The sequence below is a fragment of the Bacteroides sp. CAG:189 genome, from assembly GCF_000432295.1.
Taxonomy (GTDB): Bacteria; Bacteroidota; Bacteroidia; order Bacteroidales; family Bacteroidaceae; genus Bacteroides; species Bacteroides salyersiae.
The window spans coordinates 1-45627 of sequence record NZ_HF991066.1; the positions used below are offsets into that span (position 1 = coordinate 1).

Genomic DNA, 45627 nt, shown 5'->3' on the forward strand with positions numbered 1-45627 from the left:
AACCTTGCCAAGGTTAGGGTCGCGAGTTCGAGTCTCGTTTTCCGCTCAAAAGCAAGCGAGGACATTTCGGTTTAATCGAAGTGTCCTCGCTTTTTTGTTCACCCGGACATGGGGGGGAATATCGGATCAACGTAATAACGAGTCATAAATTAGAGTGCTAATTTGTTATTGTTTTGTATAAGTTGTATTTATAGTGTCTTTTCTGAGATTTTGCTGATAGAAATATAGATAATATTGATAATTGATTTTGTTACCTTTCCTTACATTTGTCTTTATGAAAAAAGAGGTGATAGAAAAGTTATGATTAAGTGGTGGGTAGCTATGATAGAAATGCCAATCTTTAATAAACCCTAAAAACTAACCTTTAGTTTTAACTTTATAATGACTCTTTACTCTAATCTTTAAATAGCGCAAATCATCTGATAAAAATATCTAATACGAATTCATTGAATATAAATAGGTATATAGGTTGCTTTCAGGCTCTTTTAATTTATTGCATATTGCAAATGGCATATGCGACGATGGAGGTTAAGGCACAGTCCGGTAAGTTGGTATTTGCCGGACGTGTTCTTGACGAAGAAACTCAGGAACCGATACCTTATGCCGCTGTTCAGATCTATGCAATGCCCGATAGTACGTTTATCACCGGAGAAGACGGGTGTTTTTCTCTTACTGCTTCTGTTCGTAGGTCGGGAAAGATATCCGTTCATGTGTCCTATATCGGTTATGCAGCCGTTAATCGTGTATTTGATAATAAGGATTGGAAATTGGGTGATATTTGTCTGGCTCCCGATGGTTTCATGTTAGAGGAAACTGTTGTAACGGGCAAAGCGCCAATGGCAGTTACCGAGAATGATACTACTGTGTATAACTCTTCCGCATTTCGTACTCCTGAAGGTTCCATGCTCGAAGAACTTGTGAAGCAACTGCCGGGTGGAGAGATCACTTCGGATGGAAAATTAATGATTCAGGGTAAAGAGGTGAAAAAGATATTGGTAGATGGTAAAGAGTTCTTTTCAGATGATCCGCAGGCTGCTTTGAAGAATCTCCCTGTGGAGATGGTGGAGAAATTGAAAGCCTATGAGCGTAAGTCCGATCTGGCACGCCTTACGGGGATTGATGACGGCGAAGAGGAGATGATTCTTGATCTCTCTGTAAAAAAGGATATGAAGAAGGGTTGGATGAACAATTTTCTTGGCGGCATGGGAAGCAAGAGTCGCTATGAAATAGCTAATACCATGAATCGTATCCGGGAAACTTCACAACTCACCGTCATAGCAAATTGGAATAATACTAACAATCAAGGCTTTTCGGAATTACAACAGGAATCCTCCAATGCCACGGGCAATACACGCAGCAGGGCCGGCTTGACGACTTCTCGTTCGTTGGGAGTTAACTTTAGTAAAGATTTTGGGAGTGTGAAGTTTCGTTCGAATGTGCAATATGCCGGTACGGACCGAAAGGAAGAAAGTAGTACGATGACCGATAATTTTATGAAAAAGGAAAAGTCGATCACGAATAGTACGAATAGTACGCGAAATAAAAACGACGGAATTACGGGGAATGCATATTTGGAATGGAAAATAGATACAGTGACTAATCTGATCTTTCGTCCAACTTTCCGTTATTCTGCGGCGGAGCGTCAGGGGGCCGGTTATCAAAAGAGTTGGGCGGATGAGGAGGAACTGAATGAAAAAGAATCCTCCAACTGGTCGGAAAGTTCACAATACAATCTGGCATTGATGTTGCAAATAAGCCGTAAATTAAACCGTAGAGGACGTAATGTCGCCTTGAAACTTGATTACGGGGTCAATGCTTCCTCATCTGACCGGCTTAACTATGCCACTACACGTTATTTTAAAAACGGGACGGAAAAGGTGCTGAACCAGAAGATAGAAAATCAAACAGACGGTGATAACTATCGTATTCAGCTTGTATACGTGGAGCCGTTGCCATGGGCACATTTTCTTCAATTTCGTTACAGTTATCAACATCGGACGTCCAATTCCGATCGTAAAGCTTACAATTGGAATAAAGAATTAGAAGATTTTACAGAAGACCCTGATACACTTAACAGTAACTGTTTTGAAAACCAATATTCCAATCATCTGGTGAATCTGTCTGTACGTACTTCACAGAAAAAATATAATTATAATGTCGGAGTCGATCTCGAACCACAAAAATCGGTCAGTGACAATTTTCTGTTGGATGAACTTAAGTATAGCCTTCCCCGGAGTGTTCTCAATTTTTCACCGACAGTGAGTTTCCGATATAAGTTTTCCAAACGTACCCGTTTGCAGATTACTTATCGCGGTAAGAGTCGTCAACCTTCCGTTCGTGATCTCCAACCTGTTGCCGATCAGACTAATCCGTTGAATATCCGTATGGGTAATCCGTCGTTGAAACCATCGTATACCAACACTTTTAATCTCAATTATAACACTTACAATGTAAAACACCAACGAAACATGGTGTTGCAACTGACTGCCGAGAATACATTAAACAGTGTGACCAATCAGGTGACTTATGACAGTGAGACCGGAGGACGGACGACTCTACCCGTCAACATGAATGGTAACTGGCAAACACAGGGCTCTTTTTCACTAAGTACCCCGTTTAAGAATAAACACTGGCTGATACGTACGTATTCGATGCTCCGCTATGGTAATAAGAATGGTTATACTACGCTTAATAAAGAAGAACCTCAGAAAAGCTCTGTCCGTCATTTAATAGCTCGTGAAAGACTTACTCTGACCTATCGTACGGAACAGTTCGAGGTGGGGGTGCGAGGTTCCGTGCTTTATAATAACTCTTATAATAATGTAAGAAGTATCCGTACAAAGACATTTGATTATCAGACCGGAATGAATGTTCAGTGGTATTTTCCTCTCGGTTTTGAGTTGTATAGCGATGCGGTTTGGAATTTGCGTGCCGGATATGGCACAGATGAGGGGAATGATTATCTGATGTGGAATATGCAAATTTCCAAGTCTTTCTTTAAGCGAAAACAGTTGCTGCTGAGATTTAAAATCTATGATATTTTGCAGCAGGAGAATGCATTGATGCGTACCATTACAGCAACTGCTATACGGGATACGGAATCGAATGTATTGGGAAGCTATTTCATGTTTCATGCTATTGTCAGAATAAATAAGATGGGAGGGAAGGCGAAACGCCGATAAGTCAGTTCCTTCTTTTTCCGTTTCAGTCTCCGATTTTCCACTTCAGTATTTTTTTTCCTTCTATTTTGAAAATGACCTTGTATGTTTGCCGTAAAAATATGTAGGTAATGAATATGGAGGTAAAGAAATTTGTTTGTCTTTTTCTTGTTGCCACTTTGGGTATTTCATGCAGTATGGGTGAAAAAGACAAGAAGGAAGAAAGGATGTCGGTCAGGGTTTTCTGTGCCGAGAAAGCTGTCAGCGAAGGAGAAAGGGAATTCACTTTCTTGTCGCAACCTTTTAAGTCTACGGAGTTGTCTTTTCGGGTAGGCGGCCCGATATTGGATTTTGATGTCCGATCGGGGCAGTTTTTTCGTAAAGGTGAGTTGATTGCAGCGATTGACGATCGCGATTTCAAAGTTCGTAAGGAGAAAGCGGAAGCTGTATACCATCAGGCAGAGACTGAGTTTAAGCGTGTTGCAACATTATATGCAAAAGAGAATATTTCTGCCAGCACATATGAGAAAGCAAAGGCGGATTGTGCTATTGCCCGGGCTGCTTATGAGACGGCTGCCAATGAGTTGGCAGACACCCGCTTATTGGCACCTTTTGACGGATATGTGCAAGAGGTGAATATAGAGCGTTATCAAGATGTACGTGCATCCCAATCTGTTGTCAGTTTTATTGACCTATCGCGTTTGAAGATAGAAACGTATATTCCCGAAAATATGGCTGTGGCATTGCAACGGCAACCGGACGGCCTTTTCGGATATAAACTGAAATTTCGTTTTGATGCTTTGGGAGATAAAGTGTATGCTACCGATGATGTACAGGTGTCCAAGACTACTACTACGAATAATCTATCCTTTATTCTGACTGCCATTCTTGACAATCGGGACGATAAGCTACCGGGAGGTATGAGTGGCACGATGTCAATCACTTTTCCGGAAGATTCGATACAGGAAGAAAGTCCGGTTTTTATCCCTCAACTGGCTGTGTGTCATCGTCCTGCGACGGGCACCTTTGTATGGAGATTGACAGAAAGCAATCGTGTAGAGGCTATCCCTGTGACGATTGGCAATCTGAAGAGAGACAATAAAATAGAAATCCTGTCAGGGCTTACTACGGGAGATAAAGTTGTGCTGAGCGGACATAGTTTTCTTTCCGAAGGACAGGAAGTAAATATTATCAAATAGGCAGGCAATATGAAGAAGATGGTAGCATTCTTTTTAAAGAACCGGGCTTTTGCTATGTTGATTTTATTTTTGGTGTTGGCGGGCGGTCTTTATTCGTACTTTAAAATGGGAAAACTCGAAGACGCTCCTTTTACTATCAAGCAGGCACTCGTAACTACTGCATATCCCGGTGCGTCACCGCACGAAGTGCAGACCCAAGTGACCGATGTATTGGAGGAAGCGATTCAATCAATCGGTGAGGTGTATTATTTGAAGACGGACAATCGGGCAGGACTTTCAAAAATTACAGTCTATGTGAAAAAGGAGATTCGTGCAGACGAGATGCAGCAGTTATGGGATAAACTACGGCGTAAAGTAGGTGATGTACAGTCTAAATTGCCTGCAGGGGCAGCCACTTCGGTGGTAAATGATGATTTTGGCGATGTACTTGGCGTGTTCTATGGTTTGTGTAGTGATAAACATTCGTATCGCGAACTGGAAGATCAAGCTAAAAATATAAAGAACGAATTGCTTAAAATCAAGGATGTGGCCAAAGTAGAGATATTCGGTATCCAGAATCCGGTGATCGAAGTGTTGTTGCAGCCCTCGCTTATGGTTCAAACCGGAATTACCACAGCCGATATAGCCCGTGCATTCGAGAAACAGAATAAAGTAGTGGATGCCGGTGCTGTTGAGAATGGAGATAACCGTCTTCGTATCGAAGCACGTGGTAGTTTTACCAATCTGGAAGAAATCGAAAATCTGACTATTGTTTCAAAAACCGGTGAGTATTTCCGGCTCAAAGAGATAGCGATGATAAGCGAGAGTTATGCACGTCCTGCCCGTAATCTGATGAAGGTCAACAATACCCCGGCTTTAGGTATTGCCATTTCTACCGTTTCAGACGGTAATGTGGTGAATATGGCTGCTCTTGTGAAAGAGACAGTGGAGCGTACGAACGTGGAGATGCCCGATGGCTTCGAATTGCTGACAATCTATGATCAAGGTTATGAATCGGCTGTCGCCAATGACGGATTTATACTTAATCTGATCATTTCCGTTCTCACTGTCGTGGCGGTATTGCTCTTCTTTATAGGATTTAAAAACGGTATTCTGATAGGGAGCGGACTGGTATTTTCTATTTTTGCCACTCTCATCTATATGCATGCCAACGGAATTGCCTTACAACGCATGTCCCTGGCGGCAATCATTATTGCTATGGGAATGCTTGTAGATAATGCCATAGTGATATTCGACTCGGCTCTGATGAATATGGAGCGTGGAATGCGTAAACGCAACGCCATTATGAAAGCGGTATCCGGTACGGCAATACCTCTGCTTGCTGCTACAGTCATTGCTATCCTTACATTTATGCCGGTTTATCTTTCTCCCGATATCACAGGCGAACTGCTTTCGTCTCTTTTTATTGTGATAGCCGTTTCTTTGTTGTTCAGTTGGATATTTGCCATTACACAGAATGCATTGTTCATTGAATTGTTTGTAAGGCGTCCACGTCCGGAAGAATTAAAAAGTGAACTCTATCAAGGGAAGATGTACAACTGGTTTCGAAAAATGTTGGAACATGCCATCCGTCGGAAATATATTTTACTGGGGGTAATGGTTGGTTTGTTGCTTCTTTCGGGGTGGGGATTCCGTTTTATCCCGAAACGTTTTACGCCGCAACTCAATAAGCAATATTTTACCATTGACATGTGGATGCCCGAAGGTACAAAGATAGAGCGTATGGAAGCGGCTACGAAAGAGGTGTCCGATTTTCTGGAAAGTTTTGAGAACACCCGCCAGGTATCTACTTTTATCGGACAGACACCGCCGCGTTTTTATCTGGCCAATGCTGCTTTCGGCCCTCAGCCTAACTATGCACAATGCCTCGTAGAAGCCTATTCACCCGAAAAAGCCCGTGAATTACAGGCTATACTTCGTGATACGGTAGGGAAGCAGTTTCCGGATATCTTTATGCGGGTAAACCGTTTTGAATTGAACACCGTACCACAGGCTTTGATAGAAGCCCGTTTCTGTGGACCAGATGAGGCGGTATTGGACTCCTTGACGGAATTGGCACTTAGCGTGATGCGTCGTAATCCGAAAGTTGCTAATGCCCGTAATGAATGGGGGAACATGGCGATGATGGTGCAGGCAGACTACGAACCGGTGAAGGCCGGGCGGTTGAGCATCGGTAAAGATGATATGATAGAGGCAACCAAAGCGGTTGGTGATGGTATTTCGGTAGGTATTTACCGTGACAATGAGAAGAAGGTACCGGTACTTTTGAAATCGGATGTATCCGGCGAGATGAATCTCGATCGTTTGGGCGATCTTGCCGTGTGGAACGGAGCACATTCGGCACCATTGGCACAGGTGACAAAGGATATATGTATCGGGTGGGAATTTCCATTGGTTCGTACCTATAACCGGCAATTGTCTATGGCTGCCATGTGTGATGTAAAACCAGGGCATACAATGGCGGAAGTACATTCCGAAATAAAAGAAGAAGTAGAGGCTATACAGCTTCCCGAAGGATATACTTTTTTCTGGGATGCACAGTATAAGACGCAGAAGGAAGGAATGGCGGCATTGACAAAATACTTTCCGTTGGCGCTATTGCTATTGGTACTTATTCTTGTAGCTCTGTTCCGTAATTATCGCCAACCGTTGATAACGTTTCTTGTATTACCTCTGTCGGTGACCGGGGTTGTGTTCGGTCAGTTGGTTACAGGTACTGAGTTCGGGTTCTTCAGTATTGCCGGTTGGCTGGGGTTGTTGGGGATGATTATAAAAAATGTTATTGTGTTGCTGGATGAAGTAAACGTACAACTTCGCGCAGGAATAAAACCTTATACGGCTATTATTGAATCTACCGTTTCACGTGTACGTCCGGTGCTGATGGCTGCGGTAACTACCATATTAGGTATGGTTCCTCTTTTGTTCGATGTTGTATTTGCCGGGATGGCTGCGGCAATCGTGTTTGGTTTGACGTTTGCCACGCTGCTTACTTTGTTTGTAACCCCGGCACTATATGCTGTGTTTTATAAAATAAAGAAAGAGTCATGAGAAGAGAGAATAATAGGGTATTTTTGTTAGCCATGTGGATGATGTTTTTCGCTGTTTCTGCCTTCGGGCAGGATAGCGGCTTGCTGAATCGTTACCGTAGCCGTGCATTGGAGTATAACCAAGATGTGAAGGCTGCCGAAAAAAATATTGCATTGAGTAAAGAATACGAAAAATCAGCCAAAGCAGATTATAAACCGAAACTTTCTGCCGGTGCCAATTTTGATTATACAGGCAATCCCATAGAGTTGTCTTTGGATTTACCTTCATCGGATAATCCGGTACGGTTTGAGGGTAGGCATTTGAAGTATGGAGCTTCGGTTTCACTGACCCAGCCCTTGTATACGGGTGGACGTATTCGTGAAGGAGTGAAAAAGGCACAGGCGGAAGGTCGTTTTGCCCTTAACCAAGCCGAAATGATAAAGGCGGATATCAGTTATGAAGCCGATCTGCGTTATTGGAATACAGTAGCGCGCGGAGAGATAGTAGATATTGCCTGTCGGTTTGCCCGGTCGGTAGAAAAATTGGTTAAAGTGGTGCGCGAGCGGGTAGAGGTGCAGTTGGTAGATCGCAATGATTTGTTGATGGCAGAGGTAAAATTGAACGATGCCCGTTATCAATTGATGCAGGCGGAGAATGGTTACGAGGTGGCTCGTATGTCGCTCAATTCTTTTGTCGGTGAGGATTTCGAATCGGTGCTTCCGGTCGATACGCTGGTGGTTCCTATCTATTCGGTAGGTACTTTGCCGGGCTATATGGAACAGGTAACGGGCAATCGTCCGGAATTGCGTATGGCACAGGATAAAATCTCAATACAGGAGTCGGTACGCAAGCTGAATCAGGCACAATTTCTGCCACAGTTTTATGTCGGGTTGGATGGCAGTTATAGTTCTCCGGGGTATAATTTCAAGGCGGATCTCGATCCGAATTATGCTGTGTATGCAAAGGTCAGTATCCCATTGTTCGAATGGGGAAAACGCCGTAATGAAAAACGGGCGGGAGATTACAAAGTAGCTATTGCGAGAGATAATTATAATAAAGTGAAAGATGCCGTGAGTCTTGAGGTGCAATCAGCCTATTATAACTATGTGCAAGCCGTAGAACGTGTCACTCTCACCGAAAACTCTCTGGCAAAGGCATGTGAAAATGAGGAAATGGCATTGGAACGCTATCGCGAAGGTAAAATTTTAATTGATGGGGTATTGGATGCACAGATGTTTCATCAAACGGCGCAGATGAACTTTGTACAATCACGTTTGACAGCTCAGATAAGCTATTCGAATTTTGTCCGGGTGTTAGGGGTGGACTCTGTTAAGGAATAAAATATGATACTGATAAAAGCTTGGATAATCTGTTGAATGGGATCTCCCGGTTTGTAACAAAGGCCGGGAGAATGCCGTTTTATCAAGTTGCGGCGGATAATCTTTTGTAGGTACTGGCTTTTATTGGATAGATTAATTATCTTTGTTGATGAAAAACGTGCGACAGGTAAAAATGGTCAAAACTTCTTACTCTCGATACATCCGATTGCTGAATGTCCTCCTCTTTTCCGGATTGGGATGTTTTTCATATTTGTTGTTGGCACTTTATTCCGATCTGCCTAAACGCGATGATTTGGATTTCTCTTCATTGAGCTTTATGATCGGAGTAATGTTGGTTTTCAATGCGATGGGGTTTTGTCTTATTCTGATAGACTCTTGGTTGAAACGTGGTTTTCTTTTCTTTGTGGAGAGACGCAGGAGGGTGTTCTTGTATTATGCCGGTTTGGGGATATCGCTGTTGCTGATGAATTATCTGTTATTTGTAGGATTGAAGTGGATGGCGGATGTAGATCGGTTGTTTTATATTCGCTGGTCGGGAATACGGCTTCTTTTACTCGTTTGGTTGGTGGAGATGGTGATTGTAGGATTGACGGCTGCGAATAATTTCTATCGGCATACTATCGTGCTTTACAAGCGGAATATATATCTGAAAGAGAGTTCTGTCGAAGCGCAATATCAGGCTTTGCAAAGCCAGTTGAATCCGCATTTTCTGTTTAATAGTCTTAATACGCTGATATCGGAGATAGGGTACAATCCGGAGAATGCCATCTTGTTTACACAAAATCTATCGGATGTATACCGATATATTCTTCAATGCCAGCAACAGCGTTTGGTTACGCTGGGCAGTGAACTGGAGTTTCTCGATTCGTATGTATTTCTGCACCGCGTCCGGTTAGGTGATTGCATTACGGTAGATTGCCGGTTGGATGAGTCGTTGTTGGAATATAGACTTCCTCCGTTAACGCTTCAATTGCTTGCAGAGAATGTGATAAAACACAATATCATATCCCTAAGGCAACCCATGGTTCTGTCCCTTTCTTCGGAGGATGAAAATTGGTTGGTAGTGAGTAATAGTGTTCGTCCGAAGAAGTCGGTACAACCTTCGGGGATGGGATTGAAGAATCTTGCTTCCCGTTATCGTTTGGTGTGCGGGCAAGAAATTATTATAGAAAAGACTACTGAATTATTTACCGTTAAAATCCCTCTGCTGTATGAATAATAATCCTGTTGTCATCCGCGCAGCTATCATTGAAGATGAGATACCTGCCGCTCGTCTGCTCAATCATATGTTGGCAGAACTTCGTCCGGAATGGGAGATACTTTTGTTACCCGGAAATATAGAAGAAGCTGCGGAGTGGTTTAGTGAAAATACGCATCCTGACCTTCTCTTTCTGGATATCCAATTGACGGATGGCAATTCGTTTCTTTTGATAGAGAAGGCTTGTCCGAAAAGCATGATTGTGTTTACAACGGCTTTTGATACTTATGCTGTTCGTGCTTTTACAGTCAACAGCATCGATTATTTATTGAAACCGATTCATCGGGAACGGTTGGCGGAAACATTGGATAAATTTGATCGACTGCATACCCGATATTCCGTGGATGGATTACCTCATCAGGAGGAAATGCTGGAGGTGTTGCGTTCGCTTTCCAATCCGATAAAACGTTATCGTACTCGTTTTCTGGTTTCCGTAGGGGAACGATTGGTAACATTGCCGGTAGGAGATGTGGCCTATTTTTATTCGGAGAACCGGGTAACATTTGCCGTAACCAAACAGGGAAGAGAACATATTGTTGATTTTTCTTTGGATAAATTGAGCGAGCAGCTAAATCCGGATTACTTCTTTCGTACCAACCGGCAGACACTGGTCGGGATAGATGCCATCCGAAAAATCGAACCATATTTTCAGAATAAAGTAGTAGTGGATGTAATACCACCATTCAAAGATAAAATATTGGTTAGTAAGGAGAAAATAGCTTCATTTAAAGTATGGCTTAACTATTGATGCTTGTTTTGCCATTTCTGATATAATATTTAAAGCCTTTGCGACAACACTGCAAAGGCTCTTTTATTTTTTCGGTTAGCTTTGCTGCTGTGACAACATCAATGAAAAATAAACCGTTTAGACAATTTGAATGATGAAATCTATTACACGAAAAACACCTATATTTTGGTTCGTTTTATGTTGTTTGGGGATAAATGTGCAGGCTACTTCTGGCCTGCTTCCCTGGGTACAGAAACCAGACTCTTTATTGTTGCCTTCCGGAACGATGTACCGCTATACTATGGATACTCCCGAAGGAGAAGGATTGGTTCCCACTCTGTTTTCCGTTAATGAGCTATTGGAACGTTTTGCAGAGACAAACGGAGTTCCTTGTCGTTTGGTGGATTCCCGTGGGATGCAAAAGTATGGCGGGTTACCACAAGACGGTGATCGTATGGAATTGCTTTCTCCGGAAGGGAAGAGCATTCGCCGATGGGCGATAGGGGTGAAGCGTGCGGCTTTACCGGCACGATTACATTTAGACCGGACACGAGCGACAGTGAATGTATTGGGAATACTGACGCTTGATTTATCATAGGCGATACCAATTGTAATCTGTTCCAGATAGGATCGGAAACTGCTGATGATATTCAGGATTTATATATAGATAACATCTATGTACTCGGAACATTGGAATAAATAGAATAATTTACATTATATTTGGATATTCAAATAGGATAACTACAGTAGGCCTAACAAACAGAAATGTAAACCTATTCAGTTATTGAAAATTGTTGAGTGAACTAATACAGTAATAACAACCGAAGCTGCCAACTAAATCCAGTACACATCACTCTTTTATTAGATAAATATATTATTACTGCAAAATCTTATTCTGTAATTGAAAACATCCGGATGTTTTAACTGATAACATCCGGATGTTTTGCATAACAACACCCGGATGTTTTGTATCTAAGAAATTAATCTTTAATAGTGTACACTACACTCTATGATGTGTAGATGTATAATGATAGCAGAATGTAAACTTACAGATATTACTTTTTATCTTTTATTGATAAGTTACTGCATACGGTCACTTTATAGCTTTATGATTAATTTACCAATAGGATGAGGTTATTGGAGGCAATCCCATTTTGTAAAAAGGCAAAAGATGGTTATTACAAAAATGATAATGTGGTAATATATGTAATATTAATAAAAATAACATAGATGATTATGGTTATGGTGCCTTATAAAGAGAAGGATACAAATGCTGTTTCAATATGGAAAGATCCCGGAATATTTTCAAAATAGGGTATATGTGACATCTGATTTTGAAAAAGTCGGGTTGTTTTGAACAGATGTTTCTCTGTTAATGTCATTAAATTGATTAATATGTATCTGTATAATATCATTTGCAGACTATTTTCAGAAGGTTATACATCTGATATTATATATAAAATTCTTTATCCTAACTTATTCTCTAATAAGAACATCTTTTGAATGATGGATTTTATTTTTTCAACTAATATGTTAAATAACAAGAAATATTCATTTAAGTATGTAGAATATCTTTTTTTAAAAAGAATGAGATTTTATTATAATAAACTGATTCTTATTATATTAATAATATAACAAATTTTATATTAAGGATTTATTTTTATGATACAAAAGCATATACTTTCTTTTTCCTTTTTTTTATTGTAGTTTTTAACTACTTTTGCCTGTCTTGATTAATTTTAGTAACATTCTAAACTATTATTTGTATAAACCATGAAAAAGAATTTACGTCTTTGCTTTTCTCTTTTATCGTTTTTATTGATGGGAGGAGGTATGCATGCTCAAAATGCGCATAAACCTTTTGATGTTGATTTATGGCAAGGAGGAATGCCTAATACTAACGGTAGGGACAGTGCGCCTTTTGACGAATCGAAAGGCAATTTTAAACCGTCGATTCGTGTATTTCTTCCTGCTCCGGAATTATCTACCGGTCGTGTGATTGTAGTTTGTCCGGGTGGGGGATACAGTGGTCTTGCATATCATCATGAAGGTTACGATTGGGCACCTTATTTTAATAAGCAAGGTATCGCTTTAGTAGTTTTGAAATACCGTATGCCGAAAGGCGGATATAAAGAAGTACCTTTTTCTGATGCTGAGGAAGCTTTAAGGGTAGTAAGGGATAGTGCTGACATCTGGAATATAAATCCGAATGATGTTGGTATAATGGGATTTTCTGCCGGTGGACATCTTGCTTCCACTATAGCAACGCATTCTGCGTTTGACGTACGTCCTAATTTCCAGATTTTATTTTATCCGGTTATTACGATGGATAAAAAGTATACCCATATGGGCTCGCATAATAACCTTTTAGGAAGCGATGCTTCTGCTGAGCTGGAAGAACGATATTCTAATGAAAAACAGGTAACAAAGGATACGCCACGTGCATTTATTGTATATAGTGATGATGATAAGTCAGTGCCTCCGGCAAACGGAGTGAATTATTATTTGGCTTTGAATGCGAACGGTGTGCCAACTACATTGCATGTATATCCTTCCGGTGGTCATGGATGGGGAATACGAGAGAGTTTTCTATACAAAAATTTAATGTTGGATGAGCTTTCTGCTTGGTTGAATACTTTCAAGTCTGAGTATAAGACTGTAAAATAATTAAATAAATGCACAATTATGATACAAATAATGAAGTTGAACGGAACGGATAAGCAATTGTATAAGCTTGTAGCCCCGTTGGTTATGGATCCGGAAGTACTGAAAATGAATAATAATTATCCTTTTAAAACAACGGATAAGTTTGTCTGGTTTGTTGCTGTAAGCGGGAAAAAAGTGGTTGGTTTTATTCCGATAGAACAAAGAGGAAATGTTGCTATAATCAATAATTATTATATAGATAAAGACCAGGAAGAGGCTTTTTCTTTTTTACTTATCGATGTGGTTTCTGCTTTTGCCGGTGAAAAGTCCCTTGCAGCTGTTGTTCAGACCGAGCACCAAGAGACGTTTGAGAAACAGGGATTCACTGTTGAGAAAGTTTGGAAACGCTATGTAAAGATGTGGAGGGATGAATGAAAAAGGAAATTGTTACTAAAAATGTGTATGACTTGGCGCAAGAGCGTTTGCGTATGATTTTTAATGAATTCGATAATGTGTATATTTCTTTTTCGGGAGGAAAGGATAGCGGTGTACTTTTGAATTTATGTATTGACTATATAAGGCGTAATAATTTGAATATACGCTTAGGTGTGTTTCATATGGATTATGAGATACAGTATAAGATGACTATCGACTATGTAGACCGCATGCTTGAAGCCAATAAGGATATTCTTGATGTGTATCGTGTGTGCGTTCCTTTCCGTGTGGCAACTTGTACCTCCATGTACCAATCTTTTTGGCGTCCATGGGAGAAGGGAAAGAAAAATCTTTGGGTACGTCCTATGCCCAAAGATGCTATGACTGAAGAACATTTTCCTTTTTATAATGCTCAAATGTGGGATTATGAATTTCAGATGCGTTTTGCCAAATGGATACACGATAAGAAAGACGCAGTACGTACTTGTTGTCTTATCGGCATACGAACTCAGGAAAGTTTTAACCGTTGGAGGTGTATTTATCTGAATCGTAAATATCAGATGTACCATACCTATCGATGGACTTCAAAGGTGGCAAACGATGTTTATAATGCTTATCCCATTTTTGATTGGAAAACAACGGATGTATGGACAGCTAATGGCAAATTCCGTTGGGATTACAATATATTGTATGATCTGTATTACAGGGCGGGCGTAAATTTGGAACGTCAGCGTGTAGCGAGCCCTTTTATTGGGGAGGCCATCGAAAGTTTATCTCTTTACCGGGCTATCGATCCTAATACTTGGGGGAAGATGGTAGGACGTGTAAATGGAGTTAACTTTACAGGTATGTATGGTGGAACGCATGCTATGGGCTGGCAATCTATTAAATTGCCTGAAGGATACACTTGGAGAGAGTTCATGTATTTCCTGTTATCTACATTACCGGAACGTGCGCGGAAAGGATATCTTAGAAAATTGTCTGTCAGTGTTAACTTCTGGCGGACGAAAGGCGGTTGTTTAAATGATAATACAATACAGAAACTGATTGCTGCAAAGGTACCTATAATTGTGATGGATAATAGCAATTATAAAACATCGAAGAAGCCTGTGCGTATGGAGTATCAGGATGATATCAATATTGCTGAATTTAAAGAAATACCGACTTATAAGCGTATGTGCATTTGTATTCTTAAAAATGATCATGCGTGCAAGTATATGGGATTTTCGCCGACGAAGGAAGAGATAAGTAAGAGGAGTCAAATAATGGAACAATATAAAAATATTCTGCAATGAGTAATAAAAAGAGTCCGGTGTACGATGTGAAGGCTGTACCTGTAGAGAAGGTGGTGGCCAATGATTATAATCCAAATATAGTTGCTCCTCCTGAAATGAAATTGTTGGAGTTGTCAATTTGGGAAGATGGATTTACGATGCCTTGCGTGTGCTATTATGATAAGGAGAAAGATTTGTATATCTTGGTGGACGGTTTTCACCGGTATTCGGTATTGAAAACTTCCAAGCGTATTTATCAGCGTGAAAATGGCTTATTGCCAATTGTAGTTATTGATAAAGATTTGTCCAACCGAATGAGCTCCACTATCCGTCACAACCGTGCGCGTGGAACCCACAACATTGAATTGATGTGCCATATTGTTGCTGAATTAGATAAGGCCGGTATGTCCGATCAATGGATAATGAAGAATATAGGGATGGATAGGGATGAATTGTTGCGTCTGAAACAGATTTCGGGATTAGCGGATTTATTTGCGAATCGCGAATTTAGTATTCCGGAAAAGGAATCGCCAGTTGATGCCAAGGCAACTACGGTTGTGTAGGATTTCGTATAAATAATAGTTTGAGCGGAGCCCTGTATTGTCAAAAATGCGGGGCTTTGTTTTGAATAATGAAATTTGATATTGTTTTTTTTATCTGTGTGCTGCTTTTTATCATTGAATTCTGTTTTTTGTTCGTAATTAGCGCATCACTTTCTCGTTTTTCCTCGATGAAAGAACAAGAACAGGTTTTAAAGTTCAACGGAATATTCGATATTTGTAATACATAAATATTAGTAACATAAAGAAACACGAATGTTCTAAACAAGTGTGCTGTTTTGAGTGTTATGGGCATATTGATTATAGACAACCAGTTAATAGTTATATAGAGGCCCGACAGAGGTTTTGTATTCTGATCGGCAAAGGTATGAGACAGTCGTTTGATGCTGTTTTGTTTTAGATGCAGATTCCGCAGGCTATATGGATTTTGATAGAAAAATTAATATAGTCTGTGGATTTTGTTGTTTATACCACACATATGTAATATAATAATATCGGATAAAATTTACACACGAATTGGAGAGGGTATGAAAAAAAAGAGGAAGAGAGTTGCATCACTGCACCTCTCTTCCTACATCACTGAATAGAGAATTACGGAGAATTATAATTGTTCAATAATATTTTTTTGTTCTTCCATGAACGTGATACGCTGTACTTCTCCGCTTTCGGAGATAAGGGTTGAATGTCGTTTTAGCGATTGTATCCAGTTTTTTTGCAAAGTACATATTTGTGAATTTTGCGAGTCCATTGAGTTGATTGAATATACTCTAAATAGACTGATTTGGAAATCTCCTTTTTCAATGTAAGTATATGTTGCTTCAAAATTGATATTCGACAGATAGATGGCTACCTTATTGCCGTTGCTAAACTCACCTTTTACCGACATTTGCTCAAATTCGTGAAGCAGTGAGAGAAGCTCGTTCTTTAATTCTTTTACATCGTCTGCAGAAATCAAATTTAGCCCGGCAAAGTATCTTATTTCTTTTATAAAAGAAGAAAATATGTTGCTATCCCATATGAAACAAGTCTTTTTACACTGTTTTACTGTTTCATTCAACTTCTTGTGTACGGTTACCACTTTTTCCGGAACTTGCATTTCGGCCAAGGAATGGGGCGTTTTTATTTTCCCGTTTTGATATACCCATCGGCATAAGCGGAACTTGGACAGATGTTCATATGAAGAATAAAGAGTGAAAGGAATAACATTAGCGGCCGTATATATGTTGGTACTGTCATCGTTTTTTACATAATTGAAAATTCTCAGATAGCGTTCCAGTATTTCGTAATAACTATCTATCGGATCCGGTGAATTCTGTAGATTCAAATCGAATGTTGCCCGGTTGGATAAATGGTTACCTACTATCTGGTCAATGGATATGCCTAATTTATGAGAAATCAATGCTACTTCGTCAAAAGTGAAGGCGACTTCTCCGCGAAGCCTGCGATATACGGCTTCTTTTCCCATACATAGTGTGTTGGTCAAGAAATTGGCAAGTGTTTCTTTGGGAGCGATACGCTCTCTCATTTCATTGATGAGTTCCGTTACTATACTGTTCTTCATGTGTTCCTTTCTTATTCGTTATATTACGTTTGTAGTATAAAATATAGAGTGATCTATTATTTTATGCAAATATAAAGCTTCCTATCAAGAATTTAGTACGGTATGCAATGTAATGGAGTAGTGATTTATTTCTGATTCAGTGGTTTATGGAAATGTTATTTGTTGAAAATGAAATAAATCCGATAGGTATATTTGAAGTTTTCGTTTTCTGCAAATACACATACCGGACCTTTTAAAAATCATTGATTTACTGTATATTATAATGTGTCGATAATCTCTCTTTGTTCTTTGAAAAATTGTATGCGTTGCATTTCTCCACTTTCAGAAATCAGGGTAGAGAACTTTTTCAACGACTGAATCCATTCTTTCAGACTTTTGTGCATTTCCACATCTTGGGATGTGATGGAATTGATAGCATAAATTCTGATCATGCTCAATTGGAGATTACTGCTTTCAATATAGCTGTATGTTGTCTCAAAATTAATATTAGAGATGTATATATTGACTTTATTTCCACTATCGAATTTACCTTTTCTGGCCAATGATTCCAATTCGTTCAGTAGGAGTAGCAGATCTCCTTTGATTTTTTGTTTGTCTTCATCGGTTAAGAGATGGATACTTGAGAAATATTCCACATCGTTCACCATATGTGCAAAAATACGGTTATCCCATATATAGCTTGTGGTATGGATGTGCTCTGCGGCATTCACGAATTCTTTTTGAATATCTTGAAGTTTGGCAGGAATTTCCAGTTCATCAAAATGTTTGCATTTAATGTTCTCGTTCTGATACATCCATTTGAATAAACGGAATTTTGATAATATGTCATGTTTCAGATATAATGTTTGAGGAAGCATATTAGAAGATGTAGCCAGTTCGGATGTCACGTCGTCTCCCATGTTTTTCAATAAACCGATGTATTTGTTGATAATCTCGTAATATGTTTCGAATGGATCGTCATGGTGTACTACATTCATGTCGAATACTGCATTGTCTTTGAAACTGATACCTACTATCTTATCGAGTGATACTCCCAATTTTCTGGAGATAATTGCGGCTTCTGTCAATGTGAATGGTACTTCTCCGCGCAATCGCCGGTATACTGCTTCTCTTCCGATGAACAAAATATCTATTAGCACGTTTGCTAAATTGCTGTTTGCCGGTATTTTCTCTTTAATGGCTTCTATGAGACCTGTATTTAATTCGTTTGTTATCATAATCATGTCCTTTTTCTTATATAAACAAATAAAAGAGGGGGGATGTTTCTGAAATCGCAACTATTTTCATTTTCAAGATTGCTTAAAGGTGGATATTTACTTGTTTAGGGAGGTGATTTTCATTTAGTGTGCCAAGTGAAAGTAAGGAATAAATTTGGAGCCATAATCTTATCTGCAATAGTTTTGATTACGTGTGAAATGCTACCGGATTATTCATTAAAAATAATATGTATATATATTTGCATAATTTAGGTAAATCGCATACTTTTGTCAGAATATAAAGCGGAACTTAATAATATATGAAAAGAATATTGGTTAGTGGAGGTGCCGGGTTCATCGGATCACATCTTTGTACTCGGTTAATTAATGAAGGGCACGACGTTATTTGCCTGGACAATCTTTTTACCGGATCTAAGAATAATATCCTGCATCTGATGAATAATCATCATTTTGAATTTGTTCGTCACGACATAACCCTTCCTTATTATGCGGAGGTTGATGAGATTTATAATTTGGCTTGTCCTGCGTCTCCCATACACTATCAGCACGATGCCATTCAGACGATGAAAACATCTGTGATGGGGGCTATGAATATGCTGGGATTGGCAATGAGGGTGAATGCCAAGATTATGCAAGCCTCTACCAGTGAGGTGTACGGTGATCCGATAGTACATCCGCAGCCGGAAACTTATTGGGGAAATGTGAATCCTATCGGATTCCGTTCTTGCTATGATGAAGGAAAACGATGTGCAGAAACTCTCTTCATGGACTATCACCGCCAGAATAATGTTCGCATAAAGATCATCCGTATCTTCAATACATACGGGCCGCATATGCTTCCTAATGACGGACGTGTTGTTTCCAATTTCGTTGTGCAGGCTTTACAAAACAATGATCTTACTATTTATGGTTCGGGTGAACAGTCACGAAGTTTTCAATATGTAGACGATTTGATTGAAGGGATGATCCGGATGATGGATACGGATGATGACTTTACCGGACCGATAAATCTTGGAAACCCTAATGAATTTTCTATCCTTGAACTGGCGGAGAAGGTAATCGCAATGTCCGGTTCGAAATCTAAGATTGTATTTAAGCCTTTGCCGCACGATGATCCCAAACAACGTCAGCCGGATATAACTTTGGCTAAAGAGAAACTCGGTTGGGCTCCTACGATAGAACTTGATGAGGGGCTTAGGCATATGATCGAGTATTTTAAAGATTATAAAATATAAAACCAGATAAAGCATATAAAGATGAACATGGAAATAAACCCTTCAGAATATAAAATTCTCATTGTGGATGATGTAATGTCGAATGTATTGTTGCTGAAGGTGCTTCTTACCAATGAGAAGTTTCAGATTGCCACAGCCAGTAATGGCCGCCAGGCGATAGATCAGGTAGAAAAGGAAAAACCCGACCTTGTTTTATTGGATGTGATGATGCCTGATATGAGCGGGTTTGAGGTTTCTCAGCAACTGAAAGCCAATCCGGAAACTTCGGAGATTCCTATCATCTTTCTGACTGCCTTGAACAGTACAGCCGATATTGTGAAAGGCTTTCAAGTAGGAGGCAATGATTTTATCTCGAAGCCTTTTAACAAGGAAGAGCTTATCATTCGTGTTACTCACCAGATTTCGCTGATTGCTGCCAAACGAATTATTGTGGCACAAACCGAAGAGTTGCGGAAAACAATCACTGGGCGTGACAAGCTTTATTCGGTGATAGCTCATGATCTCCGCTCGCCGATGGGATCTATTAAGATGGTATTGAATATGCTTATACTCAATCTGCCGAGCGAAAGCATCGGAGAAGAGATGTATGAGTTGCTCACAATGGCCAATCAGACAACAGAAGATGTGTTTTCTTTGCTCGACAATTTGCTGAAATGGACTAAGAGTCAGATCGGTAAGTTGAAGGTGGTTTATCAGGATGTAGATATGGTGGAGGTTACGGAAGGGGTAATCGAAATTTTCTCTATGGTAGCAGGACTGAAGAAAATAGGAATTCGTCTGGAAGCTCCCGAACGTTTGGGAGTGTATGCCGATATTGATATGATTAAAACCGTCATCCGTAATTTGATCAGTAATGCCATTAAGTTCAGTAACGAAGGGACGGAGATATTGGTGATTGTCCAGGAACAAGATGATATGGCTGTGGTTAGTGTGAAGGATAGCGGTTGTGGTATCGACGAAGAGAACCAGAAGAAATTATTGCATACAGATACTCATTTCAGTACATTCGGAACCAATAATGAAGAGGGGTCCGGACTGGGGTTGCTTCTTTGCCAGGATTTCGTGATAAAGAATGGAGGTAAGTTGTGGTTTACGTCTGTAAAAGGCGAGGGGTCTACATTCAGTTTTTCTATTCCGTTGAAGAAGTAATAAAAGGATTTACACCTTATTAATATATGGATAAATACCCCGAAGTGTGCATTAAGTGCGCTTCGGGATTATTTTTATATAATGCATTTGTATGAAACGCAGGCTTTGTTATCTGATATTGTGGATATTTATGGTGGCTTTGGGGTTGGGCTCACGTTCGTTTGGTAGCCATTTGCCCACTTTTGTGGCGGAGTATGCAGGAGATACCCTTTGGGCTGCGATGGTTTATTTGGGCATTGGCTTTCTGTTTCCTTTCGTCCGTTTATTACGGAAAGCATTGGCTGCTTTGCTGTTTTCTTATTGTATTGAGATAAGCCAGCTCTATCAGGCCGGTTGGATAAATGCCATCAGAGGGACTACTTTGGGAGCATTGGTTCTGGGGCATGGTTTCCTTTGGTCGGATATGGTCTGCTATACGGTGGGTGTCGGTTTGGCTGTGTTGATAGATTTTTATACTTTTGCGCCCGGTTTTAACGCACGGAGAAAATAAGAAATTATGGATATCTTTTGGAGTACGATTGCAGGGTATAATTCTTCTACCTGGTTCTTGCAGTTAATTATTGTCATTGCCGGTGTTTTCCTGACAGGATTACTGTTGAAGAAACCGACGCCCCGGGTGAAACTTGCAATGAAACTTTATCTTCTGTTTCTATATCTGTGGATTGCAGTAGTATATTATTATATTTATTGTGCAGAGCGTAGTTATAACGGTACAATGGCTCTTTTTTGGGGAACGATGGCTGTTATATGGATATGGGATACGGTAACAGGCTATACCACGTTGGAGCGTAGTCGGAAGTATGATGTTTTAGCTTATATCCTGTTGGCCATGCCTTTCGTTTATCCGTTGCTTTCGTTGGCGCGCGGACTGACTTTTCCGGGTATTACCTCTCCTGTGATGCCTTGTTCGGTGGTAGTATTTACTATCGGACTTCTGTTGCTGTTTGCCCGTAAAGTGAATATGTTTCTGGTGCTGTTTCTCTGTCATTGGTCACTTATCGGATTGTCTAAAACGTATTTTTTTCATATCCCGGAAGATTTTCTGTTGGCCAGCGCTTCCGTGCCTGCATTATATCTATTCTTCAAGGAATACTTTCTCAATAATCTGCACAAGGATACCGAACCTAAGGCAAAATTGATCAACCTGTTGCTTGTCTCTGTCTGCATTGCGCTGGGAGTGTTGTTGACTGTGACCATGTTTTTGGAACTGACTCCACTGGAGAAATAAACCTTTTTTGTCAAGAGCAGATTTACGTATTCTTAACTGAAAAGGAAACTTTTCTTACTGAATGTTCTGTTACATCTCCACATGCCGGTATTTGCACTGCAACAAATAATGAAATGCATCGCAACATTACTTGGTATTCATCGTGACATGCCGTGTTATTTTCCATAAGTACCGTTCTGAAGTGTCGTAAGCATGCTGTTGAGAGACTTTATGAACCGGGAGAATATAAAAAAAGGAGAAAACTTCTGCTTTCTCCTACTTGTGTAGTCTGCCTGAAACTACTTTATGATTACAGCTACAAATATAGCCTTTTCCCCGGTCGAAGCCAAGCAAAAGATCATTTCTTTTTGAAGAATCGTGTTGTTTCGGTGCAGTCTCTTTATTTTATCTCGTAAAAAGAGCGTAATGCATATCGAATGACTTTGCCCGGTATCCATCCTTTGAATCGTGCAAATGCTACTTGCGTCCACGGCCCGGTCAATGTACGAAAAGGCGGGTTCTTTTTTTCTATTAATTTGCAGATAGCTGCTGCCAGTTTCGATGGCGGACATCCGTTTGTTTCGGCTTCTTCTATGATTTTTAAAGTCCGCTTGAAGCGTTTTCCATAATCAGGGCATGCCAATGTAGCAGGAGAGATGTTCCGGCTGGCTGTAAATCCGGTATTGAAATCTCCGGGTTCCACTACGCATACTTTGATGCCGAATGGATATACCTCCATAGACAATGCTTCACTATATCCTTCTATGGCGAATTTTGATGCCGAATAGAAACCCTGATAGGGTACGGCTATCCTTCCGGCAATAGAACTGATATTGATAATTTTCCCCTGCCGTTGTTTTCGCATAATGGGTAGCACTGCTCTACACATGCGTACCATACCCATGAAGTTTGTATCCATCTGCGAAGAGATCTCTTCATCGGTAGCCATTTCCAGTGCACCGCCAATTCCCATACCGGCATTATTTATCAATACGTCGATATGTCCCTGTTCATCCATGATACGGTTCACTGCACTGCGAACAGAATTTTCATCGGTAACATCTGCTATAAGCATTCTTATCTGTCCGATATTTCCGTTGGCTATTCTCCGGCTTGTACCATAAACTACGTACCCTTTTCCGGCAAGTGTTTGTGCCGTTACCTTTCCGAAGCCCGAAGAAGCGCCGGTGATGAGTATTACTTGTGTTCTCTCCATGAATTAATCTGATTTTCCAGAGAGCAAAGATAAGGATATTCTACACAAGTGGGCGGATATATTTAAGCTTTTAGAGGTATACTTCGTAAGAGTTTCTTTCGGTATACCCATACTGCAAGTGCGAAGTAGACAGCTGTCTGTATCCATAATGTGATGTATTCCGGTCGGATATCCGCCATGTCGCCTCCCATTGAGTTCAGTTTCACAAAAGCGAGTGTGCCCGGAGCGGCCGGTAAGATGTAATGTGCTGCCCGCCAATACCAGGGCATCAGTTCCATCGGATAGGATACACCGGAGAGGAAAATTAAGCCTACCGAAAAGAAGGCGATCATTAACAAGGGAGCTTCCGAATCGGTGAAATACCATGAAGCGGCCAGCCCGAAAAAACTGGTTGCTAACAGATAGGGGATAAGCATGATAAGGATATCCCTGCCGCTGCCGATATTCGGGATGCTGAAAAAATGTGGTAACAAGCCTAATAGAAAAAAGGCAAAGACGGCATACAGGCTGCAATAAACAAACGTTTTTCCGGCAACGATGCGTGTTGCCGTTCCCCAACTGTGACCGAAAGGAAGATAGGCACGGACACCTTTGTTCTGGTATTCGTCTCCCGTCACCATGCCGATAACCATTAGCAGCGTTTGGAAGATGATGACCATCATTACTGCCGGAATAAGGTAAGAGCCATATCCTTCGGTGTAGTTGTATAGTGCCGTACCGGATACATTGACAGGCTTTGCCAGAGCTACCGCTATCAATCCTTGCGGAGGAAGGAATACGGCACCGTCCGGACGATAGGCATCGTTTATGGCAAGCATGACTCTTGATGACGCTTCCTGCAAAGCTTCGAAATAGAGAAAAGCGTCTGTTGTGGCGTATAAGGAGAATACAGCTTCCTCTCCTTGAAAAACGCGGTCTTCAAAGTTATGTGGGAGGTAGAGTATTCCTTGTACTTTTCCTTGTTTCATCCATTCTTGCGCTTCGTGATAATCCATGGCTTGGGCATAGATTTCTACTTGTGGAGTGGCACTCAGCCAACGGATATATTGCCGGCTGAGACTGCTGTGAGAGTTATCTACTACGGCGACAGGGGCTTTGGTTACGATGTTGGGCGCATACATATAGTTGTAAAGCAGTCCGTACACGAAAATACCCCCCATCAACACCAGCAATACGGCATAGCTGGTGCTGATAGCGCGGAATTCGCGTGTAATAATGAATGCTATTTGTGAGAGTTTATTGGATGTTTTCATATTTGTGACTGATTATAGCTCGTTTCAAATGGGGAATCATTGCCAATGCCAACAGGGGGAAGACGCAGAGGATCACTGCCGAAGGCCATAGATAGACAAAACCGCCTCCGGAATAGAGCATGGTTTGTGTGATCTCTGTGAAGTGTCGTACCGGAAAGAGATATGACGCGTCGCGTACCAACGGATACATATTGGGCACAGGGAAAGTGACACCGGACAGGGTTGCCCCTAATGAACCTACCATAGACACAATGCTGATAATGAGTGCTACGGCCGGGAAAAGGGAAAAGATGAAAAGTGCCAATGCCTGTGTGGCGATGACAAAGAGGACGGTCATTGCATTCATCAACAGCCAACTGCCATGAAAAGGAATATGCAGCATGCCGAACATGACGTAATTGCCGAGCAGGGCAATAAGGCTGAAAATAACAGTATAAGGCAGGAGCTTGCCTGCTATGGCGGTAACCATATTCCCGCCGGCAGTTTCCAGCCAGTTGTCTCCTGTGCGGAATTTAATTTCGCTACCTACGGAATAGACTGTAACGAGTAGTATCAGTACCTGAAACAGCACAAAAAAGAAAGGCTGGCTCAGGTAAACCGAGTAGTCCAGCGAGGGATTGTAAATCGGATGATCACTGGCCTGTACAGGCAAAAGGAATGTCTCTATTTGCTGTTCGCTTACTCCTAATGCCACTGCCTGCATGGCTATGGGCGATAAAGCGACCGGTGCCAGTGAAGTTTCGAAAGCTGCCATCAGTTCGCCGCCTACCGAGAGTAGTGCATAGTGATAATAATAGGAGAGGGTGGCATCTTTACCTGTTATGGCATCCTGTTCAAAGCGGGGAGGGATGGAGAGGTATCCGTATATCTCTTTACGTTGTACAGCTTCCCGGGCGGCAGCTTCGTTGACAAAATGACGGGTTACTTTAAAAGTAGGAACAGCAGACAGATTTCTCACTATGGTTCGTGAAGTCGCCGTATTATCTTGGTCTACAATGCCGATGGGGATATTCTCCATTTGCCCGTTTCCGAAGATGGTGGCCATGAAGAAGAGGGTGAACAACGGAAGTACGATGCAAGTACCGAAGTAAAGGCGTCGTGAAGTCATCCGCGTCCACTCACGAAGCAGAACGGCAGTTAGCCGGGAGTGGGAAGCAGGAAGTCGGAAGTCGTTTGCCATACCGGTCCTCCTTATTCCAATGTTAATAATACCGACATTCCCGGGCGCAATCCGTCTATTGTCTGGGTAGGGCGGGCGTGTATTTCGAAAGTTTGCAGGTCATAGCTGCCTGTCTGCTTAGTCGATTTCCAGGTGGCGAAGTTGCCCAACGGGCTGATGTAATATACCTCAAACTCTACATTTTTCCGGGCGATTGCCGGAACATCGGCTACGAACTTTCCATCGATACGGAAGTTCGGCATCAAATCCTCGCGGACGTTCAATACGGCATGTACGTCGCTCATCACTACCAGATTCATGATCGGCGTTCCCGGAGCTACCAGTTCGCCACGTTTGGGAAAGATGGTAGCTATCTGCCCGTCTTCCGGTGCTGTGAGCCGTGCGTCCATTAATAGGGAGGTAACTTCGTCTACTGTGCTTCGTGCCGCATTTACCAAGCTTCGTGCCGATGCTTTATCTTCGCTCTGTGCACCATCTACGGCCATCTGATACTGTTCGTAGGCAGCGCGCTCGGCGGCAACGGCGGCTTTGTACATTGCTTCTACTTCATCTTTTCGTTGTGAAGTAACCACACTGTCTTTATATAGGGTAAGTATCCGGTCGTAGGTCGTTTTGGCCAGCGTCAGGTCACTCTTTGTTTTATTCCAGAGTTGCTGTGCCGTGGCAATGATCTGTCGGCGGGTTCCTGCGTCTATCTTTTTGTTTTGTTGCACTGCTACCTGCTCCAAAGCGTCTACTTGGCGGTATTTGGCTTCTATCGTAGGGCTGTTTATTACCACAAGAGTATCGCCCTGTTTCACCCAGTCGCCTTCGCGCACCAGGAATGTGTCGATACGTCCCGGTAACTTTCCACTGATACGTATTTCTGTTGTTTCCACTTGACCTTGCAGTACAAGCGGTTGTTTACGCATCAGTATCATGCCAATGGCCGTGAACAGCAGGACAGCTACGAGAACAATAATAAAAGCGATGCTCAGGCTTTTTCTGTTTGAGTGTTCTCCGTTTTCTTTAGGGGGGAAAGCAGAAGGAGTCATCTCCTTTTTAGTATCTTCTGTATTCATATTTTCAGGATGGGTTATATTGTTTTTATTCATACGGATTATTTTTATTTCATATCTTCCGGAAGCGGAAGGGAAGTTGGAACAGTAGAGGCATAGCGGCTGAATTGTTCCGGCGTTCCGCACAGCGCCAACAGGTTCATTAGTGCTACATCATATTCGTAATAGGCGGCAAGTCTTGCCACTTTCACTTTAGATAACATTGTTTCTGCATCGATCACTTCGGTAGAAGTAGCCATTCCTTCCGTAAATGCTTTTTTACGCATCCGTACCAGTTCCTCACTCAGTTCGATGGTAGTATTCAAGGCCCGTACATTATCTTGGGCCTGTTGCATCTGGCTGTATAGTTTGTCTACTCCTATGGCAAGGTCGTCTTTGGCCTTTGCCTGTCCCAATGCCAATGTCTGGCTTGTCAGTTTCGACTGCCGGATTCGTTTTTCACGTTCCAGTCCGTCGAAGAGATTCCATGTGAAACCGACTCCTACCATCGTACGGGGCAGGAGATTACTCTGAATCCCGTGCGAGTATAATGTCTGTTTGCCGAAAAGGGCGATATTGGGCATATATCCGCTTCGGTCGATCTTCACTTGTTGTTTCGCTATATGCTCCTGAAGATTTAGCTGGTTGACGAGATAGTTACTGGTGTTTACTGCAAGTATGAATTCCATTTTGGGTGGAAGTGAGTCGTTGATGAACAGGGGAGAAGAAGGTGCGATGTTACCGTTTTCTCCTTCCATGTTGAGCAGTGTTTTCAAAGTGTTCTGCACTACGGTTTCTTCTTTTCGTGCGGCTTCCAGTTCCCGCTTTGCTTCATCCATATTGACTTGTGCGAAGAGTCGTGCCGCCTTGTCGATCATTCCGGTGGCTTCTAATTTTAGGGCATTCTCATAATGTTTAGTTAACCCGTTGTACGTTTCTTCGCGTACGGCAACGACTTGTTGCGCCAATCTTAGTCCATAATAACTTTCGGCGAGCAGTGTACGTTGGGCGGCATCCACCTGTCCGCGAGTTTCGCGTGCCAAGTCTACCATTGTATTACCGATCTTGCTGGCATGAAACCGTTTTCCACCGGCAAAGAAAACCCATTCGGCAGTAACATCGACCGTTGTCAGGTTACGCGGAGCCAAAGGGAAGATTAGCGTATTGGCTCCTATCTGATCGAGAATGCCACTGATGATCTGATCATCAGGAATGATGCTGTGCACAAAATCTTTTGCCGGATCTGTAAATTGTGATAGCGGTTGTTTGACCTCTATCTTTTCCGACATATGTACAAATGCCCCGGTAGATTGTACACTCGGATACCAGAAAGCATTCAGCTTTCCTTTCTCGCTTTTAGCTATTTCCACTCCTTTATCTGCAATCTTTAAGCTTTGGTTGCCGGTATGTAACAACTCCAGTGCTTCTTCAAAACTAAGAGATTGCTTTCTATCCGGGATGGCCTTTTGGGTAGTGTTGTAAGCACCCTGCGCCATCATTACCGGCATAGACAAACTAACTGATAATAAAATAAAGAGGATTCGTTGGTTTAGGTTCATATCATTATTCGTTTATTCCATTTGATTATTTCGTGAAGATTCTAACAGATGAGGAAGAGGATTGTTCGCAAAAAAAGAAGACTTCATCTATCGGTCTCATAGAAAGTAATTTAATCCACGGTCTTATATGTAGAGATTTATTTCCGACTTTTTTCTTTTATTTTTTTTCCGTATATGTATTGCTTTTTACAAAACAATGTTTACCTTTGTCACCGTTTTAAGAATGATAATTAAAACATATTGCGGCAGTAGCTCAGTTGGTAGAGCATCAGCTTCCCAAGCTGAGGGTCACGAGTTCGAGTCTCGCTTGCCGCTCCAAAAAGCAATAAGCCATAGATCGTATCTGATTTATGGCTTTTATTATATCTACAACAATCATGAATACAGAGTTGAAAGAACGGCTTATGCTATTGGCGGAACGTTATGAAACGCCTGCTTTTATCGTAGAAGACCCTATCCGGATACCCCATCGTTATCACTCTCAGACAGACGTTGAGATTTCAGCACTTGTCACCTCCTGGATAGCTACCGGAAACCGGAAAGCGATTATTAGAAGTGCCGACCGGATAGATTGTGCAATCTTCAAGAATGCTCCTTATCAATATATAATGAGTAAAGAATGGAGAATGTATGCCGGACAGAAAAGAAGTTTCTATCGTTACTATTCTTTCGATGACTTTTATCTGTTGTGCGATACACTGTATACTGTTTACTCACGAAAGCTGACATTGGAAGACTACCTTTATGAATCGTTTGATACACTTTCTCCTTTACAGAGATTACAGTCTGTTTTCGGACATATCAATGGTATGCCCGAGATGTCCAGTACTTCCGAAGCTAAAAAGATGTGCATGTTCCTGCGGTGGATGATCCGTCGGGATTCTTGTGTCGACTTTGGTCTTTGGCAAAGGTTTCATCCCCGTGAACTGATTGTTCCGCTCGATACACATGTTCACCGTATAGCGATGGATTTAGGATTGACTCAGAAACGCAAATGTATCCGGACAGCTTGTGATATTACTGATATTTTGGCACAAATCTGGCCCGATGATCCCGTAAAAGGAGATTTTGCTTTGTTCGGTTTCGGTATAAACGAATCTGTAAAGTGATAGAAGTACGGTTATATAATAGTTTTTCACTGACAAAAATAATGCAGAACAATAGGTAGAGTTCTGTCTATTTCGTATTTTTGCACCCTGTTTTAACGAATCAAGAAAACTTTAAATAAAAATATAATGGCAAAAGAACTGAAAGACCTTACCAAACGCAGCGAGAATTATTCGCAGTGGTACAATGATTTGGTGGTAAAAGCGGATTTGGCAGAGCAGTCTGCTGTGCGCGGATGTATGGTGATTAAGCCTTACGGATACGCTATTTGGGAAAAAATGCAACGTCAGCTGGATGATATGTTTAAAGAGACCGGTCATGTGAATGCTTATTTCCCGTTATTGATCCCGAAATCTTTCCTTAGCCGCGAAGCTGAACATGTGGAAGGCTTTGCCAAAGAGTGTGCGGTGGTTACTCACTATCGTCTGAAAAATGCGGAGGATGGATCGGGCGTTGTGGTTGATCCGGCTGCTAAGCTTGAAGAAGAGCTGATTATCCGTCCTACTTCGGAAACAATCATCTGGAATACTTATAAGAACTGGATACAGTCTTATCGCGACCTGCCTATCTTGTGCAACCAGTGGGCAAACGTATTCCGTTGGGAAATGCGTACGCGTCTTTTCCTTCGCACGGCTGAATTCTTATGGCAGGAGGGGCATACGGCACATGCCACTCGTGAAGAAGCCGAAGAGGAAGCAGTAAGAATGTTGAATGTATATGCCGACTTCGCCGAGAAGTACATGGCGGTTCCTGTTGTGAAAGGTGTGAAATCGGCTAACGAGCGTTTTGCCGGTGCACTCGATACATATACCATCGAAGCGATGATGCAGGATGGAAAAGCTTTGCAGAGCGGTACCTCTCACTTCTTGGGACAAAACTTTGCCAAAGCATTCGATGTTCAGTTTGTTAATAAAGAGAATAAATTGGAATATGTTTGGGCTACTTCATGGGGTGTTTCCACTCGATTGATGGGTGCGCTTATCATGACTCATTCTGACGACAACGGATTAGTGTTACCTCCACATTTGGCACCTATACAGGTAGTTATTGTTCCTATCTATAAGAATGAAGAACAACTGAAACAGATTGATGCTAAGGTGGCAGGTATTGTTGCTGCATTGAAATCATTGGGCATTTCGGTGAAATATGACAATGCCGACAATAAGCGTCCGGGCTTCAAGTTTGCCGATTATGAACTGAAAGGTGTGCCGGTACGTCTTGTGATGGGTGGCCGTGACTTGGAAAACAACACGATGGAGGTAATGCGCCGCGATACTCTTGAGAAAGAAACCATCTCTTGTGAAGGTATCGAAACTTATGTAAAGAACCTTCTTGAAGAGATTCAGGCAAACGTTTATCAGAAAGCTTTAAAACATCGTGAGGCGATGACGAGAACTGTAGAGACTTATGATGAATTCAAGACCGAAATAGAAAAAGGCGGCTTTATCTTGGCTCATTGGGACGGTACTACTGAAACAGAAGAAAAGATCAAGGAAGATACGAAAGCAACTATCCGTTGTATTCCGTTTGACGGTGATAAGACTCCGGGTAAATGTATGGTTACCGGTAAGCCTTCGGCATGCCGCGTGATCTTTGCACGTTCTTATTAAAAGATATTTTATTTCAATTGAGTGCCGGTCGCAGACGAATGGATGCGACCGGCATTTTCTATTTGTATATGTTTTGATTTCGTTTTATGTTTTTGCTTGAAGCAATACTTGAACTTTAAGAATAAAAATTCTGTAATTTCAGCTTTATTTCAGAAACTTCCTTTTTCTTTGTACATAGATCTATAAATATGAAGTAGCCTTATGAAGATATTAATAGTTGAAGACGAGCCTGCATTGCGTGAACTCATTCAACGTTCGTTGGAGAAAGAGCGTTATGTGGTGGAAGTCGCTGCCGATTTTAATTCTGCTTTACGCAAGATAGAAGATTATGACTATGATTGTGTTTTACTCGACATTATGCTTCCGGATGGTAGCGGACTCGACCTGCTTGAAAAGCTGAAAGCTATGCATAAGCGCGAGAATGTGATCATCATCTCAGCGAAAGATTCTTTGGAAGATAAAGTGTTGGGACTGGAATTGGGGGCGGACGATTATCTGCCTAAACCTTTCCATCTGGCAGAATTGAATGCACGTATTAAAAGTGTTATCCGCCGCCAGCATCACGATGGAGAGATTGATATCTGTTTAGGAAATATCCGTATTCTTCCGGATAAGTATCAGGTACTTATCAATGACAGGGAGGTGGAACTGAATAGGAAAGAGTATGATATCCTGCTGTATTTTATCAATCGTCCCGGCAGATTGGTCAATAAGAATACGCTTGCCGAATCTGTTTGGGGAGATCATATCGATCAGGTGGACAATTTCGATTTTATCTATGCGCAAATAAAAAATCTTCGCAAGAAACTGAAAGACGCCGGGGCTACTGCCGAAATAAAAGCGGTTTACGGATTCGGCTATAAAATGATTGTAGAATAATTATGAAACTGATTTATCGCATCGTAATTCGTATCTCTTTGCTCTTGATACTTGTATTAGGTGTTTGGGCTGTGTTTTTTTATATGGCTATGATGGACGAGGTGAACGATGAAGTGGATGATTCGCTGGAAGATTATTCGGAAGTTATCATTATCCGTACGCTTGCCGGAGAGGAATTGCCTTCGCAAAATACCGGCTCAAATAACCAATATTACCTCAGAGAAGTTACTGAGGAATATGCAGATAGTCGTGAAGATATTACCTATAAGGATTCTATGGTTTATATTGTAGAAAAGGGTGAAACCGAACCGGCGCGTATTCTTACTACCATCTTTAAAGATGATGAAAACCGGTTTTATGAATTGACGGTATCTACTCCAAGCATTGAAAAAGAGGATTTGACTGCTGCGATACGTAATTGGATGACTTTTCTTTATGTAGCCTTGCTGCTTGTCATAATCGTAGTGAATGTCTGGGTGTTCCAGCAAAGTATGCGACCTTTATACGTCTTGTTGCATTGGCTGGACGGCTACCGGATAGGAAGTAAGAATAAACCTCTGGAGAATGACACACAAATCACTGAATTTCGTAAACTTAACGAAGCGGCTATCCGGAATGCAGAACGTAGCGAGCAGTTGTTCGAACAGCAGAAGCAATTCATAGGCAATGCTTCTCATGAGATACAGACTCCGCTTGCCATCTGCCGGAATCGTTTGGAGATGATGATGGAAGACGAATCGCTTTCCGAATCTCAGTTGGAAGAACTAATGAAGACTCACCAGACTTTGGAACATATCACAAAGTTGAACAAATCACTGTTATTGCTTTCGAAAATAGACAACGGACAGTTTACGGAAACCGTAGAACTGGAACTGAACGAGCTTTTAAAGCAATATTTGGATGATTATAAAGAGGTATACGCCTATCGGGAGATTCAGACGGAGGTAGTGGAAAAGGGTGTTTTCCGTGTACAAATGAACGAATCCCTTGCTACTATTCTTATAACGAACCTTTTGAAGAATGCTTTTGTACACAATGTAGATGGCGGTCATATCCGGATAGAAATTACATCGCATCGTTTTACATTCTGCAATAGTGGGGTAGAGCATTCTTTGGATAGTACGCATATTTTTGAACGTTTTTATCAAGGTACCAAGAAAGAGGGTTCCACAGGGCTCGGGCTGGCTATCGTCGATTCTATTTGCCGACTGCAGAACATAGGATTGAAGTATTATTTTCAGAACGGTGAACACTGCTTTGAGATTTCGGAAGAACAGATTTAAATATATGAAGTAGATTATGATAATGTCGACAAGCTGGAATCCGTGGCATGGTTGCTTTCTGTTTTCACCAAACCGGTGCCAAGTTACTGAAAGATGGAAAACTATATCGTATAAAACGATATTATCAGATATCGCAGGCATGGAAAGCGGGCATAAACTACAGGATAGGAAGAGATGGTAAGCCGGAAGGGGGTATAAAATAAACTGATAGAAAATTCTAAGAAGAAAATTTTAAAAAAGCCCTTGGATTTCAAAATCTTTTCAGTTTCTCATCTCATCTTTGTATCATAATTAAATATTTAAAGAAAAACAATATTAAAAAAGACGATTATGAAAAAGTTACTTCTTTTATTAGTGTGCCTGTTCACCTTTCAGGCTGTTGTGAAGGCAAATGATGATAAACCGATTAAGGTAGCACAGTTGCCACAATCGGCTCAACAGTTTATTAAATCGCATTTTGGTAATAGTAAGGTTGCCATTGCTAAGATGGAAACGGATTGGCTTGACAAGAGTTATGATGTTATTTTTACGGATGGCAATAAGCTGGAGTTCGATAAACAGGGGAACTGGAAAGAGATTAACTGTAAATACAGTGCTGTCCCGGCAGGTGTAATTCCGGCTCAAATTCTTAAATATGTGTCTGAGAACTATCCGGATGCCAAAGTATTGAAGATAGAACGGGACAAAAAAGATTATGAGGTGAAACTGTCCAATAGATGGGAATTGAAATTTGACCTGCAATTTAACCTGATCGATATTGACGATTGAATTCCGGAAACGATGAAGATGAAAGTGATATTCGATTCGACAGGAAACATTGTTTGACCTCTGTAATTAAAGAATATAAAGAAAGGGGATGTGTCTATCAGGCATATCTCCTTTCTTGTAATAAAAACTGCGACAATAATCTGCTTTCATTAACAGAAAACAGGTAGTTATCAGATTTATTTTTTTACTTTTGTAGAAACTACATTGTTCGTTGCATTTCCTGGAATTTCAAGAACAGGATTATGTTATTACGAACACAAAAAATAATTTTATGGAACAAAAAACAAACACTCTATCTGTGCCGTACAGCTATGCCCGTTGTTATAACGAGCAATGTCGGCAAGCCGAAAACTGCTTGCGGCGTATGGCAGCTTTGTATGATACGGCCGATTATCCGTTTATCACCATTCTCAATCCGGTTCGCTTTCCGAAAGCGGATGGGAATTGTTCTTATTTTCAAAAAGCGGAGAAGGTGCGTATGGCATGGGGAGTCAAAGGATTACTTGATAAGATCCCCTATGAAGATGCAGTCAGTATTAAACAACAATTGATCGGACATTTCGGCAAAACCAAATATTATCGTTTTTATCGGGAGGAACGGTATCTCACTCCTAAAGAACAGGCTTATATCCGGCAGGTGTTTTGTAATAAAGGGATTACCGAAGAACCGCCTTTTACCCGTTACACGGATGAATATATGTGGTAGATAATGCTCATGACATTCCGGATAAGTAAGAAAAAGTAGTAGATACGATCACTTGATTGGTTTCAACGTGTTGAAACCGTTCGTTCCATATGGATGAAACTAATTGTTCCATCTATATGGAACCAAGCGTTTCATTATTATGAAACAAGTCGTTTCAACGTATTGAAACCGACCTTTTCAGTAGACCGAAACGATCGTTGCTTTATTTGAAACGAAAACTCATGTATATGCAGAAAGAAATGTACGTAGTACAAGTCCCGTGAGTATGGCAATTGTAAAACTGGCCAATGTTCCTATTAAAACATATTCTGTTGTTTTTATTTCCTGTCCTTTACTTAATTCCCCAAAACGGAAGATCGATTTTGCAGCCAATAGAAAACCGATCGCTTCGTTAAATCCTACTAAAATAAAGGTTAAGATAAGGCAGCGTTCCAGATATCCAATCCACTGTCCGGCATTCTGAAGACTGGTAGAGTTCATACCGGGTTCTCTCCATTGCCGGGTGAAAAGGGCCAATAACAAGGAAGTGGGTTTTAATATAAGGAGATAAACTGTCAGTATCGCCCACCATTTGGGAGAAGCGAATAGAATATCTGACACCTCTGCCATTTCGCTCCATATGCTATAAACACCCATCCACAAAATACAGATAACGAGCAGATGGAGTATTTGGTCGATAATAAATGCGTGAAGATGGTCATTGAAATAGCGGATTTTAATATAGTCTATGATGAGATGGGTGACAAAGATTACTAAAGGGATCATCCAGTTACTCCACATCCCTGCGAATAGATACGCCGTTATGGCTTGCACTAAGCTGTGAGAGAGATGATATGTCCACTTGTGAACAGTACTAAGCCGTCTTTTCTTTATTATTTGGAAACCTCGTTTGCCATTTGCCATTCCTTTGCTTTGCAGTATAAAATCTGCTAAGAAATGTGCAAAAATCAGGCGAAACAAAAGACCGAAACTACTTAATTCCATCTGTTTGAATTTTGGCTGTTATTATTTGTTTGCACCTGTCCAGATAAGGCCTGATAAGATATTCTTTACCGGCAATGATACGTTTGCTGATATTTTGTGGAGAGGTATTCAGGTCGGCAGCTATCTCTTTTTGCGTTTTTGAATGAATTAACGAAGCATAGATTGCCTGTGCCTGTGCCACACTCCATTCAGAAACAATATCATCGGCAAATGCCGTACTTACTTTTAATTCGTCATTCATGTTTTGCCAAGGAGTACGTATGGCAAGTTTTCGTTTCCCTAATTCGTCAAATTCCCATCCCGAATTGCGGAAAGCTTCACCATCGGATTCGGTGACGCTCTCTTCTTGTGAGAAGTTCACACTTCCTAATCCTAAGGCCAGGCGTGCATCCCATTTTGTTTCACTGCCTTCCGGAGTACTTTTTTGTAGTCCGGCGCGGATAAGTATAGCTATTCTTACTGCTTCATAGGGATTGTCAATAACAATCTGGAAACTGTCCCCACGGAAAATCTCCAGTTTCATTTTACTCCATTTCTCCATTTCGTATACTGTGTTACGAATGGTATCTAAAACCAGTTGTTTGTTTTCCGGCTTTATTCGGGTGGACTGGATAATGTCTCCGGTAATGACTCCTTTTATTTTCATAGGTTTATGATTTTATTCTTCCGGAGCAAAGATAAGACTATTTCTGAGAAAACAACCAAAAACGGTTGATTTTATAAAAACAACCAAAAACGGTTGATTCTTAAAAAACAACCGGAGATGATTGATTCTTTAGTGCATCTGTATGTGGATAAAAATTTTTAAAAGGAAAATTTAAAGAGGCTCTTAATATTACTGCACTCAATTAGGAATTTTTGTTATCCATAAAATCAGCATGTTAAATATACCGGAATTCATTCATTATATTTTATCTTTGTGCCCTTAGAAAATTAAAATATTGAAAGTATGAATTTGTTTATGAATCTCTTGTGGCTCCTGCTTGGAGGCATATTTACGGCTGTTGAGTATTTGATATCCAGTCTTTTGATGATGATAACGATTATCGATATCCCTTTTGGTCTGCAAACCCTCAAAATGTCTTTGCTGGCATTGTGTCCATTTGGAAAAGAGGTTAGGAGTTGTCCCGATTCGGGAGGTTGCCTTAGTATATTGATGAATATTCTTTGGATATTTTTGGGAGGTATATGGATAAGCCTTTCGCATCTTGCCTTTGGCATCTTGCTGAGTATTACGATTATAGGATTGCCTTTTGGCATACAGCATTTCAAACTGGCCGGATTGGCACTGACCCCATTTGGAAAAGAGATCGTGGATAAATATAAATAATCATGGATGAATGTGGCAGCTAATGGCACTTACATTCATCCATGATTTATTGAATAGACAGAATAACGTAACTTTTGATATTCTGCCATCATTTTGAACCAATATCCTTTTTCTTACTTAAGGGCTTCGATTACTTTAGGCATCATTGTCCAGATGGTGTTTTCATCTTGTGCCGTGAAGAAATTACCGTCAATTTCTGATTTCTCATCTGTTGCTTTACCGTTTTGGATGGCCGGCTTTGCCAGTGGGTGTACAGATAGTTTTTTACCATTGGTAATTCCTGTGAAATCAAACATCATTGCTGCCGCACAATGTCCTATCATTAGTTTTCCTTTATCTCCGAATGCTTTGATAACTTCCATCAGATCGATATTGTATGGTTTGTTTGCATTTTCCTGAAATACGGGAACAGCGTCACCACAAGAAAACACGAGTGCATCATATTCGTCTTCATGGCCTTTTAGATTGGCTATAACATCGTCTGCCCACAAACTGATACCGGAGTTACTCTTTATCTCTTTGGTTTCTGCTACTGCATACACTCTGTACGGAATTTCATTCTCAAAAAATGCTTCCAGATACTGAAACAAACCGAATCCGTTTACCGGATTTACTGCTAATACTGCAACTTTCTTTGCCATAACGTAAAATATTAAGTGAAACAATAGTTATTTTTAGTAAGTTTATTACTTTTGTGTTGCAAATATAGCTTTACTTGTTTATGTAAACAAGAACGTATCTCAGAATAAGGAACTTACATGGAAGTAACCATTGCTGAGCATCAGAAGAATAGAAAAGATTAAAAAAATGAAAAATTTTCATCCTACGGGAAATTGTCCGGTGCGTGACGTACTGAGCAGGCTGGGCGATAAATGGTCGATACTTGTTCTTGTTACTTTGAATGCAAATGGGACAATGCGGTTTAGTGATATTCATAAGACAATTGAAGACATTTCACAACGCATGCTTACCGTTACTCTCAGAACATTGGAAAGCGATGGACTGGTGGAAAGGAGGATTTATGCGGAAGTACCGCCACGTGTAGAATACAACCTTACGGATACCGGACGTAGCTTGATTCCACATGTAGAGGCTTTGGTGGACTGGGCATTGGAACATATGGCTGTTATATTACAAAATAGGGAGAGCAAAGAACCTTTTCGTGTTGTGGAACGATAATAGTCCAATCATCCGGCACAAATATATGGCTTATAAATGCACCGGATGCCGGGTTATTTACAATTACTCTATTGTTACGCGCTGAAACTGGTCTTCAATATAGATTGTAGCTTGGTTGCTTCGGAATTTTAACAGAATATATTCCGGATCTTTCACTCCTTGCGGGAAAAATTTGATAAACCAGTTTTGCCAGTACTTTTCTTTTGATTCCGCATCGTCAATGACTTCCACTTCTCCGGTCAAGACAACACTGTCACCGTCGGAATAATAACATAGTCCTGCTTTCGCGTTTGCACGGAATTCCGTTGTTTTCAGTGATGAAGCACCGGTAGACATCCAGATAGTGGATAATCCTTCTGATGCTATCCGGGCAATGGGGACAGGGCGTGGATAACCTTCTGCATTTATTGACGACAAAACTACAACCTCACACTTTTGCAATAAAGAAGCTGCTTTCTCTTTGATCTTTTCCATTTCTTTTAAGTATTTGTTGATTCGAATACCCAATAGGATTCTATATAAGGTCATAGGACAGTACTGGGAAGGTATTCTTTATACATGCATTTACATATTGGTTATTGTTCTTCGCGTAATCTCTTTATTTTGGATAGTGCATCGTTATCTGTGCCGATGGAATCGCTTTTTTGAACTTCTTCTTGTTTCCTTTCCATTCTTTTTTTCCGGTTACGGAGTTTCCATTTATTCCAGAAGAATAGCTCATTCCATTTATTGAAATCTTTCTTATACATTACTCCGACACCTTGTGTCGTCAAGTTTGTTTTGGTGTAGTAGTGGTCGTTGGTTTCATTGTATGCTTTCAGACGTACATCTCCCGAACGTGTCAACAACCATTCTGCTTCGAAGTCACCTACAAAGTTTGTATTTGCCATTGGGTTATCTCGATATCCGAAATTTCCATTGATAATCAATCGGTTGTTAAGCAACTGTCCGGAAAGAATTCCTTCCACTTCCATATCCGTCCAGCCTTTTTCTCCGGTACTGAGATTGGTTCCGATATTCCAGTTGTTGTTATCGATAATTTGCGATAGCATATTGTTCAACTGTCCCGACAGGGTAGAGGACAGTACGGATGACATCATATCGGAACTTTGCCGTTCGCCGGTATTGTTTTCCATATAGAATTTGCCAATACCCAATAGGTAAAGTATTTGCATGTTCATTTGCTCGTCTGTACTGAGGTAGTTACGCACCAATGCCTGTACTTCATCACGTTCGTTTGGTAACTCGATTCCTAATTTTATGGTAGGGCGTAGAAGAATGCCATTCAGATTCATCATGCAATTTACGCGGACATTGGGCTGTTGGATGATGGTAGAGGCATCCGGTATTAAGTCGTTCAGCGAAGCCGATGGCACAGTGTATGAAGCCTGTATATCTAATGTTGCATCGAGTGGGGGGCCATTGAAAGTGATTGTGCTTCCTTCTTTGATAATGAAGTCTTTGCGTATCACTTCTTGAAGACTGAACTTATAGATACCCTGTTGGATATGATAATTACCGAACATTTTCATGTCTCCTTTATTATAAAACTCCATACGGATGTTACCTGAGCCGCGCCCGCTGATATAATCTCCTGCTACAGGATCCATAATAATTTTCATAGTTGCGTCCGGAGTTGCGTCGACCAAAATGTTGAGACGTATATCGGTTTGTGACTCCTTTTTCTCTATTTTCTGTTGTACCTGCTCATAGAAAGAGACAAGCTGAACAGAATCTTGTATACTGCGTCGTGGTGTTTTATCTACAAATTTAATAAACTGGTTGTTTGTAGCCGAAGCAACGGTTCCTGTACTATATGTAAAGTTTGTATTCCGATTGGTAGTCATGGCTATATTGGCATCCAATCCGTCTTGTGCATTGCCTGTGAGAAGCGCGTTACCGGTTGCGTATACCGTTCCGTAAAAAGGAAAATCGGGTGACTCTTGCGTATTCATCACCAGCATGTTATTGACTTGGATATCGAATTGATATTTTATGTTTTTGAAATGTTCGTAATGAAGATATCCGTTTAATTTTCCCTGATGTCCTTCCATGTCGGCGATATGTATATTATCAAATGTAATGCCTTCCGGAGCCAAACGTATCGTGTCTTTAAGGGCAAATGACGTGTTGAGTATATCGAATTTCATAGAAGCGTCTGTCATCACTGCACCATCCAATGTCAAACCTTTGAATTTGCCATAAAAATGGACTTTACCGCTGGCACGTCCCCGGACATCTTGCGCTATTGATCGCATATAATGCTCCAGGAATTTGATATTCAGGTTGTTTGCGTCAATATTGAGATCCAGTCCGCTTGTCGGTTTGATGGGATAAATGAATCCGTTTACATGAGTCTTGGAAATATCTTTTTCTTGGATGTGTGCATCGAGATAAATACCTTTCTTCTCATTATCCCAGGCGCCATAGATATCCAGGTCACCCAATAATCCTCCGTTTAGGGTAAAGTTCATAATGGATAGACGTGTGTCGAGCACCGGTTTTTTCAATACGCCGCTGGCATAAGCCATACCTGTGGCATCTCCTTCGAAATTCACATCGTCCGAGATGCGTGCGATATCAAATACATAACCGATATTAATATCTTTCAAGTTTACTTTTACCGTGTCTTCCGGGTTGTCTGAGATGTGTCCGTCAATGCGTATATAACGGTCGGCATGGCTGAAGTAGAAGTCATTGATATCGATTTTACCCGAATCCACCACTACTTGTGAGGGGTGTACCTGCCAAATGGTATCATTTAAAATTACATCTGTCGGTTTTATGTCTACCAAGGCTTTCAATAAAGGCTTTTCACCTTCTGTACGCAGGAATTGTGCCATAGCAGCCAGTTGCCCGCTATAGGTGACGGCGGCATTGTTTCCCCAATTTATGGTTGTGTTAACTTGATCATCTTTGGCTTGTGCTTCTAAAGAGATATTGACAGCTCCGTTCTTTTTTTGGCTGGTAAAACGTACTTTTCCCATGAACTGATCGGATGGGTTCTCGCAAAGCAGTAATCCTGATTCCAAGAAATTGTTTTTGTATTGTAAACGTGGGAAATATCCTTCTACCCGAATACGCCGCATCCGGTCATTGACATATCCCTTTATAGTGGAATGGGTATATATCTTTAAAGGAATATCAAAAATGCTCGATAAAATATCTACATTGAAAATATGAATGTCGAAACTGAAATTGTTATCTGTTTCGATCTGTTTTTTAGGAGGCAGAATGAGTGAGGGGATGTAACTGCGCATGATATTCATAATACTTGCCGGCAATGTAGGATATAGAAAACGCCCCTCTACATTGGCCGTCATAAACTCCGAGGTCAGTGCGAGTTTATTGATACCTGCTTCCTGCGTTGCTGCTACATGAAGGTTTTTCATGAAATACTCTTTCTCTGGAGCGGTAAACTGTAAACTGTCTATGTCGATATCTCCATTCATCTGATCGATGGAACCGCCTTTGAAATTTGCTGTGACTTTTACAGAGAATTCGGTATCCTCATATTTTTGTGTCAGATTCAGTTCGTGTGGGCGAAGATTCTTAATGGAAGCTTGAAAGTCGAAAGTCGGAATTTTCTCCACCAAGTTGATACTACCATTTACCGCCACTGAACCGTTTTCGTCATTTAGTTCCGCTTTCCCATTGAATCCGCCATGTTTGTATTCTCCGTCGAGTGTTATATTTTCATATTTATAGTTACTGTATTCGATGGCTGCTATCAGTCCTTTCAGTATGATGGATGGCCGTTGTCTGTCATAATGAGCACCTTTTACATCAAGATTGAATGTAACTTCTCCCAATTTGTTGTTATTAAGCAGTTTGCCCAGCTTGAAATCAATCGTCTTAATGGCTCCCGAATATGCGAACAGACCTTTCTCTTTATTCGAACTGAGTTTAAGGTCGGTCTTGACTGTCCCTATGTCTGTATGAAATAAGCCGTATGTAACAAGGTCAGTGAAGTATCCGGATATTTCACCTCGGAAAGATAGGTTGCCCAAGCGTTCTAATATAGGAGGGACCCCGTTATATTCTTTGTTTAAGTTGCGTACGAGGAATCCGATACCGTTGCTGTTGGCCGACAGTTTGGAGAGGTTACCGAAAATGAAAGCGTCTTGCGGATGTGATAGATCTTGCAAAGAAACATCTCCTTCTACTTGAAACTGATTTCCGGCATTAATGGCCAGTTTGGAGCAGTTTAACTGATTGATTGTGCCGTTTACATCCAAATCCAACTCTATTTTCTCTTTGAAATTGGATAATGCAGGAACAAATGGTGAAATATCTTTTAGTGTGACATAAGAAGGTAGTGTTTGGAAAGTGAACCGGACATTATCGGTGAATTGTTTAAATGCTCCTAAGCTATCATAATCGAGGTGTATGGTATCCATTTTTAAAGAAGTACCGGGCAGGTCGATAGAAAAATTGTCTATAGACATTTTTTGGGCGTTGGCTACCAGCTTTAAACTTAACTTCTTGAGCTCAAATCCGGATTGCTCATCCACGCTTAATCGTTTAATGGAGGCATTGATCGAATCGTTTTGTAACGCTTTCAGCGAAATATTAGCTATGATATTTTGTAATCGTACATGTTTGGAGTTGAATTTTCCCGGAGTTTCTTTTTCGGAAAATACATCATATGCCAATTTGCCGCGTCGAATCAATATGGAATTAATGCGCAGGTCGATATTTTTCTCTTTTTTAATTGTATCCTGCGATGCAAATGCATCAAGAACGAATTTAAAGTTAGGAGGTGAGTCTGGTGTTTTTTTGTTCAGGTTGATATTGAAGCCGAATAGTTGTACACTGCTGATTGTGATTTTTCCCTTGAAAAGGGGAAGTATTTCAAATTTGGCAGAAAGACGGGCAACTTTCAACATTTCTTTTCCCGATTGGTCATCGAGCAATACGTCATCTATGATGATACGGTTCAGTAGTCCCATATCTATTCTTCCAATGGTCAACTCGGTACCCATAACATGAGAGAGCTCTTTTGCTACAAATACAGCAGACTTTTGCTGAACAAATGGTATGTTCAACAAAAGAATTACTCCGATATATACTCCCAGTACGATACCGAGCACCCAACGTACAGTCTTTTTCAGCGTTCTGATAAGCGGTTACTTTTATTTAGCGAACAAAAATATAAAATAGTTCGTTATGAATCCTACTTTTATCATTACTTTTGCACCGTTTAAATATCAAAAAACTATGAGTACGATAATATTGGGAATCGAGTCTTCTTGTGATGATACGTCGGCAGCCGTTATCAAGGATGGATATTTGCTGTCGAATGTAGTCTCCAGCCAGGCCGTTCATGAAGCGTATGGCGGTGTGGTACCCGAACTTGCTTCACGTGCGCATCAGCAAAATATTGTTCCGGTTGTACATGAGGCATTGAAGCGGGCAGGGGTGACAAAGGAGGAATTGAGTGCTGTGGCCTTTACTCGTGGTCCGGGATTAATGGGATCACTGCTTGTGGGAGTTTCTTTCGCAAAAGGGTTTGCACGTTCGTTAGATATACCGATGATTGATGTTAATCATCTGACAGGTCATGTATTAGCTCATTTTATTAAAGTGGAGGGTGAAGAAAATAAACAACCAGGTTTCCCTTTTCTTTGTCTGCTGGTTTCGGGTGGAAATTCTCAGATTGTGTTAGTGAAAGCCTACAATGATATGGAGATTTTGGGGCAGACAATCGATGATGCAGCCGGTGAAGCCATTGATAAATGTTCGAAAGTAATGGGGCTTGGTTATCCGGGAGGTCCGATTATCGATAAGTTGGCTCGTCAGGGAAATCCCAAAGCATTTACTTTTAGCAAACCTCATATTCCGGGATTGGACTATAGCTTTAGTGGATTGAAAACTTCGTTTCTCTATTCGCTCCGTGATTGGATGAAGGACGATCCGGACTTTATTGAACATCATAAAGTTGATCTTGCCGCTTCGTTGGAAGCAACCATTGTGGATATTCTAATGGATAAACTTCGCAAGGCTGCAAAACAATATAAAATAAACGAAGTGGCTGTAGCCGGTGGCGTGTCTGCTAACAATGGATTGAGGAATGCTTTTCGTGAACATGCTGAAAAGTACGGTTGGAAGATATTCATTCCGAAATTCAGTTATACTACCGATAATGCGGCTATGATTGCAATTACCGGATATATGAAGTATCTGGATAAGGATTTCTGTTCAATGGAACTACCGGCATATTCGCGCGTTACCTTATAATATATAGTGAAGTATGTTTGCAGAAATTATCACAATCGGTGATGAGCTTCTTATAGGGCAAGTTACGGATACAAATTCCGCATGGATGGGGCGTGAGTTGAATAAAGCCGGTATTGAGGTAATTCGGGTTGTTTCGGTCCGTGATCGTGCGGAAGAAATAACCGAAGCCGTAGACGATGCGATGAAAAGGGTTGATATCGTACTTGTGACCGGTGGTTTGGGACCTACTAAAGACGATATAACCAAACAGACGTTGTGCACTTATTTTGGAACGGAACTGGTTTTCAGCGAAGAAGTATTTGAAAATGTGAAGCGGGTATTGGCAGGAAGAATCCCGATGAATGCATTGAATAGGAGCCAGGCAATGGTTCCAAAAGATTGCATTGTGATAAATAATAGGGTAGGCAGTGCTTCTGTCAGCTGGTTTGAAAGAGATGATAAAGTATTGGTTTCTATGCCGGGAGTGCCACAGGAAATGACTACTGTAATGAGTGAAGAAATTATTCCCCGTTTGCGCGAGAAGTTTGACACGGATATAATTATACATAAGACATTTACCGTAAAGAATTATCCGGAATCGGTTTTGGCAGAAAAGCTGGAATCGTGGGAAGTGGCTTTACCGGAATGTATAAAGTTGGCCTATTTACCGAAACCCGGCATCATCCGGTTACGATTGACAGGACGTGGAAAACAGAAAGAGGAAGTACGGATGTTGATGGATATGGAAGCAGGTAAATTGGAGGAGCTTTTAGGGGATGATATCTTTGATGAAGACGATACGCCTTTAGAAATCCTTGTAGGAAACTTGCTGAAAAAGAAGAATCTGACCGTATCCACCGCAGAAAGCTGTACCGGAGGAAGTATTGCTGCACGATTAACTTCTATCCCGGGAAGCTCCGAATATTTTAAAGGTGCTGTTGTGGCCTATTCCAATGAAATTAAAGAGGCATTGCTACATGTGTCGACTAAAACTCTTGAGAAAAGAGGTGCTGTAAGCGAAGAAACAGTAGTCGAAATGGTAAAAGGGGCGATGGAAACGCTAAAAACAGACTGTGCGGTTTCAACTTCGGGAATAGCAGGTCCCGGGGGTGGAACAAGGGAAAAACCGGTAGGCACTGTTTGGATTGCTGCTGCTTATAAAAATGAAATTCGAACAATGAAGCAAGAGACCGATCGGGGAAGAGAAATGAATGTGGAAAGAGCAGGAAATAATGCCCTTTTGTTACTTTTAGAGCTTCTGAAATGAAGAAAATATGTATTGTATAACGAATTATTTTCGGATTTACTTGTTTTATATCTATAA

Annotated in this window: 36 protein-coding genes, 1 tRNA gene and 1 pseudogene; 26 read left to right on the top strand and 12 right to left on the bottom strand. The window is 41.0% G+C overall.

Going from position 1 to position 45627, the window contains the following annotated elements:
• Positions 1–506 precede the first annotated feature (506 nt).
• From QVP90_RS09320 to QVP90_RS09370, 11 genes and pseudogenes are all read left to right on the top strand, one after another.
• Complete coding sequence (locus tag QVP90_RS09320; RefSeq protein WP_264380843.1) at positions 507–3182, top strand: outer membrane beta-barrel protein; 2676 nt, start codon at positions 507–509, stop codon at positions 3180–3182.
• A gap of 107 nt (positions 3183–3289) precedes the next feature.
• Positions 3290–4357 carry an efflux RND transporter periplasmic adaptor subunit gene (locus tag QVP90_RS09325; RefSeq protein ID WP_005931530.1) on the top strand — a complete coding sequence of 356 codons (1068 nt, stop codon included), beginning with the start codon at positions 3290–3292 and terminating at the stop codon, positions 4355–4357.
• Positions 4358–4366: 9 nt separating this feature from the next.
• Positions 4367–7405, top strand: coding sequence for an efflux RND transporter permease subunit (locus tag QVP90_RS09330; protein WP_021936262.1), 3039 nt, complete (start codon positions 4367–4369; stop codon positions 7403–7405).
• Complete coding sequence (locus QVP90_RS09335; RefSeq protein WP_021936263.1) at positions 7402–8724, top strand: TolC family protein; 1323 nt, start codon at positions 7402–7404, stop codon at positions 8722–8724. The genes QVP90_RS09330 and QVP90_RS09335 overlap by 4 nt, the downstream gene beginning before the upstream one ends.
• A gap of 148 nt (positions 8725–8872) precedes the next feature.
• A complete protein-coding gene (locus QVP90_RS09340) occupies positions 8873–9943 on the top strand; it encodes a sensor histidine kinase (RefSeq protein ID WP_021936264.1) in 1071 nt (356 codons plus the stop codon).
• Entirely contained in the window at positions 9936–10730 is a 795-nt protein-coding gene (locus QVP90_RS09345) for a LytR/AlgR family response regulator transcription factor (protein ID WP_005931545.1), read from the top strand. The genes QVP90_RS09340 and QVP90_RS09345 overlap by 8 nt, the downstream gene beginning before the upstream one ends.
• 130 nt (positions 10731–10860) lie before the next feature.
• Positions 10861–11307 (top strand): hypothetical protein, encoded by a 447-nt coding sequence (locus tag QVP90_RS09350; RefSeq protein ID WP_264380844.1) that lies wholly within the window; start codon positions 10861–10863, stop codon positions 11305–11307.
• 1289 nt (positions 11308–12596) lie between these two features.
• Positions 12597–13364 (top strand): annotated as a pseudogene (locus tag QVP90_RS09355) (alpha/beta hydrolase); the annotation flags it as partial.
• A 30-nt stretch (positions 13365–13394) separates the two neighbouring features.
• Entirely contained in the window at positions 13395–13790 is a 396-nt protein-coding gene (locus QVP90_RS09360; protein ID WP_005931558.1) for a hypothetical protein, read from the top strand.
• Complete coding sequence (locus QVP90_RS09365; protein ID WP_005931560.1) at positions 13787–15085, top strand: DUF3440 domain-containing protein; 1299 nt, start codon at positions 13787–13789, stop codon at positions 15083–15085. The genes QVP90_RS09360 and QVP90_RS09365 overlap by 4 nt, the downstream gene beginning before the upstream one ends.
• A complete protein-coding gene (locus QVP90_RS09370) occupies positions 15082–15627 on the top strand; it encodes an IbrB-like domain-containing protein (protein ID WP_005931563.1) in 546 nt (181 codons plus the stop codon). Before QVP90_RS09365 ends, QVP90_RS09370 begins: the two co-directional genes overlap by 4 nt.
• A 598-nt stretch (positions 15628–16225) precedes the next feature.
• Here QVP90_RS09370 and QVP90_RS09375 read toward each other — a convergent pair.
• Complete coding sequence (locus QVP90_RS09375; protein WP_005931567.1) at positions 16226–17185, bottom strand: hypothetical protein; 960 nt, start codon at positions 17183–17185, stop codon at positions 16226–16228.
• A 257-nt stretch (positions 17186–17442) separates the two neighbouring features.
• On the bottom strand, positions 17443–18402 hold the full coding sequence (locus tag QVP90_RS09380) for a hypothetical protein (protein ID WP_021936266.1): 960 nt from the start codon (positions 18400–18402) through the stop codon (positions 17443–17445).
• A 299-nt stretch (positions 18403–18701) separates the two neighbouring features.
• Here QVP90_RS09380 and QVP90_RS09385 point away from each other — a divergent pair, with 299 nt between their 5' ends.
• From QVP90_RS09385 to QVP90_RS09400, 4 genes are all read left to right on the top strand, one after another.
• Positions 18702–19637 carry a UDP-glucuronic acid decarboxylase family protein gene (locus QVP90_RS09385; RefSeq protein WP_005931571.1) on the top strand — a complete coding sequence of 312 codons (936 nt, stop codon included), beginning with the start codon at positions 18702–18704 and terminating at the stop codon, positions 19635–19637.
• 21 nt (positions 19638–19658) lie between these two features.
• Positions 19659–20786, top strand: coding sequence for an ATP-binding response regulator (locus QVP90_RS09390; RefSeq protein ID WP_005931573.1), 1128 nt, complete (start codon positions 19659–19661; stop codon positions 20784–20786).
• 91 nt (positions 20787–20877) lie between these two features.
• Entirely contained in the window at positions 20878–21276 is a 399-nt protein-coding gene (locus QVP90_RS09395; protein ID WP_021936267.1) for a ribosomal maturation YjgA family protein, read from the top strand.
• Between the two features lie 6 nt (positions 21277–21282).
• Complete coding sequence (locus QVP90_RS09400; RefSeq protein WP_005931577.1) at positions 21283–22014, top strand: DUF6064 family protein; 732 nt, start codon at positions 21283–21285, stop codon at positions 22012–22014.
• 379 nt (positions 22015–22393) lie between these two features.
• On the opposite strand, the gene kdsR is transcribed toward QVP90_RS09400, so the two are convergent.
• From kdsR to QVP90_RS09425, 5 genes are all read right to left on the bottom strand, one after another.
• Positions 22394–23209, bottom strand: a complete 816-nt coding sequence (kdsR, locus tag QVP90_RS09405; protein WP_021936268.1) for a 3-ketodihydrosphingosine reductase — start codon at positions 23207–23209, stop codon at positions 22394–22396.
• Between the two features lie 62 nt (positions 23210–23271).
• The gene (locus QVP90_RS09410; protein ID WP_007481158.1) at positions 23272–24462 is read right to left on the bottom strand and encodes an ABC transporter permease; all 1191 of its coding nucleotides are present in this window, start codon (positions 24460–24462) and stop codon (positions 23272–23274) included.
• Entirely contained in the window at positions 24446–25642 is a 1197-nt protein-coding gene (locus QVP90_RS09415) for an ABC transporter permease (protein WP_005931583.1), read from the bottom strand. The genes QVP90_RS09410 and QVP90_RS09415 overlap by 17 nt, the downstream gene beginning before the upstream one ends.
• 11 nt (positions 25643–25653) lie before the next feature.
• The gene (locus tag QVP90_RS09420; protein WP_264381141.1) at positions 25654–26676 is read right to left on the bottom strand and encodes an HlyD family secretion protein; all 1023 of its coding nucleotides are present in this window, start codon (positions 26674–26676) and stop codon (positions 25654–25656) included.
• A gap of 71 nt (positions 26677–26747) precedes the next feature.
• A complete protein-coding gene (locus QVP90_RS09425; protein ID WP_264381142.1) occupies positions 26748–28178 on the bottom strand; it encodes a TolC family protein in 1431 nt (476 codons plus the stop codon).
• 302 nt (positions 28179–28480) lie between these two features.
• Between QVP90_RS09425 and QVP90_RS09430 the strand changes: the two genes are divergently transcribed.
• The 7 genes from QVP90_RS09430 to QVP90_RS09460 all read left to right on the top strand — a co-directional run bounded on the left by QVP90_RS09430 (position 28481) and on the right by QVP90_RS09460 (position 34591).
• A tRNA-Gly gene (locus tag QVP90_RS09430) sits at positions 28481–28556 on the top strand.
• 59 nt (positions 28557–28615) lie between these two features.
• Complete coding sequence (locus tag QVP90_RS09435; protein WP_021936271.1) at positions 28616–29347, top strand: TIGR02757 family protein; 732 nt, start codon at positions 28616–28618, stop codon at positions 29345–29347.
• A 126-nt stretch (positions 29348–29473) separates the two neighbouring features.
• Positions 29474–30955: a proline--tRNA ligase gene (gene proS / locus QVP90_RS09440; RefSeq protein WP_005931595.1), complete on the top strand. Its 1482-nt coding sequence runs from the start codon at positions 29474–29476 to the stop codon at positions 30953–30955.
• 201 nt (positions 30956–31156) lie between these two features.
• Positions 31157–31834, top strand: coding sequence for a response regulator transcription factor (locus tag QVP90_RS09445; RefSeq protein WP_007481147.1), 678 nt, complete (start codon positions 31157–31159; stop codon positions 31832–31834).
• Between the two features lie 2 nt (positions 31835–31836).
• Entirely contained in the window at positions 31837–33117 is a 1281-nt protein-coding gene (locus tag QVP90_RS09450; protein ID WP_021936272.1) for a type IX secretion system histidine kinase PorY, read from the top strand.
• 330 nt (positions 33118–33447) lie between these two features.
• Entirely contained in the window at positions 33448–33885 is a 438-nt protein-coding gene (locus QVP90_RS09455) for a PepSY-like domain-containing protein (protein ID WP_005931604.1), read from the top strand.
• Positions 33886–34156: 271 nt separating this feature from the next.
• Positions 34157–34591 (top strand): DUF6078 family protein, encoded by a 435-nt coding sequence (locus QVP90_RS09460; protein WP_005931607.1) that lies wholly within the window; start codon positions 34157–34159, stop codon positions 34589–34591.
• 219 nt (positions 34592–34810) lie between these two features.
• Here QVP90_RS09460 and QVP90_RS09465 read toward each other — a convergent pair whose 3' ends face one another.
• Together QVP90_RS09465 and QVP90_RS09470 are read right to left on the bottom strand one after the other, a co-directional pair.
• Positions 34811–35575: a DUF3307 domain-containing protein gene (locus QVP90_RS09465; RefSeq protein ID WP_021936273.1), complete on the bottom strand. Its 765-nt coding sequence runs from the start codon at positions 35573–35575 to the stop codon at positions 34811–34813.
• On the bottom strand, positions 35562–36221 hold the full coding sequence (locus tag QVP90_RS09470; protein WP_021936274.1) for a hypothetical protein: 660 nt from the start codon (positions 36219–36221) through the stop codon (positions 35562–35564). The genes QVP90_RS09465 and QVP90_RS09470 overlap by 14 nt, the downstream gene beginning before the upstream one ends.
• Before the next feature lie 303 nt (positions 36222–36524).
• Between QVP90_RS09470 and QVP90_RS09475 the strand changes: the two genes are divergently transcribed.
• The gene (locus QVP90_RS09475; protein ID WP_021936275.1) at positions 36525–36905 is read left to right on the top strand and encodes a YccF domain-containing protein; all 381 of its coding nucleotides are present in this window, start codon (positions 36525–36527) and stop codon (positions 36903–36905) included.
• 113 nt (positions 36906–37018) lie between these two features.
• Here QVP90_RS09475 and QVP90_RS09480 read toward each other — a convergent pair whose 3' ends face one another.
• Complete coding sequence (locus tag QVP90_RS09480) at positions 37019–37546, bottom strand: DJ-1/PfpI family protein (protein WP_005931618.1); 528 nt, start codon at positions 37544–37546, stop codon at positions 37019–37021.
• Between the two features lie 166 nt (positions 37547–37712).
• On the opposite strand from QVP90_RS09480, the gene QVP90_RS09485 reads away from it, so the two are divergent.
• A complete protein-coding gene (locus QVP90_RS09485) occupies positions 37713–38084 on the top strand; it encodes a winged helix-turn-helix transcriptional regulator (RefSeq protein WP_005931621.1) in 372 nt (123 codons plus the stop codon).
• 63 nt (positions 38085–38147) lie between these two features.
• Here the strand turns inward: QVP90_RS09485 and QVP90_RS09490 are convergent, their stop codons facing one another.
• Positions 38148–38558, bottom strand: coding sequence for a pyridoxamine 5'-phosphate oxidase family protein (locus QVP90_RS09490; RefSeq protein ID WP_007481139.1), 411 nt, complete (start codon positions 38556–38558; stop codon positions 38148–38150).
• Between the two features lie 101 nt (positions 38559–38659).
• The gene (locus QVP90_RS09495) at positions 38660–43069 is read right to left on the bottom strand and encodes a translocation/assembly module TamB domain-containing protein (protein WP_264380845.1); all 4410 of its coding nucleotides are present in this window, start codon (positions 43067–43069) and stop codon (positions 38660–38662) included.
• A 235-nt stretch (positions 43070–43304) separates the two neighbouring features.
• Between QVP90_RS09495 and tsaD the strand changes: the two genes are divergently transcribed.
• Positions 43305–44324, top strand: coding sequence for a tRNA (adenosine(37)-N6)-threonylcarbamoyltransferase complex transferase subunit TsaD (gene tsaD / locus QVP90_RS09500; protein ID WP_025819155.1), 1020 nt, complete (start codon positions 43305–43307; stop codon positions 44322–44324).
• A 13-nt stretch (positions 44325–44337) separates the two neighbouring features.
• Positions 44338–45570, top strand: a complete 1233-nt coding sequence (locus tag QVP90_RS09505; RefSeq protein ID WP_007481134.1) for a competence/damage-inducible protein A — start codon at positions 44338–44340, stop codon at positions 45568–45570.
• The last annotated feature ends 57 nt before the right edge of the window (positions 45571–45627 follow it).

What these genes read in the sequence shown, in the direction of transcription:
- QVP90_RS09320 (WP_264380843.1), top strand. Translation starts at nt 507, where the DNA reads ATGGCATATGCGACGATGGAGGTTAAGGCACAGTCCGGTAAGTTGGTA.
- QVP90_RS09325 (WP_005931530.1), top strand. Translation starts at nt 3,290, where the DNA reads ATGAATATGGAGGTAAAGAAATTTGTTTGTCTTTTTCTTGTTGCCACT.
- QVP90_RS09330 (WP_021936262.1), top strand. Translation starts at nt 4,367, where the DNA reads ATGAAGAAGATGGTAGCATTCTTTTTAAAGAACCGGGCTTTTGCTATG.
- QVP90_RS09335 (WP_021936263.1), top strand. Translation starts at nt 7,402, where the DNA reads ATGAGAAGAGAGAATAATAGGGTATTTTTGTTAGCCATGTGGATGATG.
- QVP90_RS09340 (WP_021936264.1), top strand. Translation starts at nt 8,873, where the DNA reads ATGAAAAACGTGCGACAGGTAAAAATGGTCAAAACTTCTTACTCTCGA.
- QVP90_RS09345 (WP_005931545.1), top strand. Translation starts at nt 9,936, where the DNA reads ATGAATAATAATCCTGTTGTCATCCGCGCAGCTATCATTGAAGATGAG.
- QVP90_RS09350 (WP_264380844.1), top strand. Translation starts at nt 10,861, where the DNA reads ATGATGAAATCTATTACACGAAAAACACCTATATTTTGGTTCGTTTTA.
- QVP90_RS09360 (WP_005931558.1), top strand. Translation starts at nt 13,395, where the DNA reads ATGATACAAATAATGAAGTTGAACGGAACGGATAAGCAATTGTATAAG.
- QVP90_RS09365 (WP_005931560.1), top strand. Translation starts at nt 13,787, where the DNA reads ATGAAAAAGGAAATTGTTACTAAAAATGTGTATGACTTGGCGCAAGAG.
- QVP90_RS09370 (WP_005931563.1), top strand. Translation starts at nt 15,082, where the DNA reads ATGAGTAATAAAAAGAGTCCGGTGTACGATGTGAAGGCTGTACCTGTA.
- QVP90_RS09375 (WP_005931567.1), bottom strand. Translation starts at nt 17,185, where the DNA reads ATGAAGAACAGTATAGTAACGGAACTCATCAATGAAATGAGAGAGCGT.
- QVP90_RS09380 (WP_021936266.1), bottom strand. Translation starts at nt 18,402, where the DNA reads ATGATAACAAACGAATTAAATACAGGTCTCATAGAAGCCATTAAAGAG.
- QVP90_RS09385 (WP_005931571.1), top strand. Translation starts at nt 18,702, where the DNA reads ATGAAAAGAATATTGGTTAGTGGAGGTGCCGGGTTCATCGGATCACAT.
- QVP90_RS09390 (WP_005931573.1), top strand. Translation starts at nt 19,659, where the DNA reads ATGAACATGGAAATAAACCCTTCAGAATATAAAATTCTCATTGTGGAT.
- QVP90_RS09395 (WP_021936267.1), top strand. Translation starts at nt 20,878, where the DNA reads ATGAAACGCAGGCTTTGTTATCTGATATTGTGGATATTTATGGTGGCT.
- QVP90_RS09400 (WP_005931577.1), top strand. Translation starts at nt 21,283, where the DNA reads ATGGATATCTTTTGGAGTACGATTGCAGGGTATAATTCTTCTACCTGG.
- kdsR (WP_021936268.1), bottom strand. Translation starts at nt 23,209, where the DNA reads ATGGAGAGAACACAAGTAATACTCATCACCGGCGCTTCTTCGGGCTTC.
- QVP90_RS09410 (WP_007481158.1), bottom strand. Translation starts at nt 24,462, where the DNA reads ATGAAAACATCCAATAAACTCTCACAAATAGCATTCATTATTACACGC.
- QVP90_RS09415 (WP_005931583.1), bottom strand. Translation starts at nt 25,642, where the DNA reads ATGGCAAACGACTTCCGACTTCCTGCTTCCCACTCCCGGCTAACTGCC.
- QVP90_RS09420 (WP_264381141.1), bottom strand. Translation starts at nt 26,676, where the DNA reads ATGACTCCTTCTGCTTTCCCCCCTAAAGAAAACGGAGAACACTCAAAC.
- QVP90_RS09425 (WP_264381142.1), bottom strand. Translation starts at nt 28,178, where the DNA reads ATGATGGCGCAGGGTGCTTACAACACTACCCAAAAGGCCATCCCGGAT.
- QVP90_RS09435 (WP_021936271.1), top strand. Translation starts at nt 28,616, where the DNA reads ATGAATACAGAGTTGAAAGAACGGCTTATGCTATTGGCGGAACGTTAT.
- proS (WP_005931595.1), top strand. Translation starts at nt 29,474, where the DNA reads ATGGCAAAAGAACTGAAAGACCTTACCAAACGCAGCGAGAATTATTCG.
- QVP90_RS09445 (WP_007481147.1), top strand. Translation starts at nt 31,157, where the DNA reads ATGAAGATATTAATAGTTGAAGACGAGCCTGCATTGCGTGAACTCATT.
- QVP90_RS09450 (WP_021936272.1), top strand. Translation starts at nt 31,837, where the DNA reads ATGAAACTGATTTATCGCATCGTAATTCGTATCTCTTTGCTCTTGATA.
- QVP90_RS09455 (WP_005931604.1), top strand. Translation starts at nt 33,448, where the DNA reads ATGAAAAAGTTACTTCTTTTATTAGTGTGCCTGTTCACCTTTCAGGCT.
- QVP90_RS09460 (WP_005931607.1), top strand. Translation starts at nt 34,157, where the DNA reads ATGGAACAAAAAACAAACACTCTATCTGTGCCGTACAGCTATGCCCGT.
- QVP90_RS09465 (WP_021936273.1), bottom strand. Translation starts at nt 35,575, where the DNA reads ATGGAATTAAGTAGTTTCGGTCTTTTGTTTCGCCTGATTTTTGCACAT.
- QVP90_RS09470 (WP_021936274.1), bottom strand. Translation starts at nt 36,221, where the DNA reads ATGAAAATAAAAGGAGTCATTACCGGAGACATTATCCAGTCCACCCGA.
- QVP90_RS09475 (WP_021936275.1), top strand. Translation starts at nt 36,525, where the DNA reads ATGAATTTGTTTATGAATCTCTTGTGGCTCCTGCTTGGAGGCATATTT.
- QVP90_RS09480 (WP_005931618.1), bottom strand. Translation starts at nt 37,546, where the DNA reads ATGGCAAAGAAAGTTGCAGTATTAGCAGTAAATCCGGTAAACGGATTC.
- QVP90_RS09485 (WP_005931621.1), top strand. Translation starts at nt 37,713, where the DNA reads ATGAAAAATTTTCATCCTACGGGAAATTGTCCGGTGCGTGACGTACTG.
- QVP90_RS09490 (WP_007481139.1), bottom strand. Translation starts at nt 38,558, where the DNA reads ATGGAAAAGATCAAAGAGAAAGCAGCTTCTTTATTGCAAAAGTGTGAG.
- QVP90_RS09495 (WP_264380845.1), bottom strand. Translation starts at nt 43,069, where the DNA reads ATGGGTACCGAGTTGACCATTGGAAGAATAGATATGGGACTACTGAAC.
- tsaD (WP_025819155.1), top strand. Translation starts at nt 43,305, where the DNA reads ATGAGTACGATAATATTGGGAATCGAGTCTTCTTGTGATGATACGTCG.
- QVP90_RS09505 (WP_007481134.1), top strand. Translation starts at nt 44,338, where the DNA reads ATGTTTGCAGAAATTATCACAATCGGTGATGAGCTTCTTATAGGGCAA.